General features: G+C 54.8%; 59 protein-coding genes, 2 tRNA genes and 1 pseudogene (2 of these 62 only partly in view). 46 read left to right on the top strand and 16 right to left on the bottom strand.

Features of this window, described 5'->3' with window-relative positions:
• Positions 1–821, top strand: partial view of a phenylalanine--tRNA ligase subunit beta gene (gene pheT, locus H8K04_17230; GenBank protein ID UVT15525.1) — the end only. Its footprint begins 898 nt before the window's first position; the window shows 821 of its 1719 coding nt (coding positions 899–1719); its start codon lies beyond the left edge, outside the window; the stop codon is at positions 819–821.
• Positions 822–872: 51 nt separating this feature from the next.
• Here the strand turns inward: pheT and rplT are convergent, their stop codons facing one another.
• The 7 genes from rplT to H8K04_17195 form a co-directional block, all read right to left on the bottom strand.
• The gene (gene rplT / locus H8K04_17225) at positions 873–1241 is read right to left on the bottom strand and encodes a 50S ribosomal protein L20 (protein ID UVT15524.1); all 369 of its coding nucleotides are present in this window, start codon (positions 1239–1241) and stop codon (positions 873–875) included.
• 50 nt (positions 1242–1291) lie between these two features.
• A complete protein-coding gene (gene rpmI, locus H8K04_17220) occupies positions 1292–1489 on the bottom strand; it encodes a 50S ribosomal protein L35 (GenBank protein ID UVT18028.1) in 198 nt (65 codons plus the stop codon).
• 36 nt (positions 1490–1525) lie between these two features.
• The gene (gene infC, locus H8K04_17215) at positions 1526–2035 is read right to left on the bottom strand and encodes a translation initiation factor IF-3 (GenBank protein ID UVT18027.1); all 510 of its coding nucleotides are present in this window, start codon (positions 2033–2035) and stop codon (positions 1526–1528) included.
• Positions 2036–2052: 17 nt separating this feature from the next.
• Complete coding sequence (thrS, locus tag H8K04_17210; protein ID UVT15523.1) at positions 2053–3978, bottom strand: threonine--tRNA ligase; 1926 nt, start codon at positions 3976–3978, stop codon at positions 2053–2055.
• Between the two features lie 76 nt (positions 3979–4054).
• Positions 4055–4129 (bottom strand) — tRNA-Val (locus tag H8K04_17205).
• A gap of 129 nt (positions 4130–4258) precedes the next feature.
• Complete coding sequence (locus tag H8K04_17200) at positions 4259–4531, bottom strand: HU family DNA-binding protein (GenBank protein UVT15522.1); 273 nt, start codon at positions 4529–4531, stop codon at positions 4259–4261.
• Positions 4532–4603: 72 nt separating this feature from the next.
• Entirely contained in the window at positions 4604–5191 is a 588-nt protein-coding gene (locus tag H8K04_17195; protein UVT15521.1) for a hypothetical protein, read from the bottom strand.
• Positions 5192–5487: 296 nt separating this feature from the next.
• Between H8K04_17195 and H8K04_17190 the strand changes: the two genes are divergently transcribed.
• From H8K04_17190 to H8K04_17080, 23 genes and pseudogenes are all read left to right on the top strand, one after another.
• The gene (locus tag H8K04_17190; GenBank protein ID UVT15520.1) at positions 5488–5937 is read left to right on the top strand and encodes an Rrf2 family transcriptional regulator; all 450 of its coding nucleotides are present in this window, start codon (positions 5488–5490) and stop codon (positions 5935–5937) included.
• Positions 5938–5977: 40 nt separating this feature from the next.
• Positions 5978–8461 (top strand): sulfurtransferase TusA family protein, encoded by a 2484-nt coding sequence (locus H8K04_17185; protein ID UVT15519.1) that lies wholly within the window; start codon positions 5978–5980, stop codon positions 8459–8461.
• A 14-nt stretch (positions 8462–8475) separates the two neighbouring features.
• Positions 8476–9192 carry a phosphoadenylyl-sulfate reductase gene (locus tag H8K04_17180; GenBank protein UVT15518.1) on the top strand — a complete coding sequence of 239 codons (717 nt, stop codon included), beginning with the start codon at positions 8476–8478 and terminating at the stop codon, positions 9190–9192.
• 1 nt (position 9193) lies between these two features.
• Positions 9194–10234: an anthranilate phosphoribosyltransferase gene (trpD, locus tag H8K04_17175; protein UVT15517.1), complete on the top strand. Its 1041-nt coding sequence runs from the start codon at positions 9194–9196 to the stop codon at positions 10232–10234.
• A 23-nt stretch (positions 10235–10257) separates the two neighbouring features.
• Positions 10258–11055: a sulfate adenylyltransferase subunit 2 gene (locus H8K04_17170; GenBank protein UVT15516.1), complete on the top strand. Its 798-nt coding sequence runs from the start codon at positions 10258–10260 to the stop codon at positions 11053–11055.
• 143 nt (positions 11056–11198) lie between these two features.
• On the top strand, positions 11199–13037 hold the full coding sequence (locus tag H8K04_17165; protein ID UVT15515.1) for an adenylyl-sulfate kinase: 1839 nt from the start codon (positions 11199–11201) through the stop codon (positions 13035–13037).
• Positions 13038–13215: 178 nt separating this feature from the next.
• Positions 13216–13950, top strand: a complete 735-nt coding sequence (locus tag H8K04_17160; protein ID UVT15514.1) for a PCP reductase family protein — start codon at positions 13216–13218, stop codon at positions 13948–13950.
• Between the two features lie 92 nt (positions 13951–14042).
• Positions 14043–14795, top strand: coding sequence for a hypothetical protein (locus H8K04_17155; GenBank protein ID UVT15513.1), 753 nt, complete (start codon positions 14043–14045; stop codon positions 14793–14795).
• A 132-nt stretch (positions 14796–14927) separates the two neighbouring features.
• Positions 14928–15686, top strand: a complete 759-nt coding sequence (locus tag H8K04_17150) for a YebC/PmpR family DNA-binding transcriptional regulator (protein UVT15512.1) — start codon at positions 14928–14930, stop codon at positions 15684–15686.
• A gap of 46 nt (positions 15687–15732) precedes the next feature.
• Positions 15733–16341 carry a Holliday junction branch migration protein RuvA gene (gene ruvA, locus H8K04_17145; GenBank protein UVT15511.1) on the top strand — a complete coding sequence of 203 codons (609 nt, stop codon included), beginning with the start codon at positions 15733–15735 and terminating at the stop codon, positions 16339–16341.
• A 4-nt stretch (positions 16342–16345) separates the two neighbouring features.
• Positions 16346–16840 (top strand): hypothetical protein, encoded by a 495-nt coding sequence (locus H8K04_17140; GenBank protein ID UVT15510.1) that lies wholly within the window; start codon positions 16346–16348, stop codon positions 16838–16840.
• Between the two features lie 10 nt (positions 16841–16850).
• Positions 16851–17855 carry a Holliday junction branch migration DNA helicase RuvB gene (gene ruvB / locus H8K04_17135; protein UVT15509.1) on the top strand — a complete coding sequence of 335 codons (1005 nt, stop codon included), beginning with the start codon at positions 16851–16853 and terminating at the stop codon, positions 17853–17855.
• A 149-nt stretch (positions 17856–18004) separates the two neighbouring features.
• Complete coding sequence (pheA, locus tag H8K04_17130) at positions 18005–19081, top strand: prephenate dehydratase (GenBank protein ID UVT15508.1); 1077 nt, start codon at positions 18005–18007, stop codon at positions 19079–19081.
• Between the two features lie 2 nt (positions 19082–19083).
• Entirely contained in the window at positions 19084–20169 is a 1086-nt protein-coding gene (locus H8K04_17125) for a histidinol-phosphate transaminase (GenBank protein ID UVT15507.1), read from the top strand.
• A 17-nt stretch (positions 20170–20186) separates the two neighbouring features.
• Complete coding sequence (gene aroF / locus H8K04_17120; GenBank protein ID UVT15506.1) at positions 20187–21200, top strand: 3-deoxy-7-phosphoheptulonate synthase; 1014 nt, start codon at positions 20187–20189, stop codon at positions 21198–21200.
• Between the two features lie 7 nt (positions 21201–21207).
• Positions 21208–22101: a prephenate dehydrogenase/arogenate dehydrogenase family protein gene (locus H8K04_17115; protein UVT15505.1), complete on the top strand. Its 894-nt coding sequence runs from the start codon at positions 21208–21210 to the stop codon at positions 22099–22101.
• On the top strand, positions 22098–23420 hold the full coding sequence (gene aroA / locus H8K04_17110; protein ID UVT15504.1) for a 3-phosphoshikimate 1-carboxyvinyltransferase: 1323 nt from the start codon (positions 22098–22100) through the stop codon (positions 23418–23420). Before H8K04_17115 ends, aroA begins: the two co-directional genes overlap by 4 nt.
• Before the next feature lie 28 nt (positions 23421–23448).
• A pseudogene (locus H8K04_17105) lies at positions 23449–24123 on the top strand ((d)CMP kinase).
• Entirely contained in the window at positions 24120–24812 is a 693-nt protein-coding gene (locus H8K04_17100) for a 1-acyl-sn-glycerol-3-phosphate acyltransferase (protein ID UVT15503.1), read from the top strand. Before H8K04_17105 ends, H8K04_17100 begins: the two are co-directional and overlap by 4 nt.
• A 55-nt stretch (positions 24813–24867) precedes the next feature.
• Positions 24868–26583 carry a 30S ribosomal protein S1 gene (locus tag H8K04_17095; protein ID UVT15502.1) on the top strand — a complete coding sequence of 572 codons (1716 nt, stop codon included), beginning with the start codon at positions 24868–24870 and terminating at the stop codon, positions 26581–26583.
• 32 nt (positions 26584–26615) lie between these two features.
• A complete protein-coding gene (sppA, locus tag H8K04_17090; protein UVT15501.1) occupies positions 26616–27518 on the top strand; it encodes a signal peptide peptidase SppA in 903 nt (300 codons plus the stop codon).
• A gap of 48 nt (positions 27519–27566) precedes the next feature.
• Positions 27567–27845 (top strand): integration host factor subunit beta, encoded by a 279-nt coding sequence (locus H8K04_17085; protein ID UVT15500.1) that lies wholly within the window; start codon positions 27567–27569, stop codon positions 27843–27845.
• Positions 27846–27870: 25 nt separating this feature from the next.
• Positions 27871–28872, top strand: coding sequence for a PCP reductase family protein (locus tag H8K04_17080; protein ID UVT15499.1), 1002 nt, complete (start codon positions 27871–27873; stop codon positions 28870–28872).
• Positions 28873–28946: 74 nt separating this feature from the next.
• Here the strand turns inward: H8K04_17080 and H8K04_17075 are convergent, their stop codons facing one another.
• Positions 28947–29267 carry a hypothetical protein gene (locus H8K04_17075; protein ID UVT15498.1) on the bottom strand — a complete coding sequence of 107 codons (321 nt, stop codon included), beginning with the start codon at positions 29265–29267 and terminating at the stop codon, positions 28947–28949.
• 181 nt (positions 29268–29448) lie between these two features.
• Between H8K04_17075 and H8K04_17070 the strand changes: the two genes are divergently transcribed.
• The 3 genes from H8K04_17070 to H8K04_17060 all read left to right on the top strand — a co-directional run bounded on the left by H8K04_17070 (position 29449) and on the right by H8K04_17060 (position 32091).
• Entirely contained in the window at positions 29449–30633 is a 1185-nt protein-coding gene (locus tag H8K04_17070; protein ID UVT15497.1) for a VCBS repeat-containing protein, read from the top strand.
• Between the two features lie 94 nt (positions 30634–30727).
• Positions 30728–30934 carry a hypothetical protein gene (locus H8K04_17065; GenBank protein ID UVT15496.1) on the top strand — a complete coding sequence of 69 codons (207 nt, stop codon included), beginning with the start codon at positions 30728–30730 and terminating at the stop codon, positions 30932–30934.
• Between the two features lie 224 nt (positions 30935–31158).
• Positions 31159–32091 carry a D-alanyl-D-alanine carboxypeptidase gene (locus H8K04_17060; protein UVT15495.1) on the top strand — a complete coding sequence of 311 codons (933 nt, stop codon included), beginning with the start codon at positions 31159–31161 and terminating at the stop codon, positions 32089–32091.
• Positions 32092–32243: 152 nt separating this feature from the next.
• On the opposite strand, the gene H8K04_17055 is transcribed toward H8K04_17060, so the two are convergent.
• From H8K04_17055 to H8K04_17025, 7 genes are all read right to left on the bottom strand, one after another.
• Positions 32244–32768 (bottom strand): hypothetical protein, encoded by a 525-nt coding sequence (locus H8K04_17055; GenBank protein UVT15494.1) that lies wholly within the window; start codon positions 32766–32768, stop codon positions 32244–32246.
• A gap of 177 nt (positions 32769–32945) precedes the next feature.
• A complete protein-coding gene (locus H8K04_17050) occupies positions 32946–33239 on the bottom strand; it encodes a hypothetical protein (GenBank protein ID UVT15493.1) in 294 nt (97 codons plus the stop codon).
• A gap of 117 nt (positions 33240–33356) precedes the next feature.
• Complete coding sequence (locus tag H8K04_17045) at positions 33357–34610, bottom strand: Glu/Leu/Phe/Val dehydrogenase (protein ID UVT15492.1); 1254 nt, start codon at positions 34608–34610, stop codon at positions 33357–33359.
• Positions 34611–34651: 41 nt separating this feature from the next.
• On the bottom strand, positions 34652–35395 hold the full coding sequence (gene lipB, locus H8K04_17040; protein UVT15491.1) for a lipoyl(octanoyl) transferase LipB: 744 nt from the start codon (positions 35393–35395) through the stop codon (positions 34652–34654).
• A gap of 152 nt (positions 35396–35547) precedes the next feature.
• Positions 35548–36795, bottom strand: coding sequence for a sigma-70 family RNA polymerase sigma factor (locus H8K04_17035; GenBank protein ID UVT15490.1), 1248 nt, complete (start codon positions 36793–36795; stop codon positions 35548–35550).
• Between the two features lie 260 nt (positions 36796–37055).
• Entirely contained in the window at positions 37056–37802 is a 747-nt protein-coding gene (locus H8K04_17030) for a slipin family protein (GenBank protein ID UVT15489.1), read from the bottom strand.
• Positions 37803–37829: 27 nt separating this feature from the next.
• Positions 37830–39158, bottom strand: coding sequence for a nodulation protein NfeD (locus tag H8K04_17025; protein UVT15488.1), 1329 nt, complete (start codon positions 39156–39158; stop codon positions 37830–37832).
• A 105-nt stretch (positions 39159–39263) separates the two neighbouring features.
• On the opposite strand from H8K04_17025, the gene H8K04_17020 reads away from it, so the two are divergent.
• The 10 genes from H8K04_17020 to H8K04_16975 all read left to right on the top strand — a co-directional run bounded on the left by H8K04_17020 (position 39264) and on the right by H8K04_16975 (position 45115).
• Entirely contained in the window at positions 39264–40139 is an 876-nt protein-coding gene (locus tag H8K04_17020; protein ID UVT15487.1) for a tRNA (adenine-N1)-methyltransferase, read from the top strand.
• Positions 40136–40897, top strand: a complete 762-nt coding sequence (locus H8K04_17015; protein ID UVT15486.1) for an SDR family oxidoreductase — start codon at positions 40136–40138, stop codon at positions 40895–40897. Before H8K04_17020 ends, H8K04_17015 begins: the two co-directional genes overlap by 4 nt.
• A gap of 43 nt (positions 40898–40940) precedes the next feature.
• Positions 40941–41795 (top strand): shikimate dehydrogenase, encoded by an 855-nt coding sequence (locus H8K04_17010; protein UVT15485.1) that lies wholly within the window; start codon positions 40941–40943, stop codon positions 41793–41795.
• A complete protein-coding gene (locus H8K04_17005; GenBank protein UVT15484.1) occupies positions 41792–42292 on the top strand; it encodes a shikimate kinase in 501 nt (166 codons plus the stop codon). The genes H8K04_17010 and H8K04_17005 overlap by 4 nt, the downstream gene beginning before the upstream one ends.
• Before the next feature lie 63 nt (positions 42293–42355).
• Positions 42356–42432 (top strand) — tRNA-Arg (locus H8K04_17000).
• Between the two features lie 329 nt (positions 42433–42761).
• Positions 42762–42902, top strand: coding sequence for a hypothetical protein (locus tag H8K04_16995; GenBank protein ID UVT15483.1), 141 nt, complete (start codon positions 42762–42764; stop codon positions 42900–42902).
• A gap of 331 nt (positions 42903–43233) precedes the next feature.
• A complete protein-coding gene (locus H8K04_16990) occupies positions 43234–43869 on the top strand; it encodes an OmpA family protein (protein UVT15482.1) in 636 nt (211 codons plus the stop codon).
• A gap of 71 nt (positions 43870–43940) precedes the next feature.
• Positions 43941–44321, top strand: coding sequence for a PilZ domain-containing protein (locus tag H8K04_16985; protein UVT15481.1), 381 nt, complete (start codon positions 43941–43943; stop codon positions 44319–44321).
• Positions 44322–44541: 220 nt separating this feature from the next.
• On the top strand, positions 44542–44703 hold the full coding sequence (locus H8K04_16980; GenBank protein ID UVT15480.1) for a hypothetical protein: 162 nt from the start codon (positions 44542–44544) through the stop codon (positions 44701–44703).
• Between the two features lie 220 nt (positions 44704–44923).
• Positions 44924–45115, top strand: a complete 192-nt coding sequence (locus H8K04_16975) for a peptide-methionine (S)-S-oxide reductase (GenBank protein ID UVT15479.1) — start codon at positions 44924–44926, stop codon at positions 45113–45115.
• Here the strand turns inward: H8K04_16975 and H8K04_16970 are convergent.
• The gene (locus H8K04_16970; GenBank protein ID UVT15478.1) at positions 45110–45544 is read right to left on the bottom strand and encodes a hypothetical protein; all 435 of its coding nucleotides are present in this window, start codon (positions 45542–45544) and stop codon (positions 45110–45112) included. The two genes, H8K04_16975 and H8K04_16970, sit on opposite strands and share 6 nt — an antisense overlap.
• Before the next feature lie 968 nt (positions 45545–46512).
• Here H8K04_16970 and H8K04_16965 point away from each other — a divergent pair.
• The 9 genes from H8K04_16965 to phoU all read left to right on the top strand — a co-directional run.
• Complete coding sequence (locus H8K04_16965) at positions 46513–48075, top strand: hypothetical protein (GenBank protein ID UVT15477.1); 1563 nt, start codon at positions 46513–46515, stop codon at positions 48073–48075.
• 36 nt (positions 48076–48111) lie between these two features.
• Positions 48112–48645 (top strand): Slp family lipoprotein, encoded by a 534-nt coding sequence (locus H8K04_16960; GenBank protein ID UVT15476.1) that lies wholly within the window; start codon positions 48112–48114, stop codon positions 48643–48645.
• Between the two features lie 21 nt (positions 48646–48666).
• Entirely contained in the window at positions 48667–49647 is a 981-nt protein-coding gene (locus H8K04_16955; GenBank protein ID UVT15475.1) for a hypothetical protein, read from the top strand.
• A 267-nt stretch (positions 49648–49914) separates the two neighbouring features.
• On the top strand, positions 49915–51261 hold the full coding sequence (locus H8K04_16950) for a porin (protein ID UVT15474.1): 1347 nt from the start codon (positions 49915–49917) through the stop codon (positions 51259–51261).
• Between the two features lie 158 nt (positions 51262–51419).
• The gene (locus H8K04_16945; protein UVT15473.1) at positions 51420–52412 is read left to right on the top strand and encodes a phosphate ABC transporter substrate-binding protein; all 993 of its coding nucleotides are present in this window, start codon (positions 51420–51422) and stop codon (positions 52410–52412) included.
• A gap of 123 nt (positions 52413–52535) precedes the next feature.
• Positions 52536–54857: an ABC transporter permease subunit gene (locus H8K04_16940; protein ID UVT15472.1), complete on the top strand. Its 2322-nt coding sequence runs from the start codon at positions 52536–52538 to the stop codon at positions 54855–54857.
• Between the two features lie 52 nt (positions 54858–54909).
• Positions 54910–56325: a phosphate ABC transporter permease PstA gene (pstA, locus tag H8K04_16935; protein UVT15471.1), complete on the top strand. Its 1416-nt coding sequence runs from the start codon at positions 54910–54912 to the stop codon at positions 56323–56325.
• A gap of 49 nt (positions 56326–56374) precedes the next feature.
• A complete protein-coding gene (locus tag H8K04_16930) occupies positions 56375–57184 on the top strand; it encodes a phosphate ABC transporter ATP-binding protein (GenBank protein ID UVT18026.1) in 810 nt (269 codons plus the stop codon).
• A gap of 4 nt (positions 57185–57188) precedes the next feature.
• A protein-coding gene (gene phoU / locus H8K04_16925) for a phosphate signaling complex protein PhoU (GenBank protein UVT15470.1) crosses the window boundary here: on the top strand, positions 57189–57671 show its 5' portion. Its footprint extends 189 nt past the window's final position; 483 of the gene's 672 nt are visible here — the first part of the coding sequence; it begins with the start codon at positions 57189–57191; its stop codon lies off the right edge, out of view.

Raw genomic sequence — 57671 nt, 5'->3', positions numbered from 1 at the left:
AGACCATCGAGCAGGCGCTCGGTCAGAAGCTCAGCATAACGGCGGTCAAGCAAGCGCTCGAGTTCTATGGCTATGAGGTATCGGCAGGAAAGGGCGCGGTCAAGGCGAAGTTACCTGCGTATCGGCAGGATCTGATGCATACGATGGACGTCGTTGAGGATGTGGCGATGAGTCTGGGGTATGCCGAATTCACGCCGGTCATGCCGGCACAATTTACAGTGGGAGGCTTATCCGGGATCGAACACATGTCGGACCGTGCTCGAGAATTGATGGTGGGGCAGGGGTTTCAGGAAATCATTTCCAATATTCTCGGTTCGCCGAATCATTATTCCGGCTTGATGCGGCTAGAAGGTACAGACTGGGGACGGATGGTCGAAGTCGGCAACGTTATGTCCCTGAGCTTTAGTTGTCTCCGCCAATGGATGTTGCCGTCACTGCTGCGTGTCGAAGCCGCTTCGAGCCGGGCGTTTTATCCACATCGCCTCTTTGAGGCCGGTGAAGTCGCGATTCCGGATAGCCATAGTGAGGTGGGTTCTCGGACGGAAACGGTCTTGGGTGCCGTGATTGCCCATGCGGCGGCGCATTTCTCGGAAATTCATTCTTGTCTGGATGTGCTGTTCTACTACTTCGGCAAGGAGTATAGCCTCGAGCCCGTACAGCATCCGTCTTTTCTTGCAGGCCGTGCAGGCCGGATCATCGTTGCGGGTGAATCGGTTGGTGTCATCGGCGAAGTCCATCCGGAGGTTCTCGAACGCTGGCAAATTGCGATGCCGGTCGTTGCGTTCGATGTGAACCTCTCGCGCCTCGCAGATCCATCCTGAGATGCGAGCAATGATCAGCTAAATGGGAACACTCCTCGATTGGCGAGGGGCTTATGTTGTAGCAGGCGTCAGCTGTTGCTTGGCGAGGCCAACAAGCTGCGTAAACCCTGCGGCGTCTTTGATCGCCATGTCCGAGAGGACCTTGCGATCCAGCATGACATTGGCCTTTTTAAGAGCGTTGATGAACCGCCCATAGCTGATCCCTTGCGCTCGAACCGCTGCGCTGATGCGGGCGATCCACAACTGCCGGAAGTCCCGCTTGCGATTCTTGCGGCCGGTGTACGCGTAGGTCAGTCCTTTGTCTACGCTCTCTGTCGCGGAGCGAAACAACCGGCTCTTCCCGCCGTACTGACCTGACGCCAATTTGATCCGCTTCTTCCGCCGTTGCCTGGTTTTTGGTCCGCCCTTTGCGCGAGGCATGATTCATTACTCCTTTTGAGTCCTGAGATTCGTAATATGCAGTGATCGTCCTATTCGTAGGGTAGTAGCCGGTTCAATGACGTGGCGACGGTCGGATCGACGACCGCGGTTCCACTCAAGCGGCGCTTATGGTCATGCCGTTTATGTGTCAGCAAATGACGTTTGCCAGCCTTGCGGCGGACGATTTTTCCGCTCCCGGTCTTAGCGAATCGCTTACTTGTCCCCTTGTGTGTTTTGACTTTCATCAGAAGATTCCTTTGGTTGATCAGCTACGGCATTGCCCATCAGTTCTTCGGAGCCACGATCATGATTAAGCTCCGTCCCTCCATACGGGGGGCATACTCGATGGTGCCGGCTTGGGCCAATTGTTCGATCACCGAATTCATCACGGCACGACCCATTTCTTGATTGGCCATTTCTCGCCCGCGATAGGTGAGGGTCACCTTGGTTTTATTGCCCTCTTCCAGAAATACTTTCATCTGCCGGACCTTGATTTCGAGGTCATGCTTATCGGTCCGTGGGCGCAGCTTGATTTCCTTCACTTGGGTGGACTTTTGATGACGCCGGCTCTGATGCTCCTTTTTACTCAACTCATACTTGTACTTCCCATAGTCCATAATCCTACAGACTGGGGGAACGGAGGTGGGAGCGACTTCCACCAAGTCATAGCCATTTTCTTGAGCCTGGCGAAAAGCGTCCGGCGTCGGAAGAATGCCCAGTTGCTCTCCACCCGGGCCGATTACACGAACTTCCCGGACTCGTATCTCACGATTCACGCGTAATTTGGGGACGATAGGCCACCTCTTTCTTATTATGTATGTTGAAGTTCCCGCTGGGTATGTTGGGTCTCGGTTCGTAAAAGATCCACTACCTCAGCCACTGTCATAGTTCCCAAGTTGGCTCCACTTCGGCCGCGTACCGACAGCGTGCCGTTTTCCACTTCACGCTTTCCCGCGACCAACATAAAGGGGACTTTCGATTTCTCTGCCTCACGGATCTTGAACCCGATCTTTTCATTCCGGAGGTCCGTTTCGGCACGGAATCCGGCGGTCTTCAATTGCGCAACAACGGCGGAGACGTAGTCCTGCTGATCATCGGTAATGTTCATGACCACTGCCTGCACAGGAGCCAGCCAGGTCGGAAACGCGCCTCCATAATGTTCGATCAAAATACCGAAGAAGCGCTCGATGGATCCCATCAAGGCCCGATGGATCATAATCGGTCGATGAGCTTTCCCATCTTCTCCGATGTAGCTCAATTCAAAACGCTCCGGATTGTTGAAGTCCACCTGGACGGTGGAGCATTGCCATGAGCGACCCAGTGCGTCTTTGATCTTAATGTCGATCTTGGGACCGTAAAATGCCCCGCCTCCTGGATCCAGGTGAAAGGAGATGTTGCGGCTCTTCAATGCTGCTTCCAGGGCGCTGGTGGCCAGAATCCAATGCTCCTCGCCGCCCACCGACTCTTTGGGCCTTGTGGACAAAAACACTTCGAACTCATGGAACCCGAACGTTTGCAACACGAAAAACGTAAAATCCAATACCCGGCTGACTTCCGCTTCCATCTGATCCGGGCGGCAGAAGAGATGGGCGTCATCCTGTGTGAATCCGCGCACCCGCATGAGCCCGTGCAAGACGCCGGTCCGTTCATAGCGGTAGACGGTACCCAACTCTCCGTAGCGGATAGGAAGGTCTCGATAGCTACGCAGGTGTGATTGGTAGATCATGATATGGTACGGGCAATTCATGGGCTTCAACTGGTACTCGCTGTTTTCGAGCTTCATCGACGGGAACATGTTCTCTCGGTAGTACTCGAGGTGCCCGCTCGTTCTCCAGAGATCCAAGCGTGCAGTATGCGGCGAATACACCAGGTTGTAACCATCACGAATGTGCTGTTCTCGCCAGAAGTTTTCAATCAACAGGCGGACCGCCGCGCCCTTTGGATGCCAGAGTACCAAGCCAGGCCCGATTTCATCCTGGATACTGATCAAATCCAGTTCTTTCCCCACTTTTCTGTGATCGCGTCGCTTGATCTCTTCCAATCGTGCGAGGTAGGCATCTACTTCAGCTTTCGTCGGGAAGGACGTTCCGTAGATCCGCTGTAACATGGGATTACGTTCATCACCGCGCCAATAGGCTCCAGCTGTATTGAGTAATTTGATGGCTCCGACGAAACCGGTCGTAGGGAGATGGGGACCGCGGCAGAGATCCACGAAATCGCCCTGCGTGTACGCGGTAATGGGCTCTCCATCGGGAAAACCTTGAATAAGCTCTACCTTGTAGAGCTCCCCACGAGCTCTGAAGAAGTCAATCGCCTCCTGCTTTGTAAACTCTCGCCTCGTAATGGTGAGATTACGCTGAATTATCTCGGCAGCGCGAGCCTCTATTTTCCCCAGGTCTTCCGGGGTAAAGGGACGGTCAAAGGCAAAGTCATAGTAGAAACTGTCTTCCAGCGCCGGACCGATGGTCAACTGTGCAGTAGGGAAGAGTTCCTTCACTGCCTGAGCCATGATGTGGGTGCTGCTATGGCGGTAGACTTCCCGCCCGTCTGCACTGTCGAATCGGATCGGTTCAACCGTTGAACTCTCTGAGAGGGGCCGTGATAGATCAACGACGGTTCCATCCACTTTGGCCGCAAGGATATCCTGCCCTGCGATTCCCAGCGCAGAAAGGGCGGCTCCCACCGTCTTTCCGGTCTGAACGTCTCCGCTCGGACCGTCTTTAACAGCAATCTTCATACTCTTATGGAACTGATCGCCGGCATAAGAAACAACAAAGGCACCGCGCCTCCTAGAGGCAGTGCCTCGGCTTGAATGGTAGGCGCGGACGGTCTTGAACCGTCGACCTCTACCGTGTCAAGGTAGCGCTCTCCCCCTGAGCTACGCGCCTATCAACAAAGGAGGCATGCTAATATAGCCTCGCTTACAGTGTCAAGAAAACGAAAGAGAAGATAGCATTCCAGAAGGAGAACGCTACCTTCTCTCTTGGAACCGTAGGGCAGCCGTTGATCGACGATGATTACTTCACGGCAGAACGAAGCTCTTTCCCGGCCGAAAACTTCGGGACCTTCGCCGCTGGAATTCGGAGAGATTCGCCGGTTCGTGGGTTTCTTCCCATTCGAGCTTTCCGCTTTGAGATCGTAAAGGTGCCAAAATTGACAAGGGAAACGCGCTGCCCCTTTTTCAGCGAAGAAGTGACCGCTCCGGTAAAAGCTTGAAGGGCAGTTCCCGCCGCAACTTTTGTGATTCCCGCCGAAGCGGCCATCTTGGCGATCAGCTCTTCCTTTGTCATGGTGTCCCTCCTTAATGAGTGTTGAGAGAAATATGGAACGTGATTCCAGCGGCACTTCACTGACACATCTGGTCAAGCATTCCGATTCGTTTTCATTTTGGTCTGTTTGAGGGGGATATGCAGCTCAACGATCTTTTTTCGCAACGTATTGCGGTTGAGTCCCAACAGTTCAGCTGCCTGTATCTGATTACCGCGCGTTTCCCGGAGAGCCGAAGTAATGAGTGGGCGTTCCACGGCAGAAATCAGGATCGGATGAAGATTTCTGGCTGATCCATTCCGCATCCCTTTCACGAATTCCGCCATTTTCACCTCCAAGTAACTCTCCAGGGACCCATCGCGAGGTTTGCTCTGCTGCAGACTGCTCGGCGAGTTCATCAGTTGGACCATTTTCAGCGTCTTTCGCAGGGCAGCACGCGAGCCGTGGATAAAAAGTGTGTGAGATGCGTCAAGGTGATCCTGAAGCGCGCTCGCCGGCTCTTGTCCGCTTCGTGACTCCACCACGACCACATCGAACTGATGCCGTGACAATTCCTTCTGAAGCGTGGTGATGTCCCGAGCAACGGAAATGGAAGCATCCTTAAATATCTGTCTGACCTGCGCCTGTACAGCCGCATCGGTCGTAAGCAAAAGAATAGTATATCCGGATGACGGCACTGGCATGAAGGCACCACGCGAAGAAGAGGGCGGATTATTGCGTAGGGCGTACACGATGTCAATCTGATTTTACGGGGTATGGCTGCCTGCCAAGCTGCTTCCCTCATGCCTTTGCCGGTATGAAATGGACGATCCGTGGAATGATTTCTGGTTTTGTGCGGGGGATAGGTTTTGACCACAAATTATACAACCTGAATACTCAGGAAGAGGTGCATTGAAACCACGTGTGCGGCGCCGATCTTGACAGACTGTGTCGTGAGAAGGTATAGATCATTGCAGAATTCCTACCGGAATAATGAAGAATGAATGTGTCGAAACGTGCAACGTATGGAATTATGGCTGCAGTTGACCTTGCGATCAATGCGAAAGAATCTCCCATTCAAGCTCGAACCATTGCGAGACGGCAAGGGATTCCGGTCCGCTTTCTTGAGCAGGTCCTCCATACGCTGAAGAATGCCGGCTTAGTAGAAAGCCACCGGGGTGCTCAAGGGGGGTATCTCCTGACACATGAGCCAGCGGCCATGTCAATTGCGGATATCTTCGAAGCGTTGGAGGGGCCAGTCTTCCAGCGATCAGGCGTTGGCCTGCGAACACGCGATCGGCATGCGGCAAAGCCGGAACTTCTGCTCGGCGATGTTTGGGATCAAGTGCAACAGGCGGAGCGGAAAGTCCTTGAGGGCGTCACGATTGAGCAATTGGCGACGCGTCAACGGACGATTGATGCTCAACGTAATCCCATGTACCACATTTGATGATTCGAAAACTGCTTTCTGAGGAGGCAAGGAGATAAAGATGAACCAGGTTGAATCCCTCAGCATCCCTGCGATTGTGACGAATCCGATCCCGTCTGCAATCCGGGAGGAAATCGAAACATTCGAAGCTGAAGCGCTACGGACGCTGGCCGGAGACGTCTCCACAGATCTGTTTAAGCCCTTTCGTCTCCAATACGGTATTTATGGCCAGCGTCAACCTGGCGTGCAGATGGTACGCATTAAAATTCCCTTTGGCGGCATGACCGCGAATCAGCTCCGACGGGTGGCGGAACTCGCCGACCGCTATGCCACCGGAGTCGGTCATGTGACGACGAGACAAGACATTCAGATGCATTTCGTGGAACTGAAGGATGTGCCGACCATCATGCGGGGATTGGCCGAAGTCGGGCTGACCACCCGGGAAGCCTGTGCCAATACCGTGAGAAACGTCACGGCTTGTCATCTGGCCGGTGTGTGCCAAGGCGAAGTGTTCGATGTGACTTCGTACGCGAAGACCGTGGCCTATCACTTGCTGCGGAATCCCTTGAACCAAAGCTTGCCTCGCAAGTTTAAGATCGCCTTTTCCGGTTGCAAGCACGATTGCGCCCTCACGCCCATTCACGATATCGGGTTGCTCGCGGTCAGACGAGCGGACGGGGTGATCGGATTTCGGATGGTAGCCGGCGGGGGCTTAGGCTCTGCTCCACGGGTCGCCCAACTTCTCCGAGAATTTACTCCAATGGAGGAGTTGATTCCCAGCATTGAAGCCGTCATTAAAGTCTTCGATACCCTCGGCAATCGAAAGAATCGAAACAAGGCCCGCATGAAGTTCGTGATCGACAAACTGGGCTTTGAGGAATTCAAGCGACGTTGGGAGGCAGCCTACGTCGCGATGGGATATGCGCTTCCCGGGAACGAGCCGTTGACTCTGCTTCAGCACGCCGATGAGCCTCCGCCTCTCATCATGCCGAGCCGCAACGGCACGGCGCATGGAAACGGAAATGGCAATGGGGCGCACTCGATCGACCGCGAGACGCCCTTTGAGATGTGGAAACGAACCAACGTTGTGCAGCAGAAACAGGACGGGTATGTCACAGCGGCCATCAAATTGTTCATGGGAGATATCACGGCTGAACAGATGGTATTCGTCGCAGATCTGGCCGAACGATATTCGAACGGCAATCTGCGCACCACCATCAACCAGAATCTGGTGATCCGATGGGTTCCCGCAGATCTGATCTCACATCTCTACGACGATCTGGCCTCGCGCGGTCTTGCGGATCCCGGCGCTGAACTGGTGGAAGACATTATTGCCTGCCCTGGAACCGATACCTGCGGCCTGGGTATCACATCATCGAAAGGCCTCGCACGAGCTCTGGCTGAAGTGTTTCCAGCCGGCCGTGTTCCGGAAGACCTCCAAGATGTGAGTGTGAAGATCAGCGGGTGCCATAACTCCTGCGCGCAGCATCACATTTCTACGATCGGGCTGCATGGAGTCGGGAAACGCCTCGGTGACCACGTCGCGCCACACTATGAATTGCATCTCGGTGGCTCGGTGAACGGCACCGCCAAGATCGGTCAAATGACGGTGAAGTTGCCCGCGAAAGCAGTCCCGGCGGCCATCTCTCACCTCATCGATGTGTACCGGCGCGATCGGCAACCGAACGAGAGTTTGCCCAAGTTCATCACCCGAGCAGGGAAGAGCAAACTGAAGGACGAGTTGATCCCCTACACCATCGTGCCGTCCTATCAGGAAGACCCCACCTTCTATTACGACTGGGAAGGGGAAGAAGAATTTATCCTTGAAGATCTCGGCCCCGGTGAATGTGCCGGCGGCGCACTTGAGATGATCGAAAACGGAATCTTGGAGGCCGATCAGGAACTCTATCAAGGGAAACTGCTGGTTGAGAAGCATCAATATTCCGTGTCTGTGAACAAGTCCTATCGGGCAGTATTGGCAGCGGCCAAGGCTCTCCTGGTGACCGAAGGCCTGGAGCCATCGACGGACTCCGAGACATTCAGTGAATTCGACAGTAGGATTGCCCAAAAGGGAGTCGTGCCGTCTATCTATCGAGATCTCAACAAGAAGGTCGGTGATCTAGGTCCGAAGGAGACATCGGCGGAATCGGCGCGTGAAAAGATGGCGTTCGCCAAGGCGTTCGTCGATGCCTGCCGTGTGGCGACGGATCAAATGGGGAAGGATCTCAAGCTGCCGGCTGCGAAGGAAGAAATACCTCCGGTCCCGCCGGCACCGACTGAGGCCAAACCAGCCGTTCCAATTCCAACCGGCGCTCCGGTGTACGATCTACGAGGCGTCGCCTGCCCGATGAACTTTGTGAAGACCAAGCTCAAGCTTGAAATGATGGATGCAGGTGAAAAGCTTGAAGTGTGGCTCGACGCAGGCGAACCGATCAAGAACGTGCCAATGAGCCTCAAGAATGAGGGGCACAGGGTGCTGATCCAAGAAGCGCTGGAACCGGAAGCGTCGCATTATCGGATTCTGGTCGAGAAGGTCGAAGGATAAGGGTCTGATTCCTTATGGTCGGGAATGGGCATTCCGAATTCATCGCGGAACTTAAAGCCTGGGGCACAACCTTCGAGGCGAAACAGCCCCAAGACGTGCTGGCGGCTGCTATCGAACGATATGCGCAAAAAATTATTCTCGCCTGCAGCTTTGGAGCGGAAGATATGGTCCTGGTCGATATGGTGCACCGCATCGATCCTTCGGTGCCGTTGTTCTATCTCGATACCGATTTTTTGTTTCCCGAAACCTATGCCACACGGGATCGCGTGATCGAGCGATACGGACTTCAATCCGCGCAGGTTATTCAGGTGAAGTCGTTGCTGACCCCGCAACAACAAGCGGAGAGCTACGGTGACGCGCTGTGGACACGAGACCCGGACCAGTGCTGCCGGTTGCGCAAGGTCGAACCGCTGGCCCGTGTGCTGCAAGGATATGAGGCTTGGATAACCGGAATCAGGCGGGACCAGGCACCGTCCCGAGCAAATGCCGGCTTAATCGAGTGGGATCAGAAATTCGAGTTGGTCAAAATCAACCCGTTGGCTCGATGGACTTGGGCAGACGTCTGGACCTATATCAAGGTCTACGAAGTCCCATACAACCCGCTGCACGATCAGAACTATCCCAGCATTGGCTGCACCTACTGCACCGCTCCTGTAGCGCCTGGAGACGATCCGCGGGCTGGCCGCTGGAAAAACTTTACCAAAACCGAGTGTGGCCTGCACAAGTCATAACATGCCGTTTCAAGATCTCCTCACCAAGATTGCAAAGGGTCCCAAAGTTTCCAAGGACCTGACCTGGGATGAGTGTAAACAGGCGATGAAGGCGTTGATCGAGGGGGAGGCGACCCCGGCACAAGTTGGGGCCTTTCTCATCGCCATGCGTTTCAAGATGGAGTCCGTCACGGAATTAGCGGCCTTGACGGCCGCGGCCCGGCACTATGTGCTCCCCCTTGCTGTCTCAAAAGACTTGGCACTCGTTGACGTGCCGACCTATGCCGGGAAACAGGACACATTTCACGCGATTGTTGCTGCATCCATCATTGCCGTTGCGGCTGGAGCATCAGTCATCATGCACGGGTATGACGGTATTCCCGGTCGACCCGGCAGTGCAGGTGTGTTGAGAGCCTTGGGGATTCCGGTCGATGCCGATCCCAAGACGGTGACGGAAGATGTGAACAGAAAAGGATTCGCCTACCTGGATATCGGGCTGTACCACCCGCCCATCTTCAGATTTCTAGAGATGCGTCAGGAACTCGGGGTCAGAAACATCTTTCATCCCATCGCCAGGCTGCTGAATCCGGCCCGCGCGGCGGTTCAGGTCGTCGGATTGTCACACCCGCCGCATTTCGAAAAGACCGCTGAAGCCTTGCGTATACTTGGGTGTCGAAGAGCGTTGGTGGTCCGCGGTGTCGAGGGTGACCCGGAACTATCCGCATCGATGGTCACGAGAGTCCTGGAATTGCGAAACGAGCGCATCACCCCGCTCGGCGTAGCCGCGAAGGACTTCGGGTTGGCGTTCGCCTCGTCGCGGGAGATGGCGGGATTTCCTCCTGAACAGCGTCACAAAGAGGCCGATCTGCTGCGGCGCATTCTTCGGAACCAGGTGCCGGGTGGACCGAGAGAGTGGGTGCTCATGAATGCGGCGATGTTGCTCTACGCGGCGGGGAAAGGGGAATCGCTTTCGGCTTGTTTCCCGGCAGTTCGCGCCGCCATTGAGGGAGGCGCGGCGGCACGCAAGCTCGAAGACTTAGTGCAAGAGCCGGTGGCAGCGTAGGACAAGAGACAGAAGGACAAGTCATGAAGCACCTTCGGCAACTGGAAGATCAAAGCGTCTATATCCTTCGGGAAGCCTATAAGCATTTCGATAATCTGGCCATGCTCTGGTCGATGGGCAAGGATTCAACCGTGCTGCTGTGGCTTGCCCGCAAGGCATTCTTTGGGCATGTGCCCTTTCCGCTCCTCCATGTCGACACGAGCTATAAGATTCCGGCGATGATCGAGTACCGTGACCGGCTCGCCCGCGAATGGCGGCTGGATTTGGTTGTCGGTCAAAACAAGGAAGCCTTGGCGGCGGGCATGAACCATACGATGGGCCGAGTGGTCTGTTGCACCGCGTTGAAGACAAACGGCCTCAAACAACTCCTGGAGAACAAGGGGTACACCGGCGTGATTCTCGGTGTCCGTGCCGATGAAGAGGGGACACGGGCGAAGGAGCGCTATTTCTCTCCGCGTGATAAACACGGAGACTGGGATTTTCGAGATCAACCGCCGGAGCTCTGGGATCAATACAAAACGACATTTCCGCCTGGCACACATATTCGGATCCATCCGCTCCTCGATTGGACCGAGATTAACATCTGGGAGTACATCAAACTCGAAAATATTCCGTTCATCGACTTGTATCTTGATAAGGGAGACGGGACGCGGTATCGCAGCCTGGGCTGCGCACCCTGTACCACGCCGATCAAATCGACCGCCAAAAACGTGGACGACATCATCGAAGAGCTCCGACATACCACGGTGGCTGAGCGATCGGGCCGGGCACAGGACGAAGGTCGAGGGATGGAGTTGCTGCGCAAAGATGGGTACATGTAGCAGAATGCTGAAATGAGCATCCAGCGTCGTTCTCGGTTCGAAACAATCCTCAACGTACTTCCGAAGTACGTCTCCGGTTGTTTCTCGCCTGCGGCCTCGCTGGTCTGCCCATTTGAGCATTCTGGAAAGTAACGGACGTGACGATGACCAATACTAAGCCGTCAGAGAATTTGAATATTGTGATCGTCGGCCATGTGGATCATGGCAAGTCAACCTTGCTGGGCCGACTCTATGCCGATACCGGCTCACTCCCGGACGGCAAGCTGGAGAAGGTCCAAGCCATCTGTCGCCAGCAGGGGAAGGAATTCGAATACGCGTTTCTCTTCGACGCCTTCCTCGAAGAGCAGGAGCAGGGAATCACGATCGACACAGCCCGCACCTTTTTTATGTGGAAGGGCCGGCAGTACATCATCATCGACGCCCCGGGGCACAAAGAATTCCTCAAGAATATGATTTCCGGCGCGGCACGTGCCGAAGCCGCCTTGTTGCTCATCGACGCGCTGGAAGGAGTCAAGGAACAGTCGAAGAAGCACGGCTACCTGCTGTCGCTCCTGGGCGTCAGGCAGTTTGCCGTGGTCGTCAACAAGATGGATCTGGTCGGGTACCGGCAGGACGTGTTTGAGGGAATCGAGAAGGAATATCGGGAATTCCTGGGACAGTTCAAAGCCGTGCCGTCGCAGTTCATTCCTGTAAGCGCCAAGCTCGGCGACAATATCGCCAATCGCAGCGGGCAGATGTCATGGTACAGCGGACCCACCGTTTTGGAAACGCTCAGCGCGTTCCAGAAAGAAGCCGCTCGTTCGGAACAGCCTCTCCGATTGCCGGTGCAGGATGTGTATAAATTCGACGCCCGCCGGATCATCACCGGCCGAATTGCCGCCGGGCGCCTGAAGGTCGGCGATCACCTCATCTTCTCGCCGTCCAATAAGCGGGCCACGATTCGGACGGTGGAAGCCTTCAACATTGAACCGCAACCGACCGAAGGGCAGGCGGGACAGTCCATCGGGGTGACGCTCGACGAACAGATTTTCGTGGAACGGGGAGAGGTTGCCTCACTTCAGGCACACTTGCCTCTGGTGTCGACGGCGTTTCGTGCCAATCTCTTCTGGCTCGGCAAGCGGCCGTTGGAAAAGGGCCGCAAATATCTGTTGCGGGTGGCGACCAAGGAAGTGGACTGCGAAGTGGCGTCGATTCATCGGATTATCGACACGATGGACCTGGCCCAACAACAGGGCAGCAGCACCATCAACAAGAACCAAGTGGCGGAACTGACCTTGCGCACGAAAGCTCCGGTCGCCTTCGATCTGTCCGCGTCGTTCGAAGCGACCGGACGTTTCGTCCTGGTCGACGAATACGATATTGCAGGCGGCGGAATCATTACCGAATTGGTCCACGACGATCAAGAGTTCCTCCGCGAAGAAGCCAGACGCCGCGACTTTGCCTGGGTCAAAGGCGAAGTGACGGTTGAGGATCGTGCGCAACAATATGGTCATCGAGCAGCGGTGGTTCTGATCACCGGGGGGCGGCATACCGGCAAATCATTCCTGGCCAGAAAGCTCGAAGGCCGCCTCGTGGCGGATGGGCGTCACGCGTACTTGTTGGATGGAGAAAATCTTCGCCGTGGGCTGGACGCGGATTTGAGTGAAGAAGAGCGGGGACAAACCGCAGAAATGGCTCGGCGCTATGGCGAAGTGGCGCGACTTCTCACCGACACCGGTCTCATCGTCGTCTCCACGACGAACCCCTTCGGCCTGGCCTTCCGAGAGGCCTCACAAGCGATCAGGACCCTCGTCCATCCTGCGCCGGTCATCGCCGTCCACATGAGCAAGTCCGAAGAGGAGCCGCCGCCGAATACCGATGTGGTCCTCAGCGGCCCCACGGATTTCGACGCAGCGACTGCTCGCATTCTCGAAGAGCTGAAGCGTCGGGGTGTGCTCGCACAAGCCATTGGCGCGAAACCGATCTTCCAGTATTCGATCTAGAGTCGACTCTCCGCGGGAGACCCTGGAACACTGCGGCAGGCACTTCGTCTTATCGGTCCAGAATTTTAAAACTGCCTGTCTCGCTCCCGTTCCTCTCCAGCGGTTTGACTCACCGAAAATCCGTGTGATAGCGTAGCCTTGAAGCAAGTTTTCTCGGATCGCTGGAACAGGAGTCTATATGAAATTTGTATGCCTCAACTGCGAAACCTATATGGGCCTCGAGAAGGTTGAGAAACCAGAGGAAGGGTCGCTTGGAGTCTTTTTCGCATGTCCGTCGTGTAACGCAAAGTTTTCGATGGTGACCAATGCCGGCGAAACGAACATGATGAATGCCTTGGGGTTGAAACTGGGAGCGCGGGCAGAGCCAGCGGCGTCTATGGAAGGTTTACGCGCGTTAGCGGGAAACGGTCAAGCGGCTCCCACAGCGACTAAGCAAACTCTAAGTGCGCCGGCTGTGTCCACGACAGCAGCGTCACCGGCGAAAGCTCCTGAGAAAGCGAGTGGCTGTCCGTTCTCGGCCATGGTAGCTGAGATGGGCCTGACAGCCGGCGGTAAGCCCGAGAACGGAACCAACGCCGGATCTTCCGAGTTCACCTGGACACCCGATGCCAAGGAAAAACTTGATCGGCTGCCTGCTTTTGTCAAACCAATGGTTCAAGGCAGTGTCGAGACGTACGCGCGCAAGCACGGGTTCAAGACGATCACGCTCCAAGTCATGGATGACTCGAAGAGTGATTCGCCCAACGGCATGACGTGGTCACGGGAGGCCGAACAACGGCTCGAAAACATTCCGGACTTTATCCGGCCGATGGCCCGAAAAGAGATCGAACGTCTGGCAAAGGAACGTGGAGTGTCGACCATCACCGCTCAAGTGATGGACGAGGCGAAAGACAAGTTTATGAAGTTCATGTAAGAGCATATGTTTATAGCGGACAACGTTAAGGCCCATCCGGCCGTCTGGATGGGCCTTTCCACTATCTGCGTTCTCCGTACAGCGGCTCTCGTATGAAGTGGTGGATTTTCGCGCTCGCTCTGTGTGTTCTGTTCGTCCTTCCGCTTACCCGGTTTCTCGACGGGCATGCACTACAGCTTGCTCACCCCGATGTCTCCCGTGGAACAGGTACGACGCATACTCCTCACGACGAACATGGAAATGTTGATTGGGAGGGCTCAGTCCAAGGCGTCGCCTATTCGGAGTTCAATCATCGTTTCGCCGGACTCTTCGTATTACTATTCGGACTGGCTGAATTGGGCCATGCGTTGCGGTATCCCGTGCCCGTATGGTCCCGTTTCGTCCTGCCTGGCGCGCTCGCTGTAATTGGAGGGTTCCTCCTGGTATGGAGTGACCATGAGGCGTGGCCGATCGGGTCTCTGAGTTTTATGCAGACATTCTCCGGACAAGATCCGGAAATTCTCCAGCATAAATTTTATGGGGTGTTTGCCGCCACCGCGGCGGTAAGCGAGACGCTTCGCCGAGTCGGTTGGGCTCGCCATCCGGCCTGGGCGGCTCCATTGGTATTCTTCGGCCTGACCGGCGCACTGCTTCTCTTCGTTCACTCGCACGGAGATCACCCTGCCAATTCGATGATCGCGCTTCACCATACTCTTCTAGGAAGTCTGGGTGTCGGTGCTACCGTATCGACTGCGATGGCTTCGTGGACATCCGGTGCATCACGGCATCCAGGGAAAAAGTGGGAATTGGCCTGGGGGGGACTTGTGATCCTAATCGGTATTCAGCTGCTCCTATATTTCGAGTAGCATGATTCCGGCGAGCTTCGGTAATTGACACCCTTCCGAGGCCTATGCTACGTCTAGCTTCTCATAGTCTTCATTGCCTTAGTACGCATCTCTAACCGCCTAGAGAGTGAGGCCGGGTAGAGGAGGGAACACATGGGTGGACATAGTCACTGGGCAACAATCAAACGGCACAAAGGAGCCCAGGACGCGAAGCGCGGTAAGATCTTCACGCGAATCATCCGAGAACTCACCATTGCGGCTCGGTCCGGAGGGGATCCGGATGGCAATCCCCGCCTGCGTTTGGCTATCGCGAAGGCGAAGGAAGCCAACATGCCCGGCGACACGATGAAGAAAGCTGTCCAGCGAGGGACAGGGGAATTGCCGGGGGTGTCCTATGAGGAGTTTTCTTTAGAGGGGTATGGCCCTGGAGGGACGGCACTTCTTCTCGAAATCACGAGCGACAACCGGAATCGGACGGTGGCGGAGATTCGAAGCCTGCTGACGAAAAATCATGGCAATATGGCCGAGGCTGGTGCTGTCGCCTGGCAGTTTCACAAGAAGGGGCTTATCTCGATTGAGAAGGGGAAGGTCGATGAGGATACCCTTCTCTCATTGGCGCTCGATGCCGGGGCGGAAGATGTGAAGGTCGGTGAGAAGAGTTATGAGGTGTTCACTGATTCTCACGACTTTGAGGCTGTGAAGAAGGCGTTGGCGGATGGCAAGATCGAAACGACGCTTGCGGAAATCACGTACGTTCCCCAGAATACCATCAGGCTGGAAGAAAAACCTGCCGAACAAATGCTGAAATTGATGGAAGTGTTGGACGAACACGATGATGTTCAGAAAGTCCATGCCAACTTCGATATTCCGGATGAGGTCATGGAAAAAGTCGCCGCGACTGCGGCGGGGTAACCGTTCACCAACTCCCAACGTTGTGGTCCTCGGATAACGAGACGACATGATCGCCTTTCTCACGGGGCGGTTGGCATTCAAGGCACCTACCCACCTCACGCTTGATGTGCACGGGGTTGGATATGAAGTTCATATCCCTCTCAGCACCTATTATGCCCTCCCGAATCTCGACGAAGTGACCGCGCTGAATATTCATACGCATCTCCGTGAAGATGCGATTCAGTTGTTCGGCTTTCTCTCACACGGTGAGAAGGAATCGTTTTTGCTGCTGACCAGCGTATCGGGCATCGGTCCAAAACTCGCCCTCAGTGTCCTGTCCAGCTTATCGGTTACGGATCTGGTTCACGCCATCCAGACCGAGGATGTCGAAAAGCTTGCCACTGTTCCGGGTATCGGGAAGAAATCGGCAGGCCGTATTGCGCTCGAACTAAAGGACAAGGCAGGCAAGATCAGTGGGGCACACCCCAGAACCACGGCAGCTGAAGCCCCCTTGGTGGATGGGCCTTATGAGGATGCGCTCTCCGCTCTGATAAACTTGGGATATCGTGCCCAGGATGTCAGAGAAGCCTTGAATCGCGTGATGAAGGCGACGACAGGTTCGCTCGCGCTGAAGGAGCTCATCCGCGAAGGTCTCAAGGAACTTGCAAGGGGGTAGGACAATGCCATTCACCATTAAGAATGCCGCCAACCTTTTTATGTACAGTGTGTTTATCGGAGCGGCCCTGGCCGCCACGTTTCCAGCCAGCAGCGTCGCGCAGGAGGGTGCGGAGCCGAAAAGCACCAGAATGACCTGCGGAACGTGTCCGGACGGGTATGCGACGACCGGTGTTACGCAATCACCAGAAATTTGCAAAGAGGGTGACCCAACCCTCGTACAGTGTGTGCCGCTTGGGGTCAACATGCTGGGAGTGTGTGGGGGATGTCCCGAAGGTTATGCAGAAATAGGCAGTTCCTCAGTTCCTGCGCGATGCGGGAGTAAAGATGGTGGCCGGCTGACCCAATGCCAGTTGCGGAAGATGGAGACAAACTTGCCTGACCCGGGGCAAGGCTACAAAACGTGTCCCCCGGATTGCGGCAGCACGGCAAAGCCTGGACAGGGCGCGCTGCCCCCTCCCCCGAAGTATCAACAAATGCAGGAGAACAAAGAGAAATGAGTGTTGCGCCATGACTGAACGACTCGTGACCAATTGCGCGACAGATGAAGAGCGAGGTCTGGAGAATGTGCTCCGTCCTCAAACGCTCAATGAATATGTCGGTCAGGAGAAAATGAAGGAGTCGCTGCGGATCTGTATCGAAGCGGCCAAGCAGCGGCGGGAGGCGCTCGACCATGCCATTTTCTACGGACCGCCAGGCCTCGGCAAAACGACCATCGCTCACATTATCGCCAAAGAAATGGGGGCGGCATTGCGGTCGACATCGGGGCTGGTTCTCACCCATGCCGGTGATCTGGCGGCGATTCTGACCAATCTCCAAGAACATGATGTGCTGTTTATCGATGAAATTCATCGTCTGCCCGCATCGGTGGAGGAAGCGCTGTATCCGGCCATGGAGGACTTTCAACTGGATCTGGTCATCGGCCAAGGACCTGCAACAAGGACGGTCAAGCTTGATCTCCCGCAATTCACACTCGTGGGGGCGACGACGCGGGCCGGGTCTTTAACCTCTCCCTTGCGGGACCGGTTCGGTTTGGTCTATCGGCTGGAATTCTATGGACCATCCGAGCTGGAGGCCATTGTGACCAGATCTGCCGGAGTGTTGGGCGTCGGAATCGACCGGGAGGGGGCCGCGGAGATATCGCGCCGGGCTCGTGGAACGCCGCGGATTGTGAACCGGCTGATTAAGCGCATCAGAGACTATGCCCAAATCAAAGCGAGCGGGCATATTACCGAGCAAGTCGCCAAAGAGGGGCTGGCCTGGGTGGGAATCGATGAAGCCGGATTCGACGATATGGACCGCAAGATCCTTCTAACGATCATCGAGAAGTTCAATGGCGGACCCGTGGGTGTTGAATCCCTGGCAGCAGCGGTTCAGGAAGATAAAGGCACGATCGAAGACGTATACGAGCCCTATCTGATCCAAGCCGGATTTTTGGACCGCACCGGACGTGGTCGACAGGTCACACGGTTGGCCTATGACCACTTTAAACGATCGTCTCCCTTGCTGATGTAACGGCAGGCTCCGCCCTCCTGATCTTCTAGCGCTGTCCTTGCAATAGATTCCGCCGTTCCTGTAAAATCCTCCACTTGTCTATATGATCCCCCTTCCCTCACGGGGATGACGCAGTCCTCCCGAATTCGGTGCCCGAGGCTAGGCTCATCATGCCAAGAGACATGTCTGAATACCGTAAAGAAATCGATAGGATCGATGACGAAATCATTCGGATGCTCAACGAACGGTCGAGGAGCGTGATCGAAATCGGAAAGCTCAAGAAAGAAAAGGATGCCGAAGCCAACCTGCATACCGCCGGCCGAGAGGCTGAAATCATCGAGCGACTCACGAAGCTGAATACAGGTCCTTTTCCCAGTGACGCCATCCGATCCGTGTATCGCGAAATCATGTCGGCGTCCTTGTCCTTGGAGGCACCCCAGAAAGTAGCTTATCTGGGGCCGAGGGCGACGTTTACCCACATGGCCTGTATGCAGAAGTTCGGCTCCTCCGTCCAGTATGTGCCTGTTCACAGCATCAAAGAGGTGTTCAGCGAGGTCGAGCGCAGTCGAGCCAATTTCGGGGTGGTGCCGATCGAAAACACGACGGAAGGTGTGGTGAATCACACCCTCGACATGTTTATCGATTCCAACTTGCTGATCTATGGGGAAATTCTTCAGGAAGTCTCCCATCACCTCCTCTCGAATTCCGGGCTTATCCAGGACGTGAAGAAAATCTATTCTCATCCGCATGCCCTTGCGCAATGTCGGAACTGGCTCGAGACAAATCTTCCACATGTTCCAGCAGTCGAAGTGGCCAGCACCGCCCGAGCCGCTGAATTGTGCATCGATGAACCGACGTCGGCTGCCATTGCATCGGAATTGGCCGGCCAACTCTACGGGCTGAAGGTGATCAGAGCCCGCATCGAAGATAACCTCAATAATTTTACGCGTTTTCTGGTCCTGTCGCAGAAGCCTTCAGAGAGGACAGGGAAAGATAAGACGTCGCTGATGTTATCCGTTAAGGATAAAGTCGGCGCGCTCTATGACTTGCTCCGTCCCTTTGCCTCTCACGGGATCAACATGACCAAGATCGAATCTCGCCCATCACAACGGAAAGCGTGGGAGTACATTTTTTTCGTGGATGTCGAGGGCCATATCAATGAGGAGCGGGTCAATCGAGCAGTAGAAGAAGTCAAAGGACGTTGCCTCTTCATGAAGATTTTGGGCTCCTATCCAATCCATAGCTGACCATGGCACTACAGGTTCATCCAGATATCCTCTCGCTCAGTCCGTACGTTCCCGGTAAACCGATCGATGAGCTACAACGGGAGCTTGGCCTCAGCCGCGTCATAAAGCTTGCCTCCAACGAGAATGCACTCGGGCCTTCACCAAAAGCATTGGCGGCGCTGAGCGGCGCGCAGGATATGCTGCATCGATATCCGGATGGAAGCGCGTATCAGCTCAGGCGGGCGATCGCAGATCGTTGGAAAGTGTCGGGAGAACAAGTCATCCTGGGAAACGGATCGGATGAGATCCTTGGGCTGTTAGCCAGGACGTTCTTGACGCCCGGTGACGAAGCGGTCATGGCCGATCACACATTCGTGATCTATAAAATGGAAGTCACGGCGGTCCATGGTAAGCCGGTGATCGTCCCTCTTGTCAATTGGACACATGACCTTGAGTCAATGGTACGGGCTATTACGCCCAGGACGCGATTGCTCTTTCTCTGCAATCCCAATAACCCCACCGGGACGATGGTATCGGCGGAAGCCGTCGATCGATTCATGGCCCGGGTGCCGGAAGATGTCATTGTCGTGTTCGACGAAGCGTACTTTGAGTATGTCCGCAATCCACGATTTCCCGATGCGATGGCCTTCGTGAAGCAGGGGCGGAACGCGATCGTCTTGAGGACATTCTCCAAAATATACGGGCTGGCTGGGTTACGGATTGGGTACGGGATCGGCACATCGGAGATCGTCGATTTTCTGAATAGAGTGCGGCCTCCGTTCAATGCCAACAGTCTTGCGCAAAAAGCCGCACTGGCTGCATTGGGAGATGACGAGCATGTGGCCAGGAGTCGGGCGGTCAACGCGGCTGGGATGGAACAGATGGAACACGGGTTGCGCACACTGGGAGTGGCCGCGATCCCGAGCGAGACGAATTTTCTCTATTTTGATGCACAGCGGAATGGGAGACTGGTGTTCGAAGCGTTGCTGCGAGAGGGGATCATTGTGCGGCATATCGACGGAACGATGCTTCGTGTCACCATCGGTCAGCCCGACGAAAATGCGGCCTTCCTTCAAGCACTCAAAAAAGTGTTGGATGGGGGAGGGTAAGAAATAGTGAGGGAATCATGATCATCGTGTTGAAGCCGGAAGCGTCGGAAAGTGAAGTAGACCATATTATAGACCGACTGAGGGATCTCGGCTTGAAATCGCAAATATCCACCGGTCAGGAGCGCACGATTATCGGCGTCATTGGAGACGACCGAATCCTGCACAATCAACCTCTGACGGCGCTTCCTGGCGTGGAAAGCGTCTTGCCGATCCTTGCGCCCTGGAAACTGGTCAGTCGTGAGTTTAAGAAGGAAGCGACTATCATCGACGTCGGTGGCGTAAAAATCGGTGCTAAAAAGTTGGCCATCATGGCCGGGCCCTGTGCGGTCGAACGGCTTGAACTCACGGTGGGGATCGCACACGAAGTGAAAGCTGCCGGAGCCGCGATTCTTCGTGGCGGAGCCTATAAGCCCAGAACGTCGCCTTATTCCTTTCAAGGTTTAGGTCGTGAGGGGCTGGACTACTTGGTCGAAGCAAAAAAGCAAACCGGGCTGCCGGTCGTCAGTGAGATCCTGGACACCAGAGACATCGAACTCTTTCTTGAGAAGGCGGACATTATTCAGATCGGCGCTCGGAACATGCAGAATTTCGAGCTCCTGAAGGAAGTCGGTGCGTATGATAAGCCGGTGCTCCTGAAACGGGGCCTGTCGGCGACCATCAAAGAATTTCTCCTGTCGGCTGAGTACATCATGTCGCGTGGAAACCAGAATGTCATGCTGTGCGAGCGGGGCATTCGCACATTCGAAACGCAATATCGCAATACGCTGGATCTTGCGGCCATTCCTACGTTGAAGGAGCTTTCGCATTTGCCGGTCATTGTCGACCCTAGCCATGCCACCGGGAAGTGGGACCTTGTTGCTCCGATGTCGAAAGCCGCCGTTGCAGCCGGTGCTGATGGCCTCCTCATCGAAGTCCATTCGAACCCCGAATGTGCCCTGTGTGACGGTGAAGAGTCCATTAAGCCTTCAAAGTTCAAAGCCCTGATGGGCGACCTTAGGAATATTGCAAAGGCCGTGGGGAGAGAACTGTAGAGACACGATGGCGGTTCATTTCAGGCAAGTCGCGATCATTGGGGTGGGGTTGATCGGCGGATCGCTCGGCATGATCCTTCGGCGAAAAGCGTTGGCTGATCATGTTGTCGGCGTGGGCCGGCGTGTAGAGAATCTCAAGACCGCCGTTGCACTCGGGGCTATCGATCGGTACGTGGCCGATCCGCAAGAAGGTGTGCGCGGGTCGGATCTGGTGATCTTGGCGACGCCTGTCGATACCTATGAGCGTCACCTCCGTGAATGGGCCCATTGTCTCGCGCCCGGCGCAATAGTCAGCGATGTCGGCAGTGTGAAGGGCACCTTGGTCGAACGGTCCGAATCGGCCATGCCGATGGGTGTGCATTTCGTGGGGGCCCATCCCATTGCCGGGAAAGAAAAGACGGGAGTTGCGGCGGGGTCGGATCAGTTGTTCAAGGGCGCACGCTGTATTCTCACACCGACGAAACGAACTGATACCACGGCGCTGGAGCGAGTGAAGCAATTGTGGGAAGAGACCGGCTCGATTCTCTTGTCGATGGATCCGCATCTGCACGATCAAATACTAGGGGCGGTCAGTCACTTGCCCCATGTGGTGGCGTTCGCGTTGATGAATGCCCTGGCCGAGCTTCGGGATCAGCAGCTGCCTTCTTTGGATCTGGCCGGCCATTCCGGCGGCGGATTGCGCGACACGACGAGGATTGCCGCGAGTTCGCCGGAAATGTGGCGCGACATTTTCCTGTGGAATCGAGATAATGTGGTGTCCTATATCGACAGGTATGGACGGGCCTTGGACGAATTGAAACAACTGATCGAGGCTGGAGATGCAGCCGGAATAGAAAAAGTGCTTGAGCGGGCCAAAGGCGAGCGTGAAAAGCTGAACAGTTCCTCTTCGAGCAAATCATGACATCATTGACGATCACACCTGGCCGGCCACTTAGGGGAACGACGACAGTTCCCGGTGATAAGTCGCTCACCCATCGGGCCATCATCCTCACCGCATTGGCGGAAGGAACGAGCACGGTCTCGGGCTATTGCCAGGGCGAAGATTGTTTGAACACGATGAGGGCGTTTCAGGCGCTCGGAATTCCTATCAGACAGACTCCGACCGAATTGGCGGTCCATGGGAAGGGGTTTTGGGGGTTATCCGAACCAAACGCTCCGATCGATTGTGGAAACTCAGGAACCGGTATTCGTCTGCTCACGGGCCTCCTGTCCGGGCAAGATTTTTTCTCAGTTCTCACCGGCGACGAATCGATTCGACGCCGTCCTATGGGACGAGTTGTCAAGCCATTGCGCGAAATGGGGGCGGTCATCGGAGGCCGTAAAGGTGGGGAATTGGCTCCACTGGCGATCACAGGGTCCGGTCTTCGCGGTATTGAATACACTTCAGCGGTGGCCAGCGCGCAAATCAAGTCGTCGCTGCTTCTTGCCGGCCTCTTCGCTCAAGGAAAGACGCGTTATAGAGAGCCGAGCTTGTCGCGAGATCATACTGAACGGATGTTTCAATTCTTTGGCATTCCGCTCACGAGAGAAGAAGGGGGTCTTGTCTTGCAGGGCCGGCCTTCGATCGGATGGCGAGGTGTTCAGATCACCATTCCGGGGGATTTCTCTGCCGCCGCGTTCTTCATCGTGGGCGCAACGATCGTCCAGGGATCGGACATCGTCATTCGCAATGTTGGCATGAATCCGACCAGGACCGGCCTGATCGAAGTCATGAGAAAAATGGGGGCCGATATTCAGGTTCTGGGTCAGCGAGAGGAGGCCGGCGAACCGGTGGGAGATCTTCGTGTGAGGTCCGCTCCACTGAAAGGCGTGACGATCGGTCCCGACCTCATTCCGAAAACAATCGATGAATTTCCCGTGCTGTGCGTGGCTGCGGCTGTGGCGGATGGGGACACGGTGATTTCCGGCGCGGAGGAGCTGCGGGTCAAAGAGAGTGATCGTATTGCAACCATGAGCGGCGAATTGAAGGCCATGGGGGCTCTCATCGAGGAACGCCCGGACGGCATGATCATCAAAGGGTTGGGCCGAAGTAGAGAGAATGGCCGACTGAAGGCGGCGAGCAATGCCCAGAGTCATGGAGACCATCGTGTGGCCATGTCTCTCGCCATTGGCGGGCTCACGGCGGAACAACACATGTCCATTGCCGACACGGGTTGTGTGGATACGTCCTTCCCCAATTTTGAGGGGTCGCTCGCGCAACTGTTGGCGGGTTCTGTGTAAACAGACGGCTGTGGCTGAAGAGTTTGAAATGGAGACGCATTGAGTGGTTATCGCAATTGATGGACCTGCCGGAGTGGGCAAGAGTACAGTGGCCAAGTTGTTGGCGACTCGCCTTGGGTATCTCTATCTTGATACCGGGGCATTGTACCGAGCCGTCGCATGGAAAACCTTGCAGTCAAACACACATCCGACTGATCATGAACAAGTGGTAAAGCTGTTGCAGACGACCTCGATTCATATGCAATTTCAAAGAGGCTCGATGCAGGTCTTGGTCGATGGCATCGACGTCACGGGCGAACTCCGTGCGCCCGACGTGACATCTGCCGCATCCATCGTGTCTGCCATTCCGGCAGTTCGCGAATGGCTGCTGCCGATCCAGCGTCAAATCGGTCAGCGAGGCTCGGTCGTCGCGGAAGGGCGCGATGTCGGCACAAAGGTCTTTCCCGCGGCTCCGTTCAAGTTCTTCTTGGAAGCGGACGCCAGTATACGAGTCGCAAGACGGCACCGTGAGCTGGTGGCTGCGGGACGCGGCGGGGCGATTGAAACGACGTTTCAGGATTTGTCTGACCGGGATCGGCGCGATAGGACCCGTTCGATCGACCCATTAATTCCAGCGGCTGACGCGAAATCGATTGATACCTCCACCCTCAGTCCCGAACAGGTGGTGGAACAGATGATCGCGGCTGTGTCGACCGGGTCGTGAGCGGGATCGTCTACGGATTCTTGTGGGTTTTGGCACGGGTTGTCGGGTGGATCTGTTTTCGGTATCGGGTGGAAGGACAGATCCCTCGCACCGGCGGCGTACTGATCGCCGCAAACCATGCCAGCTACCTCGATATCCCGCTACTCGGCTGTGGGATGACTCGGAGGGCTTGGTATCTGGGACGGAATGACTTGTTCCCGATCCCGGTATTGAACAGGATTTTGCAGTCATTGGGCTGGATTCCTGTGCGACTTGGGCGTCTCGACCGAGAGGCGTTCGGAAAAGCGATCAACCTGATTCGATCAGGTCAGGTGGTGGTCATTTTCCCGGAAGGTGGGCGAAGCCATGATGGTCACCTCCGTCCGCCGAAGGCCGGGATTGGAGTGATTGTGTCGCAGACGGGGTGCCCGGTCGTCCCGGCATATCTGAAGGGGACCTTCGATGTGTTGCCCACCGGGGCTCGGTGGCCTCGATGGCGCCAGGTCAGGGTGCGATTTGGGGAGCCCATCATGTTCGAAACAGGGGCTCGGAAAGAAAGGGCGGAAACAAAACAGTTTTATCAACAGGTCAGCCGTACGGTGATCGAACAAATTGCAGCCTTGGGTCAAGTTCCCGTTCCAAGGGGAAAGGATGACCCAGCTCCGGAAACACCGAACAGGCCGACCGCCGGGGTTCACAACGCTGAGTGAACCCGGCGCCTTCACCATCAGCACCCGACGAAGGTCGGAAGAGTAGGATGTGTATATGGGTACGGTATCCAACAGCAGTGACGCTCAGTTAGACCGCAATGCCTTGGCCGCGTTGTATGAGGAAACATTTCGCAACCTGGAAGAAGGCACGATTACAGAAGGCCGTGTGGTGGCACTCACCAAGGACAAAGTGATCGTCGATATCGGCTACAAATCGGAGGGGATGATCCCGAGTGACCAGTTCTCATCCGAGGAACTTCAGAACCTCAAGATCGGTGATCGTCTCCAAGTCTATATCGAAGAATGTGAAGATGCGGACGGGAATCTAGTTCTTTCCAAGGAAAAAGCGGACAAGATGAAGATTTGGGAAGAACTTGAGAAACTCTACAAGGATGAGAAGAGCATCGAAGGGAAGATTGTCTCGCGCATTAAGGGCGGCATGATGGTTGATATCGGTGTCAAGGCGTTCTTGCCGGGCTCGCAGATTGATCTCCATCCTGTTCGGGACCTGGATGGGCTCGTTGGAAAGACCTTTCCCCTCAAGATCATCAAGATCAACCACAGGCGGGGTAACGTCGTCGTATCCCGGCGCGTATTGCTGGAAGAAACACGGGATAAGAAACGACAGACGACTCTGGCCAATCTCAAAGAAGGTCAACTGATTCAGGGGACGGTCAAGAACATCACCGACTACGGATCCTTCATCGACCTCGGCGGGATCGACGGGTTGCTTCACATCACCGACATGTCTTGGGGGCGAGTGGGACATCCATCGGAACTGTTTACCGTGGGAGATAAGGTCGAAGTCACGGTCTTGAAATACGATCGTGAAACAGGCCGTATCTCTCTGGGGCTCAAGCAGAAGAGCGCGGATCCTTGGACCAATGTCGCCGGCAAGTATCCGATCGGCACCAGGGTCCGTGGCCGCGTGGTCAGCCTGACAGATTATGGAGCGTTTGTGGAACTCGAGCCGGGTGTGGAGGGACTGGTCCACGTTTCAGAAATGTCGTGGACACACGAAGTGCGGCATCCGTCGAGAGTCGTGTCGGTCGGCGATCAGGTCGAAGCGGCGGTGCTGAACATCGATCCGGCAAGCCGCAAGATTTCCTTGGGAATGAAACAGACGGCGCCCAATCCCTGGGATATGATCGAGAGTAAGTATCCGATCGGGACTCGCATTGAGGGCAAGGTGAAGAGTCTGACGGATTTCGGTGCCTTCGTCGGACTTGAAGAAGGGATCGACGGCCTCATCCATATTTCAGACATGTCGTGGACGAAACATATTAAACATCCTTCCGAGCTCTTCAAAAAAGGGCAAAAAGTCGAAGCGATGGTGTTACGCATCGACAAGGAGAAGGAGCGACTTTCATTGGGCTTCAAACAGTTGAGCCGTGACCCCTGGGATGAAGCGATCCCATCGAGATATCACGTCGGTGACTCGGTGACCGGCAAGGTGACGAAGGTCGCCGATTTTGGGATCTTCATCGAACTCGAGGGTGGAGTGGAAGGATTAATCCATGTCAGTGAATCCGGTCTTGAACCTTCCATGAAGCTCGAAGAAAAGTTTAAGTTGCAGGATGACGTCGCGGCAAAGATAATCAAGGTCGATCGAGAAGAGCGCAAGATCGCTCTCAGTCTTCGCGACCATCAACTGGACTGGGAACGCAAGCAGGTTGATGACTATCACTCGACACAGGGTGTGCTGGACCAAAGCCTCGGTCGGGCCGCCAAGCAGAGCCGGAAACGGTCACAAGCGGAAGATCAAAACTAGGTCGGTTTTCATAATGATGCAGGGCATGTGTAATGGCGGATGACGTGACACAGACCGAACGCCCTCCCAAGCGCCATGTGTTCCGCAAAGCCTTTTGGCTGTTCATGGCGGGGGTGGGGATTTTGGTCCTGATGAATGTGTTGTTCCCCGATCTCGACTTGTCCAGTGAGGATCGGATTGCATTGATTCGAGTCGAAGGCGTCATCTTGGATTCGCAAACGACTGTCGGAGAGCTGAAGCGATTCAGCGAAAACCCGTCCATCAAGGCCATCGTTCTCCGGATCGATACCCCGGGGGGCGGTGTGGTGCCGTCGCAAGAGATCTATGATGCGGTCAAGCGAGTTCGAAGCAAGAGTAACAAAGCCGTCATTGCCTCGATGGGCAGTGTCGCGGCATCGGGAGGGTACTACATCGCTGCCGCAACAGACCGGATTGTGGCCAATCCTGGGACGCTGACCGGGAGCATCGGCGTCATTATGGAAACCGCCAACGTGGAGGGATTGCTGCAGAAAATCGGCGTGGAAGGGGTCGTCATCAAGAGTGGAAAATATAAGGATGTGGGTTCTCCTCTGCGCAAGATGAGTGCGGAGGAGAGGGCCTTGCTGCAAGCCGTGATGGACGACGTGCATAAGCAATTTATCGAGGCTGTGGCTGAAGGCCGTTCGATGGAACTTCGGACTGCTCAGGCGTTGGCCGATGGCCGAATCTTTACCGGACGTCAGGCCAAGGACGCGAAACTGGTTGACGAACTTGGAGACCTTGAAGACGCCATTCAATTGGCTGCCGAGGTCGTCGGAATCGAAGGCGAACCCAAGGTTGTTGAACCACGACGCCGGTTCTCGCTGCGTGAGATTTTGGACTCGAAGCTCAGCACGATGTTTCCCAAATTGGATATTCAACCGGGCGTGAGTTTGAAGTATCTTATGGCCTTTTAGCGGTGTCGATGCGGGCTGGGTGTTCATCGAAGCGAAGGGAGAGTGGACATGACCAAGGCGCAGATCATCGAGCGGGTTTCTGAGCAGGTCACCACGTTGACCAAGCGACAGGCGGAAGTGGTCGTCAACACGATTTTCGATTGTGTCCGGGACTCGCTGAAAAACGGCGACAAAACGGAGATTCGGGGTTTCGGCAGCTTTCGTCTGCGAGCTCGTCGGATGAAGGAAGGGCGGAATCCAAAGACCGGGGAAACCGTAGCCGTACCGGCCAAACGGGTGCCGTTTTTCAAGGCCGGTAAAGAGCTGAAAGAATTGCTCAATCAATAGCGACAGTCTTCTTCAAGAAGGACTTATGTCGACATCAGATTTCTCTCAGTCCGCTGCCACGGAAATCCGCTGGACCGACGGCGCACTCAAACGGATGGAGCGGGCGCCCATATTTTTGCGCGGCATGGTTCGCCGTTTGGCCGAGAAGAAGGCCCGAGAACTCGGATATGGAGAAATTACGGAGGAGATCCTCGAACAGTTCAAGGGCCAGATGATGGGACGCATGGGAGGAGAAAGCGGGATGACGGCAGCCGCCGAAGAGATGGCCGGCGGGCGTCTCCCGTGGACCGCTACGGCGAAAGAACGATTGGCCACCGTGCCTGAGTTTATGCGGGCGATGATCAAGCAGATCGCGGAAGAGATTGCAAGAGAGCGCGGGCATCTCGAGGTGAACGTCGAGTTGTTCGAGAAGGTCGAGGCGCTTGGTGATGTTCAGGAGGTCGGCGGCCCCCCGATGGAATGGACTGCGGAAGCGGTGGAATTGCTCCAAGACAAGCTGAAACACTCGCCGCCCATCGCGTTGGATTTCGTGACCGACATGTTGAAGCGCGACACTGAGGATCTGGCCAGGGGGAAAAATCTGACTCGTATCGATGCATCGGCTTTACGGGATTTATGGGATACCCCGCAAGCTCGGGTTGGTTGGACCGATGAAGCTTGGAAACGTCTTCAAACATCCCCCGACTTCGTACGCAGTGGAATCAGAAAAGCCGCTGAACGGCGAGCCCGCAAGCTGGGCTTGAAGGAGATCGATTCCGACCATCTAACGGTCTTTCGGAATCAGGCGATGATGAAGGCCGTCAAACGTATCCGGTCATTCGGGTACCAGGAGTTGACGTTCGAGGCCTTTGATACAGCTCTTCAGAAAACCAAGCGCCTGCAAGGGAATGATCAGGCAGAGAAACGTCTCCAAGAGATTCGTGGCCACTTTGCCGACCCATCGACAAAGAAGCCTGAAGGAGGGACGCTCGGAGCCGACCTTATGGATCGTTTCCGCAAGTATCTCAAAGGCGAAGGCACACTCTGACCGCCGACACTTCCTGTCCCATCACATTCTGTGCGGCCATCGACAACAAACTATTCGATCGCGAAGTGGTCCGGTCAGTGGGTCTCCGCCTGCTGGGGCCAGAACTTGTGCCGGATCTGAGGGAGTGGTTCGTTATCGAAGTTGGGGATGTCGTAGAGACAACGATCGATCGTCGCGACTTCCTCTTCGGTCAGCGGTAACGTCACTTTTTTCTTCCAGAACTGATCAAGGGTAAAGTAGTCGGCGGACTGGGGTTTCTGAGCCAACAACTCCTGCATTTTTTTGAAGCCCGGCGTATCCACACCAGGGACGCGCCCCTTGTTCCGATCAAGACACCACATCAGAACTTCGGCGATCCCATACATCGTGATGTCGACATTCACTATAGTGCTCATGCTTATCCTCCTAAAATAGAACGCAGCATCATAGCGTAAGCGGATGCTGAAATTCAAAGGCTGATGTGTGAGCACAGCAGATTGCGAGGGAGAAGATCGCCTCTGTATACTGAGCTTTCTGGTACGGGTGCTCATAGGTCTTCTGGTCCTAACAACCTAAAATCGTGGGGATAGTGTGCTCGTGAGACGGAAACACCATGTGGAGAGGTTGATCGTCGGCATCGCTTTGCTGGGTCTCTTGGCCGGTGACGGCTTCTGGGGTTGCTCAAAGACAGACCCCTATACTCCACCGGATCCCTTCTATTACTTTGCCAGTTACAAAGTGGGCAAGAATCCGACAACGATTACCACCGGGGACCTGAATCAGGATTCATTCACCGATCTGATCACTACGAACATTGCAAGCAATAGCGTGTCCATTCTGTTGGGCAACGGTGACGGAACGTTTAAAGATCAGGTCCAACTCCATGTCTGCCAGGAACCGCGTGCCCTGGCAATGGGCGACTTCAACGAAGACGGGCATGCCGATGTTGCCTTGGCTTGCTCCGGCGGCGATGAAATCTCGCTCTTACTCGGCCATGGAGATGGAAAGTTTGAAGAGGGTCAACGGTACCCGGTCCATCGCACACCGATCGCGCTAGCCACGGACGACATCAATGGCGATCACCATGCTGATCTGGTGGTCGCGCTGCGTAACGACAAGATTAAGGTCTTCCTGGGCAATGGAAGGGGTGAATTCCGGCATGGCGTTCAATATGAGTATGGAGACACGCCCACGTCGGTGGCTTTGTCGGATCTCAACGGCGACGGGAGACTGGATTTAGTCGTCACGAATGGAGGCCCTATGTCGAACGCCGTCTCCATTTGGCTCGGCAATGGCGACGGATCATTTCGCGATCCCAAAGACTATCCCACTGGACACCGACCCCTCGGTGTGAGCTTTGCCGATTTCAATAACGATCAGCATAGCGACCTCTTGGTCATCAATGGAGAGAAGGACAGCTTCACCACGTTTCTCGGCAACGGCAATGCGACATTTCGGCCAGGCAAAGATTCGGGTGCCGACGCCGGACCCAACTTCGGCTTGGCGAGGGACTTTAATGGCGATCATTTAGTGGATGTCGCCATCGTCAACCTTCAATCAAATGACCTGTCCATCTTGTTCGGAAAAGGCGACGGGACTTTTCATTACCCTCCGAGAAACTACCGGACGAAGTCCGGCCCGTTCGCTCTGTCATCCTTTCGGGTCACGACGAGCGGGGCGGAGGAACCGGGGTTGGCCATTGCCGACAACGGAAGCGGTAGTGTCTCCATCTTCCTTCACCACGGTCTCAAACCGATTGCAAAGTCGGAGGCAAAAGAGTAGTGGGGCGACCGATCGGCATCTATTCTTGACAGCCCGGGAGCCCTTCGCTAGAGTGACCGTTGGGCAAAACCACGCAAGATTTACGAGCCTAACGATGGCACTTCGATCCTTCGCATGGTGGTTCATGATTGGGGCCTTAATGACCCTCTCTGTCTTGATGGTGCAGGGCGGGGTTCGCGATTTATGGGAGGGGACTCAGCCGGCTGGAGGCACAAATGTGTTCGTGTATTTTGGCACGACTCTCATCGGTGGGGGATTGCTCGCCGGGTGTGTCGCGTTAATCATGAATCGCCTTCGGTAGTCGCAGAGAGCGGGACATGTATGCAATGCCTCAAGTGCAGAGGGTTCATGATGGTGGAGCGGCACTATACCCTGATCAACAGGAGAATATACGCCCGCTGCCTAAATTGCGGGTTTTGGATTGATTTAGCCGATCTCCTCAGATTTTTTCATAAAGTTCTTGATAGTGGGCGGAAAGGTGATAAAGTGCGCGAATCGTTCATTTTCTAAGAGAGGCGGTCGTTTTTGGATCAGAAGGACCCCATCCGACCTGACCCTCGTTTGCGGAACTGGGGCCGAACTCTCTGGTGCCTGAATCTCCTCGCGGCATTCTCTCTCCCGTTGATCGGATTCTCGATTTATCCTGCCTCTGCGATGGAGGCGCATTCCAAGAGCCAGGTCATCCACACCGTCAGCTATGTTCCGCAACCTCTCCCCTGGAAGCGAGTTCCTGCGCACAGTATTCTTTTGAAGGAATTGCGGTCAGGCCGTGTGCTGTTCGAGCACGAGACTGAGAAACGTCTGTCTCCTGCCAGTCTGACCAAGATCATGTCGGCTCTGGTCATTCTGGAGAAAGGCCGCCTCGATGATCTGGCAACTGTGAGCAAGAATGCCGCACGGGCTCCGAAGACTCATCTGCGTCTAAGAGTCGGCGAAGTGTTTCGTCTTGGGGATTTGTTGAAGGCCATGATGATGGTTTCGGCCAATGACGCCTGCCTGGCGGCCGTTGAGCATGTCGGAGGCGACGAAGAGCAATTTGTGATGTTGATGAATGCGAAAGCAGGTGCCCTCGGTTTATCCGATACGCATTTCAGTAACGGCTGCGGCTTTGACAGTCCCGATCACTATTCGACGGCGGAAGATCTTGCGAAACTCAGCGAGGTAGCGATGCAGAACGCCGTGTTCCGAGAGCTGGTGAGAGAAGAGCGGGAAATTATCACGCCCGTCAGTGGGTACCGTGCATATGTCCTTCATAATACGAATCGCCTGCTTGGTCGCGTTCCCGGTGTAGAAGGGGTGAAGACGGGATTCACATCCAAAGCCGGCAGATGTCTCATTGCCAAAGTCTCTCAAAACGGCAGCGACTTGCTGCTCGTCATTCTGAACTCGAACCGCCGGTGGAATACCGCCAAAAGCCTGATCGACTACGGTCTTCGTATGACCAGTCCCATCCAATAGCCTCCTTCGTGGGTCCTTACGGCATGACCCATTTCCGGGCTGCCCTACTCATACGCGAGTAGCGCAGAAATCATGTGAGCAGGCTGCATGCGACCGATTGTTCCTTGAGTCAAGTCCCTGGTCGGCGATGGGGATCAACGGAAGGAAAAGGACTAATGCGGCTGGGCAAACTCGATGTTGATGTCTTTCCCCAGATAGTTCACCTGGAAGCCTTGTCTATCATAGGCCAGGACCGCGCCCATCACGTTTTCATCGCCATACTCTTCCTTGCCCAGTAACTTTCGAATGTCTTCCGGGCTTTCGCTGGTGAGCACGTTTCGAAAGATGCCCCGTGTTTTGTGGGCGAACCGATTATTGATGAAGAGCAGATCGACCTTGCCATCCTGAATGCGAACCCCCGCCATCGGGCCGGTTGGTTTGCGTTGGTCAAGCAGGAAGATGAATGCGGCCTCCTGTTCGGCCTTGATGCCAGAAATCTTTTCATTCACGAGGGTCTCGATGGCTTTGGTTTCGGAGTCGCCGAGTTTAACCCCGAAGAGCGAAATGTCGGCGCTCGAAATAGTCTTTGATTCCATGACATCGTTCTTACTCAATTCATACGGGTCGGCATGCGCTGAGCCCAGCGCAAGAAGAAGAGCCGAAAACAGGATGGTTGACAATCGCGCGGCGCTCTCCATGGCTTGCTCGTTTCGTTCTTTCTGAGATCAGCGAATGGCCTGAGTGGTCGTGCCCGGTAGGCTTCTACACAACATGGGCTTCATTGTAGCCAAGCGGAATCTAACCTGCAAGGAACGGCACGTAGAAAAGACGGCTGGACATCGTCCGGTGAAGGGACATCTGTCGGTGCGTAAGAGTTATGATTGCCGCTCTGTCGCCAGCAACATCTCACCGAGCCGACGAAGCCGGAGAAAGTACGGCTGACAATCACCGTCCAATTCCCCGGTCAGATCGTCCAGGTCGCCCAAACAATCCTTCACAATGGCAAGCCGTTGATGATCGAGACCCTCGGAACTGTCTAGGTAGTAGACCACACAGCCGCTGATGACGGTGTCGAGCGTCATCAATTGCCCCTCGTGTGGGCTTGAAAACTGAGGCCATCCGTTGGCGCAATGTTGTTCCCACGCGGTGGCGATCATAGTCCGAGTCATGAGGTGCCTCTTCGCTTCTCCGGCATGTGACGAGGAATCACCCTAGCGCAGGAAGAAGTCGCGGAGCAAGTGTCTCGACATCAGCTCGACAATGAAGGTTGCTGTGGGATCGTGCGCCTAGGGGTACAGCCCACGTTGGAGATGAGCTTGGGCGACTTGATCGATCCCGCTCATCAGCGCTGCCATGCGCATCGAAACTCGGCGTTCAGTCGAAAAATGAAGCGTGCGCTGAAACGCGGAGGTGATGATTTCTTGCAGCCGATGCTGGATATCCGTTGCACTCCAGAAAAAGCGCTGAAGATCCTGCACCCATTCGAAGTACGACACGATGACACCGCCGGAGTTTGCGAGAATGTCGGGAATCACGAAGATGCCCTTGTCTGCGAGAATGCTGTCGGCCTCCAGCGTCGTCGGGCCGTTGGCACCTTCGGACAGGATCCGGCACCTTAGGGAATTCGCATTCTTGGCCGTGATCTGCTCCGAGAGTGCCGCGGGAACGAGCACGGTACACTCCAGTTCGAGCAACTCCTCATTGGTGATCGCCTCTCCCAGCTTGGTTTCCTGTAGCGGCAGTCCGGGAGCACGGCGAATCACCTCCAGGACATCCAACCCCTTGGCATTGTAGATTCCCCCGCTGACATCACTGACAGCGATGACGCGCGCGCCTTGTTGTTGCATGATGCGAGCGGTGTGTGAACCGACATTGCCAAATCCTTGAATGGCCACCGTGGCCTTCTCCATCGACAGCTTCAGATGTCGCAGGGCTTCCTGCGTGACATAGACGACTCCGCGCCCCGTCGCTTCTTCCCGGCCCAAGCTGCCGCCGAGCGACAGAGGTTTGCCGGTAACGACGCCGGGGACGGCATATCCGACTTGCTGGCTGTAGGTGTCCATCATCCACGCCATGATTTGCGCATCGGTCCCCACGTCCGGGGCCGGGACATCTTTGTCCGGTCCAATGAGCGGAAAAATCTCCGCCGCGTAGCGCCTGGTGAGCCGCTGGAGCTCCGCGGAAGACAGTCGTTTAGGCGCAACCTTTACTCCGCCTTTCGCCCCGCCATATGGTAAACCGGCAAGCGCGCATTTCCATGTCATCCACATAGCGAGAGCAGCGACCTCACCAAGGTTCACGTCGGGATGGTAACGCACGCCTCCCTTTGAAGGGCCGCGTGATGAATCGTGCTGAACCCGATAGCCGGTAAAGACTTCCACATGGCCATCGTCCATTCGGACCGGAAGACTGACGACCAAAGAACGTTGAGGGAGCTTCAGACGTTCACGGAGATTAGAGTCCAGATGCATGGCCTCGGCTGCCTGATCGAATTGTGCGACCGCCAGGCGAAAGGTCGGGGTATCAAGCTCTTGCATCATGCTCCTTTCGATGAACGTCATCGATGGTCGCGCACCGGCGGTCAAGCCACCGCGGACCAATTGCGTGAAAACACCCTCGCAAAGGTTTGAGCGAGTTCCTGTTTGACGGCGTCCACGGAGACCGTGGCGTTGCGCGCCGCCGCCATGGATGTCACACGGCAATCGGGAAACCCGCATGGATGAATCCGGAGGAAAGGCGTCAAATCTAAATCCACGTTGAGAGCAAATCCATGTAAGGTCACACCTTGTTCGATTCGTACACCGAGAAAGGCGATTTTCTGTGGTTCAGGCGTCATCACCCACACACCCGGCTTGCCGGTCATGCGAGAACCGGTAATGTTCCAGCGGCCAAGCAATCGAATGATCACTTCTTCCAATAACCAGACCAACTGTCTAGGCCCGGTCGCGAATCCAGCAAGCTTAAGGATGGGATACACCACGATCTGTCCTGGGCCGTGATACGTGACTGATCCCCCGCGGTTCACGTAGTGCAGGTCCGCTCCGTTCCCGCACAGGGCAGCCTCATTTCCTCCCCAATGCGATGGTTTCGTCCTTCGTCCCAGCGTATAGACGGCTCGATGTTCGAGAATCAAAACGGTATCCGGTCGAAGATCAAGGACACGTTCCTCATGCATGCGAGACTGGAGTTGCCACGCTGTGAGATAGGGCACCGGCTCAGGAAAGATGCGGACCGGTCCGGGAGGACAATTAAGAGAGTCGAAATTCGGAGAGGGGGTGATATTCGGATCGGTCACAGGGCCATCGGTGAAGACCGGCTTATCCATGAGGCTCAAAGCGCACCTACCGTGTGTGCCTAGGAGATGCAATGGCAGAAAGAAACAGCAAGCTCGGCATGGAGGGATTATTGTTGCATAACTCACGATGCAGAGGGAAGTCGGGTTCCGAGGGCAACCTGGTTGCCCTCGGAACGAAGAGCCTACTTGATGGCTGCGAAGAGTTCCTTGATCTGAGGGGTCTTTAGTTTCTTGAGGGCTTTCGCTTCGATTTGGCGGATACGCTCCCGCGTGACGGACAAGCTTTGGCCGACCTGCTCCAATGTGCTGGCTTCATCGTAGCCGATCCCGAAGCGCAGCCGGATGACGGTTTGTTCTCGCGGAGTGAGCGTGCCGAGGATGCGATCCAAGTGTTGAGTCAATTCACTCCGGTGGACATGCGCGTCAGGTGGCACGGCTTGTTGGTCGGGAATCATGTCTCCGAACTGGGTATCTCCGTCACCGATCGGAGTCTCCAATGCCACCGGCTCCTGAAACGCCAAGACGGTCTCGCGAAGCCTTTCCGGTCTCATGCGCAGCACATGTGCAATCTCCTCCAACCGAGCCGGTCGCCCGAACTGCTGCCCCAGTCTTCGCATCACACGCAGGATTCGATGCGAAGCTTCGGTTTGGTGGACTGGAATGCGAATCGTCCGCGATTGGTCGGCAAGCGCCCGTGTGATGCCTTGCCGAATCCACCATGTCGCGTACGTGCTGAATTTGAAGCCTTTCCGATACTGATATCGTTCAGCGGCTTTCATGAGGCCGATATTGCCCTCCTGGACGAGATCCAGGAGACTCAACCCCCGCCCTGTGTAATGCTTGGCGACATCCACCACTAGGCGAAGATTGCACCGTACGAGCTCATCCTTTCCTTGCTCCAGGATGATTCTGGCGGATCGGATTTCATCGAGCACTACGTTGAGTTGCTTTGCGGTCGCTACCGCTGGTTTGGAGTCAGCATCCAACGGATTCAGAACGGCCACCAACGCCTTCTCCGCGTTGTCCAATGCGGTGGCCGAAAGCCCGCTCAATCGTCTGACGATTTGGAGCACCTTAAATGTTTCGGCTACAACCGATGACCGTTTGGATTTGAGAAGGGTCTTCATGGCTTGTCGAAGAGCGATGCGAATGCGTCGTGTCCCTTGGTCGACGCGCTTGGCAATTACGATCTCTTCTTCTCGCGTCAAGAGCCCGCGTTCGCCGAATGAACGGAAATACAAGGCTTCCAAGAGGAATGGACTGGCCCCCTGACTAGTGCGCATGACCGGCTGGGGTTTCTCGTCCGTACCGGAATCCTCAGCCTCTCCCCGACCAATCATTCCCAACATGCCGCTTGCCTTCGCGTCATCGGCATCGACATCCGGGACGAATGCTTTGTGTATCTCCTCGACTCGAAGTTCTTCTTTCATCGTTTCACCCTCATGTTGGTTGAACGTCATCTACCCTATTAGAGCCGTATTGAGCTGAGAAGATTCAACCCGGGATCTACCTAATCTACGGATGGTACGAAGCAAAAGGGATGCTGGATTGAAGATGAGAAATCGCAGGTCTAATCAGCTCGAAAAAACAGAATAATTAGAATGAGCTAATGAGGAAGCTTAGGACAAACTGTCTCAGTTATGCGGCATCTATGTAGGATCGGCATCAGCCGATCGGCTGAAATGCCACACTATTTAGGGAGCAGTCCCTTTATGAATGGTGCAAGGGTATCGATTGGAATCGGGAAGATCGTGGTCGAGTTCTTCTCAGCCGCAATCTCGACGAGTGTCTGGAGATAACGAAGTTGAAGGGCAGCGGGATTCTGACTGATGACGTCGGCGGCCTCAGCGAGTTTCTGCGCGGCTTGAAATTCACCCTCAGCGTGAATGATTTTGGCGCGCCGTTCCCGTTCTGCTTCGGCTTGCCGGGCAATCGCACGTTGCATGTCTTGAGGAATATCCACATTCTTCACCTCGACCGCAGCAACTTTGACTCCCCAGGGCTCGGTCTGCTGATCGATAATTCGCTGCAGCTCGGCATTGATGTCGTCGCGCTTGGAGAGGAGGTCGTCGAATTGGCTCTGGCCAAGCACACTGCGGAGGGTGGTCTGGGCTACTTGCGAAGTCGAGTAGAGATAATCTTGAACGGCAAGCACCGCGCGTTGAGGGTCAACCACCCTGAGAAAAATGACGGCATTCACTTTCACGGAAATGTTGTCTCGCGTGATGACGTCCTGCGAGGGAACTTCCATCGTGACGGTTTGAAGATTGACACGCACCATCTGCTGGAGTACGGGGATCACCAACCGAATGCCGGGTCCTTTCACTGTCTGAAACTTGCCAAGAACAAATACGACGAGTCGTTCGTATTCCATGACGCGCTTGAAGCTGGCATAGAGCACGAGTCCCAGGAGGACCAACGGTATGAGCAATGACATGGCGGCTGCTCCTTCTTTTCGGTTCGGTTACCTGTGGGCAGGGGCGACCTTGACCGTCAGTCCCTCAACTGACATCACCTCTGCGGCCTCTCCCTGTCGAATCGGAGTTTGGCTGATCGCCTCCCAGATCTCTCCTTGCAAGGTGATCTGACCGCGGGGGTTGAGATCCGTCCGTGCGATTCCGATCGATCCAATCATCCCTTCGGCGCCCGTAACCGGCCTGCGACGCCCGCCCTTGACAGCCGTCCACGCAATGACGCCGATCAGGGCGCCGATCGTCATGACAGTCGGCAATAAGAACGACAGGGACACCTGCAAAAAAGGCGCATCACTCTTGATGAGCAACAGACCGCCCAACGTCATCGCGGCCAAGCCGCCCAATGCGAGTAATCCATAGCTGGTGACGGAGATTTCGAGCAAAAGGAACACGGCGCCAAGTATTACAAGGAGAACGCCTGCATAGTTCACGGGAAGCGATTGGAGCGAATAGAACGCGAGGATCAAACTGATGGCCCCGATGATACCGGGAAGGATTGCGCCGGGGCTGTAGAGTTCGGCCATGATCCCAATCGTTCCGATGGACATCAGGAGATAGGCGATGTTGGGGTCGCTCAGGGTCTTGAGTACCTCCAAACGAGTACCCATCGGGAATTCACGGAGCGTAGCGGTCTCGCCCGATAATGTGAATGATCCATGGGGAAGCGCAATCTTTCTCCCCTGAAGGTATTTCAACAGCGTGGGGATATCCTCAGCGATCAGATCGATGATTTTAAGTTTCAGGGCTTCCTGCTCGGTGGCCGATAGGCTTTTGCGAACCGCATCTTCGGCCCATGACACATTTCGTCCACGCTGTTCCGCGATGCTCTTAATGTAGGCCACCGCATCGTTTTCCACCTTCTCCTTCATCGTGTTGTCCATCTCGCCGCCGCCCATTGCGACCGGGTGCGCGGCTCCGATGTTGGTACCCGGCGCCATGACGGCCACATGGGCCGCCATCGTAATGAAGACTCCCGCAGAGGCGGCACGTCCTCCCGAGGGAGCGACGAACACGATGACCGGAATAGGCGAGCCGGTAATATCCTTGATCATCAGACGCATGGAGGTGTCCAACCCTCCGGGCGTGTCGAGTTTCAAGATCAGAGCGTGCGCACCAGACGATTGAGCAAAGGCGAGAGCATCGTGCAGGTATTCCGCCGCGACGGGGTTAATGATCCCCTCATAGGTTGCGACGATAATATCATCGGCATGGGCGGGACTATTGGACAGCGTCAGGCAGAGGGCCAACCCCGGTCCCACAATCGCCGCGGTGAGGCCACGGAAACACGGACTTCTCTTTTTCCGACCATCACGAGGCATCGTGAAAAATGTCAATGATGAGAGGATCTTACGGCCCGCTTGCCACCCTGTCAAGGAATAGCGTTTGGTTGCAAAGCAGGGAACGAACCTCCTAGAATGCGCGGCATGTCAGCATTATCTAACGGCGAACGGATCCATCTTGTCGATCAAAAGCGGCGACAGTATGCCCTCACGCTGAAAGCGGGAGAGACGTACCAATTCAGCGGGCAGAAAATTGCGCATGATGCACTGATCGGCCGTCCCGACGGATCCCTCGTGACGCTCTCGGGCGGCAAAAAGATGGTGGCGATCCGACCGACCTTTGGGGAATATGTGCTCAAGATGCCCCGAGGGGCACAGGTCCTTTATCCAAAGGATCTCGCGATCATTCCGATGTGGGCGGATATCTATCCGGGCGCTCGAGTGTTCGAGGCCGGAACGGGATCAGGCGCATTGACCATGGCGTTGTTGCGCGCAGTTGGGCCCGGCGGTTTGGTGGTGACGTATGAAGTCCGGGACGACTTTGCGCAGACGGCTCTGACGAACATTACCCGTTCCATGAATCCAGCCAATCTGGTCACTTTCAGGAAAAACGCCTATGAGGGCATCGATTTGCTCGACGACGAGGTGCCGTTTGATCGTGTCGTGCTCGATCTGCCGGAACCGTGGCAGGTCGTTCCTCATGCGGCCAAGGCGCTTCGATCCGGTGGCATCTATTTGAGTTTTGTCCCCACCGTGCCTCAGGTCATGAAGACCGTCGACGCGCTCGAACGAGAGACAGTGTTCGGTATGATCGAGACGTTTGAGACGTTATTACGAACCTGGTCCGTGCAAGGCCGGAGCGTGAGGCCTGATCATCGTATGGTTGCTCATTCTGGGTTCATCACCGTGGCTCGAAAGGTGGAGCCGGGGCTGCTCGGTTCAAGGGCTGAGCGAGAAGCTGCCCTCGATGACGACTCGGGAGATATGCCTGATGCAGCAGAAGAGGAGCGGAGCCGATGAATAGGTTGGAAGGCAAGGTTGCCGTGGTGACCGGAGGGAACGCCGGGATCGGCGAAGCCATCGCCAAGCGTTTTGCCGAAGAAGGGGCGTCGGTGGTTGTGACAGGACGCCGGCAACAGGAATTGGATCGTGTCGCGGCTGTGATCCGACTCAACAAGGGAAAAGTTCTTGGAGTCGCTGGTTCAGTCACGGATGAAGCCCATGCACAGGATGTCGTTCGTCGAACGATCGATAGTTTTGGAAGGATCGATATCCTTGTCAATAATGCGGGTATCGGTGCCTTCGGGAAACGTCTTCACGAAACCGATGATGCCAGTTGGACGGACGTGCTCGCGATCAACTTAACGGGGGTCTTTCGCATGACTCGAGCCGTCATCCCCCAGATGTTGAAGCAAGGGCAGGGGGCGATCGTCAATATTTCGTCGATCGCCAGTCTGGTCGGTCTTTCCGGCTTAGCCGCCTACGCGGCATCCAAGGGAGGGCTTGACTCCTTGACGCGTGCACTGGCGGTCGAATATGCCAAGGAAGGTATTCGTTGTAATGTTGTAAACCCGGGCCTCATCGAGACACCCATGGCGGCCCCCTTGATGGCAAATCCCGACATGCTCCAGCCCATTCTCGCTCAATATGCGATTCGTCGTCCTGGGACGCCCGAAGAGGTGGCGAATATGGTTCTGTATCTCGCGTCTGATGAAGCGGCCTGGGTGACCGGGGCGACCTTCCCTATCGATGGGGGCATGACCGTCTATAAAGGGTAACTGTGGTGGCGTTGAACTGCATCGACCTCTGCTGTGTGGTGATATGGATATAGACACCCAGACGAAGTTTTGCGGAGTGATCGGCAATCCGGTGGGACATTCACTGTCGCCCGCCATCCACAACGCGGCGTTCCGCAAAGTCGGGCTCAATTTCGTCTATCTGGCCTGGCAAGTGGAAACGATCGGCGAAGCCATCAAGGGGCTTCGTGCGCTGGGGAACTTTCGCGGAGCGAGCGTAACCATTCCTCATAAAGTCGCAGCGATGCCGTTTCTCGATCTGGTGGAAGAGACGGCACGGCGGATCGGCGCCATCAACACGATCGTCGCCGAAAAGGGCAAGCTCGTTGGATACAACACGGACACGACCGGAGCTTTGCAGGCGCTGAGGAAAGGAGGGGTCGAACTGAGAGATCGTCGCATCGTCATCTTGGGTTCCGGCGGTGCGGCACGAGCCATTGCCGTTGCACTGGCTGCCGAATCACGTCCGGAAAAGTTGACGTTGCTGGGAGTCGACGACCGTGAACGGGCAACGTTGGCGCAAGATGTTCGCTCCCAGGCGGCGGTGGCGGTTGAGGACGGGTATCTTGATGAAACCGCCCTTCATCGCGTGCTTCCCGATGCGCACGTATTGATTCATTGCACGCCTGTCGGCATGTCTCCGAAAGCCGATGCCACTTGTGTTCCCGCATCGCTCCTCCACGCCGGCCTTGCTGTTATGGATATTGTCTACAATCCACTCGAAACCAGGTTACTCAAGGATGCGAAGCGCGCAGGGTGCAAGACAATCCCCGGGTTGGAGATGTTTCTGAATCAAGCCGTCGCTCAATTCGAGCTCTGGACCAATCAGTCTGCCCCGGTTGATGTCATGCGTACCGTATTGGAATCTCACTTCCAATGAATGTGGTGCTCATTGGGTACCGAGGTACGGGGAAGAGCACCGTCGGAAAGCTCTTGGCGGCTCGTCTGGACCGTAGTCTCCTGTCCACTGACGCAGAGATCGTGAAATCGGCGGGACACACCATCCCAGAGATCGTGGAGCAACATGGGTGGGATTACTTTCGTGATCTCGAATCTCAGGTCTGTCAGAAGGTGGCCGCCAGTGATGGGCTCGTCATCGACACGGGAGGGGGAATAATTCTTCGATCGAAAAACGTGGAGATCTTGAAAAAGACGGGAACATTGTTCTGGTTGACTGCCTCGGTCGAGACGATAACCGCGCGGATCAGTCGTGATACACAGCGCCCCTCCCTGACCGGAGCCAAATCTTTTGTCGATGAGATTCAGGATGTCCTTCGCGAGCGGATCCCGAAGTATCAAGCTGCTGCCGATCATGTCATTGAAACGGATGGACGATCTCTCACGCAAGTTGCCGATGAGATTCTGGCCCGACTGTAAGCTTCCAGGCCGACTTTCCTAACCTTGACAAGCCTCGCCCTAACATGATTCATGTACGTCGATGCGCCCGTAGCTCAGTTGGATAGAGCGCCGGGCTTCGAACCCGTAGGTCGCAGGTTCAATTCCTGCCGGGCGCACCATGGATAACTTCAAACATCTCGCCCGCTTACACGATTCATATGTAACCCAGCCTCACTGTTCTCCCACGAAAGCTGCATAGACCATTAAGGGGGCAGTAATATAAGTTGACGGGATCAGGAGGGAGGGGGGTTATCACGTGAAGCGGTTATGCCGATATAGTGGACAAGTCAAGGTGAGCACAAAGGGGCTTCCTCAAAAAGTTCGGTCTGTCTGGACTCGACAATGTCCCTGTTGTGGTAGGCTTCTTCAGAAGACGGACCCGATGAGCCCTTGGATCTGCGAATGTGGGTGGGGTCGTTGATGACTCGAGCAAGAGGAGGGACATACCATGATCCCTGTTTTGCACGATGTGCGGGCGGCGTTTATCTTGGTGATTGCATTAGCTATGCTGTTGTTTATCTGTGGTGTGGCCGGTTTGGGAGCGGTTTTGCAACCGATCCGGTGGTCTGATCGGAACAGATACCGCTAAGTCATCTATAGCCTTCTCGAATCCTGTGGCTTTGCCTCAACCGTTTTTCTTGACCTATTCTCTCTTACCCAGTGTCTTAGCCTGAGAGAAATTCCCTTTTCTTGGTCAAAACCAACCGACTGAGCCAGCGGCCTATCTCTCATAACACATTGAAAGTATTATGCTCAGGGGGTCATTGGCCTCTGCCGGGGTGGCAACCGTCACTTTTTCACGGCGGTGCTATATTTATCCGGAGAGGGTAACTCCAGGGCTTCGCACCAGATTTTCACGACACGGAAGTCGCGAACTGATTGAGTGTCTGGATCTAAATGCTGAACGGAGGAGAGCGGTCATGAACAGAGTGGTCATCAAGTCTGGAGTTGTCGTGATGATGGGACTAGTGTTGGTATCAGCCCAAGGCTGTAATACGAAATGGCTCCAGTCGGACGGTGAAGGTGGATCAGGCAGCGCGAGCTCAAAGGTCCCGAGCATTTCAGGCGGAGGGTCAAGCGGGGAGTTGAGCGGATTTTCACGTAATCCGTCTGAAGAACGTCTTGCGCAAGGGGGGTACTCCACGGCGATGAATCCGTCTGGGCTCACCGCTCGCCAGCGCGCCGAACTCACGAAAGAAGAAAAAGCTGCGGTGGAGGCGGGTTTGCAGGACGTTTTCTTTGGTTATGACCAATGGGGGTTATCAGAGGTCGGAATGGAAGCGCTCAACCACGATGCCGCGTATCTGAAGGATCATCCAGGAGCGGTGTTGAAGATTGAAGGGCATTGCGACGAGCGAGGTACCAGCGACTACAACGTCGTATTAGGTGATAAGCGCGCGAAAGCCGCTCGAAGTTATCTTACGGAAGCGGGGGTGAATTCGAAGCAGGTGATGATCGTGTCATACGGTAAAGAACGTCCCTTTTGCTTTGATCGGGACGAATCCTGCTATCAACAGAACCGTCGTGGGCACATGCTTCTGTCAACTAAGAAGTAGGGCGGTTCTCCGTGAGGTGAAGAACTATCATCGGCCGTTTCTGATAATCCGATCTGAGGGGGAGTGCTTCTTTGAAGAAACTTGGTTCTCTCTTTAAATCCGAAGCTGCGGAGCAGGCTCCGGCCAAAACTCTGCCGGAGGAACGCAGGATCCAACCGCGATTCACCGCGCAGTTCCGCAGCACCTTTTCTGGACAAAAACAGGAGGGGCAGGGACGCACGCTGGATATTTCTGTCGGCGGTTGTAAAGTCGAAAGCGATATGAATGTGGCGCAGGGAGCAAAATTCGAATGCCGGCTCCACGTTCCCGGGCTTGATTGGCCGTTGCGGATTGACGAAGTCACTGTCCGATGGGTTGAGGGAAACAGCTTTGGTGTCGCGTTTTCGCGCATTGATCCTGCCGAGTTTGCGAAGCTCAAGAAGGTTCTCATTGATCTTGAGCACGAAGAGTGATGTTCACTCCAGCATTGACCAACCACGATCCCCACTTCTCTCGCAAGTAGTTCATCCCCACGAAGCCCTATTGAGTATTGTCCAATTATCGTCGAACTCTGTTCTCAATAAATGCTTTCGAGGCGAGGTTGACACGACCACCACAACTGTCAGAAAGTGGAGAATAACTGATGTATAGATCACAACATTCTTGGCCAAACGACAGAGAAAGGAGTCGGGAGTGGAACAGAGGTATGCCATCACTGTGAAGTTTCTGGTCGACGCCGATTCAGCAGAAGATGCCGAAGAGATGGTTGAAACTGCCTGCGAAAAGGCTTCGGCGTCGTTTCCTGAAATGAGTTATGAAGGGATCGAGGATATTGAGGAGGAAGAAGAAGAGTAGTCGCCCGCCGTACGGAGAAAAGTCCTACCATTCACGTCGCACCGCACACGATGGGAGATGAAACTCGATCGATTCCATCTGAGAAGAAAGTTGCCAGGCTCGCGGGCGGCTGTTTGTATGTCTTGTGGCGGTCTACGGTCAGGTCACTGGTGCGGAATCGGTTGAGTCCGGTTACATAGGTGGAACTCTGGGCAACCTTACATGCGAAGCAGCATGACAGTTGTACAAGGCTCCCATCGTCACGCAGGTTGCGCCGGCCGGCCAATGGTATGAAGCGGAATCCTATCACCAGGAATACTTCGCTCGAAATCCATTCCAAGGATACTGTCAGGTCGTCGTTGGTCCCAAGGTCGCAAAGTTCCGCAGGCCATTCACCGGACGATTGAAGACGTCAGACCCCCCTCGGTCATGAGCTGAAAAATCTAGTCAGTAATTCCCGCACTGTCCCAAACACAGCCGGCTTCTGAAATACTTGATGGGTCTGGAGTACCACCTCAGCGTGGACGGGGCAAAAGGGCCATTCGTTAGCCGGATTGCCTTGGACTTGGGCAATGATTGAATCCTCGGCTTGGTCGGTAGGTGGCTGGATGACGATCAGAGGGCTGTTTGGATCAAGCAAACAGGTATCATCCGTCAGCTCTGGTCGGGTTGGGCTTGGCTTGCTGATGCGCACTTGTTGTTGGCCATCTGAAAATACGGTATCGCCGTCGCGTAGGGGACCTGTCGGCGCAAGTGAGTATAAAACGAGCGGAGCGAGCAGAATGATGAGAGCCGCGATGCCGATCGACCAAAGAGGAGGTTCCGAATGTTTGGTTGTCTCTGAAGTTGTTGGAATAGCCATATTCCCTCCGGAGACCGATCAAATGATGTAGATAAGGTTCCCAACGACCAGAGTCGCTACGCTCAGTGGCATGAATCGCGATGTATTGAATAACCGGCGCCATTCCCGTCCGGTTCGTCTTCGTCTAAGCTTGGTGTTAATTGGTTTACACATTCGTAACTCGAAGTTAATACGTGTGTAACAACACAGTTACTCACTGTCTCAAGTATGTGATTCATCCCCCAGCAGAATTAGTTTTGCAACTAGAGTCAACTCCTAGTTGTTCGAATGTCGCGCTTCACGTAGCGTCTGTCAGCGCAACTCTTCGCCTCTAGACCTAAAACCGACAGTCTTTGTGCTTACGCAAAGAAGCAGCATGATTGCATCCTCTAAGAGAACGGTTGTGTTCGTTCTGCTCTCTTTACTTCACCTAGTCTTTTTGGCTGAACGATCTTCAGCGAAACACGGTGACCCCTTAGCTGCCGTAACCGCAAATTCTACACTGACTCAATATACTCCGAAGAAGCAGGTCAGCGGTGCCTTCAAAATTCAGAGTTCAGATGCACTGAACCCACTCGCCACTCATCTGATCGCGGAATCTCAAAGATTTCAGCAGAAAATCGCCGTTGATGGGAAAAAAGAAGCTCCAAAGCCGTCACGGAGTTTCTGCAGCCAATGCTCAGTAAGACCGGCAAGGTCATGATGTTAGATGATCGTGCCTCCAGCTTCCAACTGCTTGCCACACCGGATCGGCTCTATCATCACGAAGCGAAGAAATTCCTCACTCAATATGACCATGAGCCGACTGCGGTACCGGTGGGGGGTGATACGGTTGCGATGGTTTCTATTCCTACTCGCCCAAGCTCAGAACGGAGCGATTACTTTGGGTGTTTTCCCCGGGCAACTGCAGTCAATACAGAGACGACCATCCCCTCACAAGACAAGCCTGGCGTAAACCCTACATAGAATTATTATCAGGAGGATCTTGCATGAGAAGTTTGTCTGGTACGGCGGGTAATGCCCCAATGATCCTTGTGACCATACTTATGGCTACATCGTTCGCGCTGGAACAGCAACCTCTATTGGCTCAGGAGACTTCAACCAGTCAGAGACCATCGCAGAACCCAATAGTCACGGCACAACAGACCGATTCACCGCCTGAGAAGCAAGGATCATCACCGGCTAGTCACGCCCCACCGGGTCGAATATCTCTGGAAGATCTTCTCCTTCAGAAGGGCTCCATCACCAAGGAAGAGTGGCTCCGGATTCGATCAGAGCAAGAATATCAGGCTGTACACCAAACACGACGACTGGACAACTTGGAGGATTGGAAGAGCAGAACCGAAGTTCTTCCGATCCTGCGGGATAAGGTCAATATCGGTCTGAATGCATTGCAATTTCTGTATGGACACGTCAACGCCAATGTTCCCGAAGGAAGAAGTCAGGATAGCTTGTCTATTCGCCGCGCCGAGCTGGTTTTGTGGGGAAGACTGAGCGACTATCTTCCGCGCTGGCATATGTTGATGGAGTTTCAAAGTACGAATTTGACGAACAACACACCCTTATCTGGCACGTCCAATCCGACCGTCGCGACCTTCTTTCGCGAGGCCTATATCGATGTTCGGCCGGTTCAATCATGGGCGCCCAACCTCAACATCATCAGGATGGGAGTCTTCCGCATGCCCTTCGGTATCTTTACTGAAACGTCAGGTGGTTTGCGGGATATCATCAGCTCTCCTTATTTAAATGGAGTGGGAGGCGGTGGTGGACCAGGTCAAAATAGGAATGGCACGGGCGGAGCGATCGAGTTCCTTCAAGAACGCGATTACTTTGTCGATGTTCGAGGCAAAGTCCTGAATCGTCTCGAATACGTGGTCGGTGTCATGAACAACAATAACTTTCAAGCCAACGGCATAGTCAGTAACACGTCCGGGATCGGCGGGGCCAATCAACCGAAGGCCGTGTACACCCGCATCCGGCTTTTTGGCGACGATGTCTCGTTTGTCAGTTTCACCATGATTCAGGGGACGTCAAACAATGCCGGGACATTCATTAATGGTCGTGGCAAAGGTCACTTCGACCGCTATGGAGTGGATTTTCGTTACAACCCGAAGTTTTTGCCCGGTTTCGTGGTTTATGGAGAATATTGGCAAGGGCATGACGGCTCGAATCCCACCACGGTGGGTACGGCTGCCAATGGAGCTTGTCTTGATAGCTGCGGCGGATCCGGCGCGCCGGGGGCAAATCGACGTACCTGGTATGTCCTGGCCAAGTATCTCTTCACGGAAGGGCCACTCGAAAACTTTGAGCCGGTCTATATGTATGAGCAGTTCGATCCTAATACCAGACTGTCGAGCGATCTCTATACCAGACAAATCGTCGGCCTGACGTATTATTTTGAAAATTTTCCGCCCAAAATGCAGTCTAAAATCCAGTTCAACTATGAGTTTCGACACCATTCAGGATTGGGGCCGGGTGTGGCGCTTAATGCCGCTACGGACCCATTTGCACAGAACGCATTTTTCCTTCAGTGGCAGCTGCGATATATGTAGTGACGATGCTTGATGGAACGGCGTGAGGAGGTGAATGTGAAAATTGTTAGTGGGCTTCTGATCCTATCCTTGGTTATGATGAGCGCCTGCGCGCCTTCCCATCATGTGTTTCCACCCAAGACAACGGAAGGTATTGATACCCATTTTGATTTTTCCCTGTGGCACGATGGATCCGAATCTAAAAAAGTTCAAATCGGAGGGCGGATTGTGCGTGCTCAGTCTTCCGATGACATGGTGATCATCGTCGTTTCTCAGATGCCCATCGTCGACTATCCGGCCTACGGTCCAAAGGACAATGGCGAAAGCAACGGGGAATTTGTCATTATCTATCAGGGAACCATCGAGATGCCGAATCTCCAACCGGGCAATCGAGTGATCGCCGTAGGCGTGACTCATCCGTGGAAAGTCTTCACGGTCAAGAATCTCTCCCGCAGCTTTCCGGTTGTCGCCGCCCAATGTCTTCATTTTTGGAATACACAGGGACGAGAGATCGCAGACTTTCCTTACTACGAAGCAGGATATGTCACGCTCAAGCAAGAAACGGTCTGTGCAAACGCATCAACTCCCTAAGCGCAGGACCAGAAAGGCGGTATGGAGGCGTTCTCAAACATCGACAAGATGACAAACCCAACCCCCGTTAAGCGGCGCGTCGCATGGACATTCTTTGCAGGGATGGCTCTTTGCATTTTTGTCAACATCGCTGGTTGCAGCAGCTTGAGCCAGGGACGAACGGTGTATGACCGAGAGGGTATTCGCATCGGGTTGGATACCGATCCTACAGTCGCCCGTGCTTCCCAGCTGGTGGTCAATCATCATCCGATGAATATAACTCCGAAAGATGTGGAATCGCTTCTCCAGTGTATTCGGGTCAGCGGGTATAGCGGCACTCTCGTCGGCCTCGTGACAAGCCCGCAACCTATGCCTCTCTTCACCCCCAAGGAGTTATCGGCGATCTCGGGGCATCTCGTGTCGGCCTTCCGAGAGGCGAAACCTGATGAACGAGTGTCGTTTTCATTGCCAAAGCCGGATGTAACCTATAGCGAAGATAGAACGATAGGCTTTCTGTTTTTTCGCGGGCGCTATCTTCATGTCATCGTGACGGACCACTCCTCGATTATTCGGACAGACTCAGGTGGGGGAGAACTGCGAGATATCCGAGACACCAAGGGGATGAAGCTTTCAGTGATCGCTCCCGCTCAAGTGGCGGCTGTGCCGGATCTCGAACAGCCACGATGGGCACCATTTGAAACAGTCCACCTTTCATTGAATGTCAAGGAAGTCCTGGTGCAGAGAGAGAAAGTCCCAGGCTCACCTATGAATCAGGAGCGAGCTGGGTCGCCATTCCTCACACCCGCAACACCCGCAATAGAAAGGGGTCAAGGTCGTACTTCATCAGAAGAGCTCCAACATCAAGTTGAAGAGCTTTCCAGTATCAATCAAGAGCTTCGGGATCGACTGGATAAGCAAGATGCACGTATGGAAGAGTTACAAGAGCAGTTAAAACAGTTACGTCGCGAACCACCCCAGCCGACGCCTAAGAGAAAACCTTTCAAAGCCGTCCCTGCTCAATAGTTCGCTTTTGGCTTTTCAGTCCACTGTGCCGGTACTTCACGTACCCACTTTCCCCCTTTATCTGATTAGGATGAATCAGTGCGTCAAAACAGCTTCGCACTCCGATCCAGCCAACCAAGTCGTAGCTGATTTAACAAATCATTAACAATTCCGTATCGTCAACTTAATCGGGGACCTCTATATCTCTGTGCCGTGTTCGAAATCGCACGGTATGCACAGTGCGCACAGTGCGCGTTATGAACTGAATAGCGGAGAGGAGGGAGTTTCATGAAGGGATGGTGGTTCGCAGTTACGGTGTGTGTGATCTGTCTTGGTGGGATCTTCTCGGCCACCATGGTTCATGCCAGCGTCGAGGATCTCCTTTACGAAAAGGGGCAGATCACGAAAGAAGAATGGCTCAAACTCAAGGCCGAGCATGAGAAAGAAGAAGCGATTATTCAGGAACGGTCAGCGATCAAGAAGTGGTTCGATAAGATCAGCATACGGGGCTATGTGCAAGCTCGCTATACCTATCTTCCCGGTGATAAGAGCATACGGAGCGAGTACGACAACACCATTCGGGATAATACAGGCTTCGCCTTCCGCCGCGTCCGACTCGTGATTTCAGGGGATGTCACGGACTGGCTGTCATTCTATATTCAACCGGAATTTGCAGGTACTGTTCCGGGCACCACCGGAGATCAGAGCAACCACTTCGTGCAACTTCGCGACGCCTATGCCGATATCTTTATGCCCGTACCCTTTCTTATGTTCGCGGAAAAAGAGTTGCGAGTTCGAGTCGGACAGTCGAAGGTTCCGTTTGGGTTTGAAAATCTTCAGTCCAGCCAAAATCGGCTTGCCTTCGACCGAAGCGACGGGATCAACAGTGCGTTGAACGGCGAGCGCGATCTGGGATTTTTCATCTATTACACGCCGAGTGACACCAGAAAATTGTTTAAGAAACTGGTCGACTCGGGCCTCAAGGGATCGGGAGACTATGGCGTCCTCGGTGTCGGGGTGTATAACGGCCAGACCATCAATGTCTCGGAACGCAATGACAATAAGCATATCGTCCTGCATGCCACCTATCCTCTTGAATTGCCATACGGGCAGATTATCCAGTTCGGAGTGGATGCGTACCGTGGAACCTTCAATGTCGGAACCCCATCAGGTACCGGGCTCCCAGGGGGGGCTCCCACTCTCATCAATAACGGGAACATTCTCGATGAGCGAGTCGGCGTGCACTTTGTGCTGTATCCTCAGCCGATTGGTTTCCAAGCTGAATGGAACTGGGGTCATGGACCCCAGTTGAACGCGACAAGAACCGTGATTGAAGAGGGCTCTATCCAGGGCGGATACGTCCAAGGGATGTACAAATGGGACGTCAACAAGCCGTGGTTGACCTCCCTCATCCCTTATGTGCGTTATCAAGAATATAGCGGGGCAAAGAAGCATCGAACCAATACACCTTTCAATGTCGTCCGAGAATGGGAAATCGGGGCTGAGTGGCACATAAGCAAAGCCTTGGAATTCACGATTGCGTATGCGCGAAGCAGACGCACCGATACGCAGACCGCCCCCTACAACATCCGGGAAGGAGATATTGTCCGTACGCAGCTGCAATATAACTTCTAGCGTGTTACGGGTTTACGGGGAGGGGGCAAAATCGTCTTGTCCGTGAAATGAATGTACGGGGACCTGAACCAGACAGGACGTAACATTCCCGTAACACTCTCGTAACGTGCTGATAACAGAACAAGGCTATGGTGTCAGGGCTAATGAAAGGACTATCTATGAAATTATCAGTTGCCAAGTCTGGTCTGTCAGCTTTCGTGTTCATTGGAGCTCTTGTTTCGGCCGCCCCATTGGTCTATGCCGATGATGCCATCGTGCTGGACCCAGCCTTAAAAGGCTATATCAAAGTCAGCGGGGTATCCGGCAATGTCAACAGCATCGGTTCGGACACGCTCAACAACCTCATGACGCTCTGGGCCGAAGGTTTTCGGAAGCAATATCCTCAGGTCAAAATCCAAATCGAAGGCAAGGGATCAAGCACCGCCCCTCCGGCCCTGATCGAAGGAACGGCTCAACTGGGGCCGATGTCCAGAACGATGAAAAATACCGAGATCGATGCCTTCGAACGAAAGTTCAGATATAAGCCGACCGCTTTTCCCGTCGCCATCGATGCGCTGGCCGTCTACGTCAACAAGGACAACTCAGTCCCGGGGCTCACGATGACGCAAGTCGATGGAATCTTTTCCAAGACGCGTCGACGCGGTGCTCAAGAAAACCTGGAGCGATGGGCTCAGCTTGGCGTGACAGGCGAAGTGGCGGCATCTCCGATCAGCATTTACGGCCGCAACTCGGCATCCGGCACCTATGGGTTTTTCAAGGAGTATGCGTTGAAAAACGGCGACTACAAGGATGAGGTCAAGGAGCAACCGGGTTCTGCTTCGGTAGTCCAGGGGATCACGGAGGATCCTGCAGGCGTCGGCTACAGCGGTATCGGCTATTTGACGTCAGGTGTACGGGCTCTTTCATTGGCAGAAAAAGAAGGAGGCCCTTTCGTCGCCCCCACGCAAGAAAACGCTATGAACGGATCGTACCCCCTCTGGCGGCACCTGCTGATCTACGTGAACAAAGCGCCGAACAAGCCTCTCGATCCACTCGTGAAGGAATTCATTAAGTTCATCTATAGTAAAGAGGGGCAAGCCGTAGTGATCAAGGATGGCTTCTTCCCGCTCCCTCAGGCCGTGATCGAAAAGGAATTGCCGAAGGTCGAATAGGTTTCACGCCAAGCTGTCAGGAATAGAGTCATCGTGAACAGTCCATGATCGCTCACTTTCCTGTGAGAAATGTGGGGCAGCTGGCAATGCGGCCGTGTCGGGAAGAGGAGTCACAGTCAGGGTATGAACGTGCCGCCATTCACACCGATACCCGCTGCTCAAGGAGAGTCCTCTTCAGGCGGGGGTTCAATTCCGACCCCTGCCCTTGTGGGCGGGCTATTCAGCCGCCGCCAAATCAGGACCATCACGGATCGGCTCACGGGCTTCATCATCAGGACCGGCGGGATCGGCATTATCCTCTGTATTCTCGGAATGTGTGTGTTTCTGGTCAAGGAAGTCATCCCGCTCTTTCAACCAACCCGAGCCACACCGACTGAGCCGGTTTCACTCTCACCGCTGGAGCGTTCGTTTTCCGCCGCCATCATCGGAATCGATGAACAGCAAGAGGTCGCCTATGTGCTACGCGGTGATTCCCTCGACTTTGTTTTCTTAGGAGGAGCGGCTCACACTCCATCAAAGATTCCTTCGCGTGACTTGTTGCCCGATGAATCCGTGACGGCGTTAGGACGTGCATTCGGGAAAGGGCACAATGTGGCCATGGGCACAGGGGATGGGCGCGTCATTCCGGTGGCGATCGAATTCGCTCAGGAGTTTAAAGATAACGAACGTTCACTCTCCCCGGTAGTCACCGTTCTGGCACCAATCCTTGCCGCACCGACTCCACAAGCCATTTCGAAAATGGCCTACCAGAGCGCGGAATCCGATGTTCGGATTGCCGCGCTGTTGAAAGACCGGCATCTCTGGCTCACGACGAGCCGAACGGTATCACGTCCGGATGGAACGTCCACTCCCTCGATCACGCAAGTTGATCTCACGCCCAACATCTCAGGTCTGCCGACGGCGCTTACGCTTGGGAGTCGTGCGGAAATCCTCGCCGTCGGCACGGATGAGGGGAAGCTGTATCATTTCGACCTACGGGAACCTGCACAGCCTGTGCTTGTTGAGACGACTCAGGCTTCCGAGAAAGGCGAAGCGATCACTGCGCTTGCCTACTTGATGGGGGATCGGAGTCTTGTTGTCGGCAACGCGTCAGGGAAGATTGCCGTGTGGACACCTGTGCGGGAGCACCCTCGAAGCAATACGACGCATATGACGGCCATCCATCGGTTCGCCTCTCATTCGAGCGCGGTCACGGACATCACGATTTCACAGCGGGACAAGGGCTTTATCACTACCGATGCCGGAGGGGAAATCCGGCTGCATCATTCGACTTCTGAACAAACGTTGCTGACTCTTACTCCGCAACAGGGGCTGCTTCGCAATACCTATTTTTCTCCAAAGGCAGACGGCCTTGTCAGCTTGACCGAGAATAATCGACTGGTCCATTACCAGATTGCGAATCCTAATCCGGAAATTACCTGGGCAACCTTATTCTCACCGGTCTGGTATGAGGGGTATGAGCGACCACAGCTTGTCTGGCAATCATCGAGTGGGTCGGATGATTTTGAGCCAAAGTTCAGCTTGACCCCTCTTATCTTTGGCACGGTGAAAGGCACCTTCTATGCGGTGTTGCTCGCGGTTCCGTTGTCGGTACTGGCCGCGATTTATACAGCCATGTTCATGCATCCGACCCTCCGGGCGAAGATCAAGCCCACGATTGAAATTATGGCGGCGCTCCCCACTGTGGTCCTCGGATTTCTTGCCGGACTCTGGTTTGCCCCTGTTCTGGAGCGGAACTTTCCCGCGATGACGGCGATGATCCTGGTCATTCCATTGGCTATCTTTGTCTCTGCCGCGCTTTATCTGATGCTGCCCGCTTCCCTTCGCCATCGTGTCCGTCCGGGGGTCGAGGCGTTGTTCATGATGCCGATCATCGTCGCAGTTGTCTGGTGGTGCCTTGCGACCAACACATGGTGGGAGTCGCTCTTGTTCGACGGGCACTATAAGCCATGGCTGGAGGCACATCTAGGCCTGAATTACGATCAGCGAAACGCCATCGTGGTCGGCGTGGCCATGGGGTTTGCGATCATTCCTATCATCTACAGCATCTCGGAAGAAGCCCTCTCCAATGTTCCTAAGAATCTCATCGCCGGTTCCTTGGCGCTTGGTGCCACACGATGGCAAACGCTTATGCATTTGGTCCTGATTTCAGCCAGCCCGGGCATCTTCTCGGCTCTGATGATTGGGCTAGGGCGGGCTGTCGGAGAGACCATGATTGTCCTGATGGCGACCGGCAATACACCGATCATGGACTGGAGCCTATTCAACGGGTTTCGAACGCTCTCCGCGAATATTGCCGTGGAGATTCCCGAAGCCCCGCACGGCGGAACTTTGTATCGTACGCTCTTTTTGGCGGGGTTGCTCCTGTTTGTCGCTACCTTTGTTCTCAACACGGCGGCGGAACTGATTCGACAACGGCTTAGGGAAAAATACAGTCAATTCTAGTCAGAGTGGAATCCGCGAGGAGATCTCGCAAGGCAAGTACAAGAGTGGTGTGATGAAATTATGGTTCAAGCACTTCTTCGGTAGCGGTGAGCTCTTCATTTGGAGCTGTGGAGCGGGTCTTTCTCTTTCGCTCCTCATGATCGGCGGGCTCCTGGTTCTTATCCTCATCAACGGTTTCGGGTTTTTCTGGCCGGCTGACCTCGTCGAATTGACGTTGAAGGATGGAAAACATGTGATCGGTCAATTGGCCGGTGAGGAAGTTGGTCCGAAAGGCATCCCGCGAATCAGGATGAAGATCGGCAATCGAGATCTTTACGGGTTGGACTATCGGTGGATCAATACCGACCAAATCGTTGAGCAGACGAGGCCACGTGACCTTGTGATGGTGGAACGACGCGAGTGGGGAAACTTCTACGGACGCCTACGGACCCTCTTGAAAGAAGAACAGGTCGTGGCCGAGGGCGCGGATGCCGTGTGGCGGTCACTACCGCCGCTTCTTCGGCATACAGACTCAACTGAGGCTGAGAATCCGTATACGGTGCTCGCTACCGACGCAAATGGGAAAGAAAAGTCTCTTTCGATCGGCCAAGTCATGCGGGTGTTCCGACCCAACGATCTGTCGACTTTGGAAAAGGTGTGGGTCTATGTCGGCAATGTTTGGACGGTCCTGACCACGGAGCCGCGCGAGGCTAACACCGAGGGTGGGATCTTCCCGGCAATTTTCGGTACCGTCATGATGGTCATCATCATGAGTTTTGTTGTGACCCCCTTTGGCGTCATCGGGGCCCTGTATCTCAGGGAGTATGCCCGACAAGGGGTGATTGTGAGGGTCGTCCGGATCGCGGTCAACAATCTCGCAGGGGTTCCTTCGATCGTCTTCGGTGTGTTCGGGTTGGGATTCTTTGTCTACGGCGTTGGCGGGACACTGGATGCGCTGTGGTTTTCTGAACGACTGCCGTCTCCCACGTTCGGTACGGGCGGTATCCTCTGGGCCTCTTTAACCCTTGCGCTGCTGACCGTTCCAGTCGTAATCGTCGCAACCGAAGAGGGACTTGCCGCGGTGCCTCGAGAATACCGTGAAGGATCGATCGGTTTGGGCGCGACCAAATGGGAAACGATGTGGAAGGTCGTGCTCCCTACGGCTCTCCCCGGGATTCTCACCGGACTGATTCTCGCCATGGCCCGTGCGGCCGGCGAGGTCGCGCCCTTGATGTTGACCGGTGTCGTGAAACTAGCGCCAGCTATGCCGATAGACGGGACATGGCCGTTTCTTCATTTAGACCGAAAGTTCATGCACTTGGGCTTTCATATCTATGATGTAGGTTTCCAATCGCCGAACGTTGAGGCGGCCAAGCCCATGGTTTATGTCACCACGTTGGTGTTGATTCTTGTCGTCGTGACGCTTAACCTGACAGGCATTATCTTGCGGAATAGACTGAGGAGGAAATATGCTGGATCAGCAGTATGATATAAAGTCCAGTGTCCCTACCCTCGCACCGCCCTCTTTCACAGTGGAGATGCAGAACATGGACTCACTTGATTCCAAGGTGCCGCATCAGCCCGGTGCTCAGGGGAAGTCTAAGCTTCGAGTTCAAGACTTTAACTTTTTCTATGGGCCGGTCCAGTCACTGTTCAAGATCGTCATGGACATTCCCGAGAATCAAGTGACCGCGTTCATTGGGCCGTCCGGCTGCGGGAAGTCTACGTTGCTCCGGTGCATGAACCGCCTGAATGATCTCATTGAAGGTGCGCGACACGAAGGAAACATTCTCATTGACGACATCGATATCTTCAATCCCGCGATCGATATCACAGATCTTCGTAAACGTGTGGGCATGGTGTTTCAAAAATCCAATCCCTTTCCCAAATCAATCCATGAGAATGTCGCCTATGGCCCGCGCCTGCAAGGTTTGAGAAATCGATCGGTGTTGGAAGACATCGTCGAAAGAAGTCTCCGAGGGGCCGGTTTATGGGAGGAAGTAAAGGATCGGCTCCACAAGAGCGCTCTTGGTTTGTCCGGGGGGCAGCAGCAACGACTCTGCATTGCACGGGCTCTTGCGGTCAAGCCGGACGTCCTTCTGATGGATGAGCCCTGTTCCGCGCTCGATCCGATTGCCACAGGGATTATCGAAGAATTGTTATTTTCACTGAAAAAAGATTTGACCGTCGTCATCGTGACGCACAACATGCAGCAAGCGGCGCGGGTATCAGATTGTACGGCATTCATGTATCTCGGCCAATTGATCGAGTTCGGTCTCACGAAACAGGTGTTCACGAACCCGTCGAAGAAGCAGACGGAAGACTATATCACCGGACGATTCGGGTGACCCGATGGTGCAACGACATTTCGACGAAGAACTTGCCGAACTAAGAACGAAGCTGGCGCGGATGGCCGGTCTTGCGGAGGACCAGATCGACAAAGCATTGACTGCATTGGTCACACGCGATTCGGCTCTGGCCTGTCAGGTGATCGAGCGGGACCACAAGGTCAATGCGCTGGACGTGGAGATCGACGAAGCCTGCATTGAGTCGTTGGCGCTTCACCAGCCCGCCGCGCGGGACCTACGATTGGTCACGACGGCCATGAAAATTTCCACCGAGCTCGAGCGGATCAGTGATCTTTCCGAGAATATTTCAGAGCGGGTGATCGAGTTAAACGAAGAACCTCAGCTGAAGCCCTACATCGATATTCCGAGGATGGGAAGCCTTGCGCGCATGATGGTCAAGGAAAGCATCGATGCGTTCATTAAGGAGGATGCGCATCTCGCCAGGAAGGTGCTCATGGATGACGATTTCGTCGATGATCTGATGGAA

It is taken from the genome of Nitrospira sp. (genome assembly GCA_024760525.1).
Lineage (GTDB): Bacteria > Nitrospirota > Nitrospiria > Nitrospirales > Nitrospiraceae > Nitrospira_D.
The sequence above is the reverse complement of the archived record's forward strand: the minus strand, read 5'-3'. Positions and strand labels throughout refer to the sequence as shown.

Coding starts and splice junctions, on each gene's coding strand:
- H8K04_17025 (UVT15488.1), bottom strand. CDS start 39,158: ATGCCTCGTGATGGTCGGAAAAAGAGAAGTCCGTGTTTCCGTGGCCTC.
- H8K04_17180 (UVT15518.1), top strand. CDS start 8,476: ATGGTCGGGAATGGGCATTCCGAATTCATCGCGGAACTTAAAGCCTGG.
- H8K04_17035 (UVT15490.1), bottom strand. CDS start 36,795: ATGAAAGAAGAACTTCGAGTCGAGGAGATACACAAAGCATTCGTCCCG.
- H8K04_16990 (UVT15482.1), top strand. CDS start 43,234: ATGAACAGAGTGGTCATCAAGTCTGGAGTTGTCGTGATGATGGGACTA.
- H8K04_17115 (UVT15505.1), top strand. CDS start 21,208: ATGGCGGTTCATTTCAGGCAAGTCGCGATCATTGGGGTGGGGTTGATC.
- H8K04_17030 (UVT15489.1), bottom strand. CDS start 37,802: ATGTCATTGCTCATACCGTTGGTCCTCCTGGGACTCGTGCTCTATGCC.
- sppA (UVT15501.1), top strand. CDS start 26,616: ATGGCGGATGACGTGACACAGACCGAACGCCCTCCCAAGCGCCATGTG.
- H8K04_16970 (UVT15478.1), bottom strand. CDS start 45,544: ATGGCTATTCCAACAACTTCAGAGACAACCAAACATTCGGAACCTCCT.
- H8K04_17075 (UVT15498.1), bottom strand. CDS start 29,267: ATGAGCACTATAGTGAATGTCGACATCACGATGTATGGGATCGCCGAA.
- H8K04_17160 (UVT15514.1), top strand. CDS start 13,216: ATGAAATTTGTATGCCTCAACTGCGAAACCTATATGGGCCTCGAGAAG.
- H8K04_17085 (UVT15500.1), top strand. CDS start 27,567: ATGACCAAGGCGCAGATCATCGAGCGGGTTTCTGAGCAGGTCACCACG.
- H8K04_17065 (UVT15496.1), top strand. CDS start 30,728: ATGGCACTTCGATCCTTCGCATGGTGGTTCATGATTGGGGCCTTAATG.
- H8K04_17195 (UVT15521.1), bottom strand. CDS start 5,191: ATGCCAGTGCCGTCATCCGGATATACTATTCTTTTGCTTACGACCGAT.
- H8K04_17015 (UVT15486.1), top strand. CDS start 40,136: ATGAATAGGTTGGAAGGCAAGGTTGCCGTGGTGACCGGAGGGAACGCC.
- H8K04_17140 (UVT15510.1), top strand. CDS start 16,346: ATGCCATTCACCATTAAGAATGCCGCCAACCTTTTTATGTACAGTGTG.
- pheA (UVT15508.1), top strand. CDS start 18,005: ATGCCAAGAGACATGTCTGAATACCGTAAAGAAATCGATAGGATCGAT.
- thrS (UVT15523.1), bottom strand. CDS start 3,978: ATGAAGATTGCTGTTAAAGACGGTCCGAGCGGAGACGTTCAGACCGGA.
- H8K04_16940 (UVT15472.1), top strand. CDS start 52,536: ATGAACGTGCCGCCATTCACACCGATACCCGCTGCTCAAGGAGAGTCC.
- aroA (UVT15504.1), top strand. CDS start 22,098: ATGACATCATTGACGATCACACCTGGCCGGCCACTTAGGGGAACGACG.
- H8K04_17080 (UVT15499.1), top strand. CDS start 27,871: ATGTCGACATCAGATTTCTCTCAGTCCGCTGCCACGGAAATCCGCTGG.
- rplT (UVT15524.1), bottom strand. CDS start 1,241: ATGCCTCGCGCAAAGGGCGGACCAAAAACCAGGCAACGGCGGAAGAAG.
- H8K04_16930 (UVT18026.1), top strand. CDS start 56,375: ATGCAGAACATGGACTCACTTGATTCCAAGGTGCCGCATCAGCCCGGT.
- H8K04_17055 (UVT15494.1), bottom strand. CDS start 32,768: ATGGAGAGCGCCGCGCGATTGTCAACCATCCTGTTTTCGGCTCTTCTT.
- H8K04_16950 (UVT15474.1), top strand. CDS start 49,915: ATGAAGGGATGGTGGTTCGCAGTTACGGTGTGTGTGATCTGTCTTGGT.
- H8K04_17045 (UVT15492.1), bottom strand. CDS start 34,610: ATGATGCAAGAGCTTGATACCCCGACCTTTCGCCTGGCGGTCGCACAA.
- H8K04_17170 (UVT15516.1), top strand. CDS start 10,258: ATGAAGCACCTTCGGCAACTGGAAGATCAAAGCGTCTATATCCTTCGG.
- pstA (UVT15471.1), top strand. CDS start 54,910: ATGAAATTATGGTTCAAGCACTTCTTCGGTAGCGGTGAGCTCTTCATT.
- H8K04_17155 (UVT15513.1), top strand. CDS start 14,043: ATGAAGTGGTGGATTTTCGCGCTCGCTCTGTGTGTTCTGTTCGTCCTT.
- H8K04_17095 (UVT15502.1), top strand. CDS start 24,868: ATGGGTACGGTATCCAACAGCAGTGACGCTCAGTTAGACCGCAATGCC.
- H8K04_17005 (UVT15484.1), top strand. CDS start 41,792: ATGAATGTGGTGCTCATTGGGTACCGAGGTACGGGGAAGAGCACCGTC.
- H8K04_17150 (UVT15512.1), top strand. CDS start 14,928: ATGGGTGGACATAGTCACTGGGCAACAATCAAACGGCACAAAGGAGCC.
- trpD (UVT15517.1), top strand. CDS start 9,194: ATGCCGTTTCAAGATCTCCTCACCAAGATTGCAAAGGGTCCCAAAGTT.
- H8K04_17185 (UVT15519.1), top strand. CDS start 5,978: ATGAACCAGGTTGAATCCCTCAGCATCCCTGCGATTGTGACGAATCCG.
- H8K04_16945 (UVT15473.1), top strand. CDS start 51,420: ATGAAATTATCAGTTGCCAAGTCTGGTCTGTCAGCTTTCGTGTTCATT.
- H8K04_17020 (UVT15487.1), top strand. CDS start 39,264: ATGTCAGCATTATCTAACGGCGAACGGATCCATCTTGTCGATCAAAAG.
- aroF (UVT15506.1), top strand. CDS start 20,187: ATGATCATCGTGTTGAAGCCGGAAGCGTCGGAAAGTGAAGTAGACCAT.
- H8K04_17010 (UVT15485.1), top strand. CDS start 40,941: ATGGATATAGACACCCAGACGAAGTTTTGCGGAGTGATCGGCAATCCG.
- H8K04_17200 (UVT15522.1), bottom strand. CDS start 4,531: ATGACAAAGGAAGAGCTGATCGCCAAGATGGCCGCTTCGGCGGGAATC.
- H8K04_16995 (UVT15483.1), top strand. CDS start 42,762: ATGATCCCTGTTTTGCACGATGTGCGGGCGGCGTTTATCTTGGTGATT.
- H8K04_17125 (UVT15507.1), top strand. CDS start 19,084: ATGGCACTACAGGTTCATCCAGATATCCTCTCGCTCAGTCCGTACGTT.
- ruvA (UVT15511.1), top strand. CDS start 15,733: ATGATCGCCTTTCTCACGGGGCGGTTGGCATTCAAGGCACCTACCCAC.
- H8K04_17050 (UVT15493.1), bottom strand. CDS start 33,239: ATGACTCGGACTATGATCGCCACCGCGTGGGAACAACATTGCGCCAAC.
- H8K04_17165 (UVT15515.1), top strand. CDS start 11,199: ATGACCAATACTAAGCCGTCAGAGAATTTGAATATTGTGATCGTCGGC.
- lipB (UVT15491.1), bottom strand. CDS start 35,395: ATGGATAAGCCGGTCTTCACCGATGGCCCTGTGACCGATCCGAATATC.
- H8K04_17190 (UVT15520.1), top strand. CDS start 5,488: ATGAATGTGTCGAAACGTGCAACGTATGGAATTATGGCTGCAGTTGAC.
- H8K04_16965 (UVT15477.1), top strand. CDS start 46,513: ATGAGAAGTTTGTCTGGTACGGCGGGTAATGCCCCAATGATCCTTGTG.
- ruvB (UVT15509.1), top strand. CDS start 16,851: ATGACTGAACGACTCGTGACCAATTGCGCGACAGATGAAGAGCGAGGT.
- H8K04_16955 (UVT15475.1), top strand. CDS start 48,667: ATGGAGGCGTTCTCAAACATCGACAAGATGACAAACCCAACCCCCGTT.